The 56,510-nt window shown below is 61.7% G+C and carries 55 protein-coding genes (2 of these 55 running past the window's edge); 37 read left to right on the forward strand and 18 right to left on the reverse strand.

Annotated features, from left to right (window positions below):
- Nucleotides 1-458, reverse strand: the 5' portion of a protein-coding gene (locus FHT79_RS12155) for a hypothetical protein (protein WP_028758512.1). Its footprint begins 55 nt before the window's first position; the window shows 458 of its 513 coding nt (coding positions 1-458); the start codon lies at nucleotides 456-458; the stop codon falls past the left edge of the window.
- 389 nt (nucleotides 459-847) lie between these two features.
- Here FHT79_RS12155 and FHT79_RS12160 point away from each other — a divergent pair, with 389 nt between their 5' ends.
- From FHT79_RS12160 to FHT79_RS12175, 4 genes are all read left to right on the forward strand, one after another.
- Nucleotides 848-1,954, forward strand: coding sequence for a septal ring lytic transglycosylase RlpA family protein (locus FHT79_RS12160; protein ID WP_028758511.1), 1,107 nt, complete (start codon nucleotides 848-850; stop codon nucleotides 1,952-1,954).
- 73 nt (nucleotides 1,955-2,027) lie between these two features.
- Nucleotides 2,028-3,221, forward strand: coding sequence for a D-alanyl-D-alanine carboxypeptidase family protein (locus tag FHT79_RS12165; protein ID WP_028758510.1), 1,194 nt, complete (start codon nucleotides 2,028-2,030; stop codon nucleotides 3,219-3,221).
- 132 nt (nucleotides 3,222-3,353) lie between these two features.
- On the forward strand, nucleotides 3,354-4,034 hold the full coding sequence (gene tmk, locus FHT79_RS12170; RefSeq protein ID WP_028757350.1) for a dTMP kinase: 681 nt from the start codon (nucleotides 3,354-3,356) through the stop codon (nucleotides 4,032-4,034).
- Between the two features lie 8 nt (nucleotides 4,035-4,042).
- Nucleotides 4,043-5,068, forward strand: a complete 1,026-nt coding sequence (locus FHT79_RS12175; protein WP_028758509.1) for a DNA polymerase III subunit delta' — start codon at nucleotides 4,043-4,045, stop codon at nucleotides 5,066-5,068.
- Between the two features lie 121 nt (nucleotides 5,069-5,189).
- Here FHT79_RS12175 and FHT79_RS12180 read toward each other — a convergent pair whose 3' ends face one another.
- Nucleotides 5,190-5,975, reverse strand: coding sequence for a sulfite exporter TauE/SafE family protein (locus tag FHT79_RS12180; RefSeq protein WP_028758508.1), 786 nt, complete (start codon nucleotides 5,973-5,975; stop codon nucleotides 5,190-5,192).
- 233 nt (nucleotides 5,976-6,208) lie between these two features.
- Between FHT79_RS12180 and metG the strand changes: the two genes are divergently transcribed.
- The 3 genes from metG to FHT79_RS12195 are packed head-to-tail and all read left to right on the forward strand — an operon-like array spanning nucleotide 6,209 to nucleotide 9,369.
- Entirely contained in the window at nucleotides 6,209-7,759 is a 1,551-nt protein-coding gene (gene metG, locus FHT79_RS12185; protein ID WP_028757353.1) for a methionine--tRNA ligase, read from the forward strand.
- Between the two features lie 4 nt (nucleotides 7,760-7,763).
- Nucleotides 7,764-8,546 (forward strand): TatD family hydrolase, encoded by a 783-nt coding sequence (locus tag FHT79_RS12190; RefSeq protein ID WP_028758507.1) that lies wholly within the window; start codon nucleotides 7,764-7,766, stop codon nucleotides 8,544-8,546.
- 4 nt (nucleotides 8,547-8,550) lie between these two features.
- Nucleotides 8,551-9,369 carry an MBL fold metallo-hydrolase gene (locus tag FHT79_RS12195; protein WP_097594479.1) on the forward strand — a complete coding sequence of 273 codons (819 nt, stop codon included), beginning with the start codon at nucleotides 8,551-8,553 and terminating at the stop codon, nucleotides 9,367-9,369.
- A gap of 1 nt (nucleotide 9,370) precedes the next feature.
- On the opposite strand, the gene FHT79_RS12200 is transcribed toward FHT79_RS12195, so the two are convergent.
- Nucleotides 9,371-9,997: a TerC family protein gene (locus tag FHT79_RS12200; RefSeq protein WP_028758505.1), complete on the reverse strand. Its 627-nt coding sequence runs from the start codon at nucleotides 9,995-9,997 to the stop codon at nucleotides 9,371-9,373.
- Nucleotides 9,998-10,229: 232 nt separating this feature from the next.
- Between FHT79_RS12200 and FHT79_RS12205 the strand changes: the two genes are divergently transcribed.
- Both FHT79_RS12205 and FHT79_RS12210 read left to right on the forward strand, forming a co-directional pair.
- Nucleotides 10,230-10,913, forward strand: a complete 684-nt coding sequence (locus FHT79_RS12205; protein ID WP_063475627.1) for a hypothetical protein — start codon at nucleotides 10,230-10,232, stop codon at nucleotides 10,911-10,913.
- Nucleotides 10,914-10,992: 79 nt separating this feature from the next.
- Nucleotides 10,993-11,406, forward strand: coding sequence for a hypothetical protein (locus FHT79_RS12210; protein ID WP_097594674.1), 414 nt, complete (start codon nucleotides 10,993-10,995; stop codon nucleotides 11,404-11,406).
- A gap of 76 nt (nucleotides 11,407-11,482) precedes the next feature.
- Here FHT79_RS12210 and FHT79_RS12215 read toward each other — a convergent pair whose 3' ends face one another.
- Together FHT79_RS12215 and FHT79_RS12220 are read right to left on the reverse strand one after the other, a co-directional pair.
- A complete protein-coding gene (locus tag FHT79_RS12215; protein ID WP_179874666.1) occupies nucleotides 11,483-11,959 on the reverse strand; it encodes a LysR substrate-binding domain-containing protein in 477 nt (158 codons plus the stop codon).
- A gap of 63 nt (nucleotides 11,960-12,022) precedes the next feature.
- Nucleotides 12,023-12,559 carry a PAS domain-containing protein gene (locus FHT79_RS12220; RefSeq protein ID WP_063475610.1) on the reverse strand — a complete coding sequence of 179 codons (537 nt, stop codon included), beginning with the start codon at nucleotides 12,557-12,559 and terminating at the stop codon, nucleotides 12,023-12,025.
- A 377-nt stretch (nucleotides 12,560-12,936) separates the two neighbouring features.
- Here FHT79_RS12220 and FHT79_RS12225 point away from each other — a divergent pair, with 377 nt between their 5' ends.
- Entirely contained in the window at nucleotides 12,937-13,626 is a 690-nt protein-coding gene (locus tag FHT79_RS12225) for a DUF599 family protein (protein ID WP_097594481.1), read from the forward strand.
- A 111-nt stretch (nucleotides 13,627-13,737) separates the two neighbouring features.
- Entirely contained in the window at nucleotides 13,738-14,652 is a 915-nt protein-coding gene (locus FHT79_RS12230; RefSeq protein ID WP_097594482.1) for a LysR family transcriptional regulator, read from the forward strand.
- Here the strand turns inward: FHT79_RS12230 and FHT79_RS12235 are convergent.
- A complete protein-coding gene (locus FHT79_RS12235) occupies nucleotides 14,641-15,591 on the reverse strand; it encodes an alpha/beta hydrolase (protein WP_097594483.1) in 951 nt (316 codons plus the stop codon). The two genes, FHT79_RS12230 and FHT79_RS12235, sit on opposite strands and share 12 nt — an antisense overlap.
- 400 nt (nucleotides 15,592-15,991) lie before the next feature.
- On the opposite strand from FHT79_RS12235, the gene FHT79_RS12240 reads away from it, so the two are divergent.
- The 7 genes from FHT79_RS12240 (at nucleotide 15,992) to FHT79_RS12270 (ending at nucleotide 26,741) form a co-directional block, all read left to right on the forward strand.
- Nucleotides 15,992-17,317, forward strand: coding sequence for an epoxide hydrolase (locus tag FHT79_RS12240; protein WP_183903423.1), 1,326 nt, complete (start codon nucleotides 15,992-15,994; stop codon nucleotides 17,315-17,317).
- Between the two features lie 240 nt (nucleotides 17,318-17,557).
- Nucleotides 17,558-19,708: a mechanosensitive ion channel family protein gene (locus FHT79_RS12245; RefSeq protein ID WP_097594485.1), complete on the forward strand. Its 2,151-nt coding sequence runs from the start codon at nucleotides 17,558-17,560 to the stop codon at nucleotides 19,706-19,708.
- A 376-nt stretch (nucleotides 19,709-20,084) separates the two neighbouring features.
- On the forward strand, nucleotides 20,085-21,095 hold the full coding sequence (locus tag FHT79_RS12250; RefSeq protein WP_183903424.1) for an IS30 family transposase: 1,011 nt from the start codon (nucleotides 20,085-20,087) through the stop codon (nucleotides 21,093-21,095).
- A gap of 418 nt (nucleotides 21,096-21,513) precedes the next feature.
- Nucleotides 21,514-21,852: a hypothetical protein gene (locus FHT79_RS12255; protein WP_097594488.1), complete on the forward strand. Its 339-nt coding sequence runs from the start codon at nucleotides 21,514-21,516 to the stop codon at nucleotides 21,850-21,852.
- A gap of 173 nt (nucleotides 21,853-22,025) precedes the next feature.
- Nucleotides 22,026-22,559 (forward strand): YidB family protein, encoded by a 534-nt coding sequence (locus tag FHT79_RS12260; protein ID WP_047615838.1) that lies wholly within the window; start codon nucleotides 22,026-22,028, stop codon nucleotides 22,557-22,559.
- A gap of 166 nt (nucleotides 22,560-22,725) precedes the next feature.
- Nucleotides 22,726-25,986: an adenylate/guanylate cyclase domain-containing protein gene (locus FHT79_RS12265; RefSeq protein WP_097594489.1), complete on the forward strand. Its 3,261-nt coding sequence runs from the start codon at nucleotides 22,726-22,728 to the stop codon at nucleotides 25,984-25,986.
- Nucleotides 25,987-26,060: 74 nt separating this feature from the next.
- Nucleotides 26,061-26,741 (forward strand): peroxiredoxin-like family protein, encoded by a 681-nt coding sequence (locus FHT79_RS12270; RefSeq protein ID WP_097594490.1) that lies wholly within the window; start codon nucleotides 26,061-26,063, stop codon nucleotides 26,739-26,741.
- Nucleotides 26,742-26,813: 72 nt separating this feature from the next.
- Here FHT79_RS12270 and FHT79_RS12275 read toward each other — a convergent pair whose 3' ends face one another.
- Nucleotides 26,814-27,368: a cytochrome c gene (locus FHT79_RS12275; protein WP_097594491.1), complete on the reverse strand. Its 555-nt coding sequence runs from the start codon at nucleotides 27,366-27,368 to the stop codon at nucleotides 26,814-26,816.
- Here FHT79_RS12275 and FHT79_RS12280 point away from each other — a divergent pair.
- The 9 genes from FHT79_RS12280 to FHT79_RS12320 all read left to right on the forward strand — a co-directional run bounded on the left by FHT79_RS12280 (nucleotide 27,304) and on the right by FHT79_RS12320 (nucleotide 33,125).
- On the forward strand, nucleotides 27,304-27,516 hold the full coding sequence (locus tag FHT79_RS12280; RefSeq protein ID WP_179874664.1) for a hypothetical protein: 213 nt from the start codon (nucleotides 27,304-27,306) through the stop codon (nucleotides 27,514-27,516). The two genes, FHT79_RS12275 and FHT79_RS12280, sit on opposite strands and share 65 nt — an antisense overlap.
- A 27-nt stretch (nucleotides 27,517-27,543) precedes the next feature.
- Nucleotides 27,544-28,047, forward strand: coding sequence for a cytochrome b/b6 domain-containing protein (locus tag FHT79_RS12285; RefSeq protein ID WP_097594492.1), 504 nt, complete (start codon nucleotides 27,544-27,546; stop codon nucleotides 28,045-28,047).
- Between the two features lie 197 nt (nucleotides 28,048-28,244).
- Nucleotides 28,245-28,643 (forward strand): hypothetical protein, encoded by a 399-nt coding sequence (locus FHT79_RS12290; protein WP_097594675.1) that lies wholly within the window; start codon nucleotides 28,245-28,247, stop codon nucleotides 28,641-28,643.
- An 89-nt stretch (nucleotides 28,644-28,732) separates the two neighbouring features.
- A complete protein-coding gene (locus tag FHT79_RS12295) occupies nucleotides 28,733-28,960 on the forward strand; it encodes a hypothetical protein (RefSeq protein ID WP_097594493.1) in 228 nt (75 codons plus the stop codon).
- A complete protein-coding gene (locus FHT79_RS12300; protein ID WP_097594494.1) occupies nucleotides 28,957-30,423 on the forward strand; it encodes a TolC family protein in 1,467 nt (488 codons plus the stop codon). Before FHT79_RS12295 ends, FHT79_RS12300 begins: the two co-directional genes overlap by 4 nt.
- Nucleotides 30,424-30,437: 14 nt before the next feature.
- A complete protein-coding gene (locus FHT79_RS12305; RefSeq protein ID WP_047615193.1) occupies nucleotides 30,438-31,784 on the forward strand; it encodes a copper oxidase in 1,347 nt (448 codons plus the stop codon).
- 34 nt (nucleotides 31,785-31,818) lie between these two features.
- A complete protein-coding gene (locus tag FHT79_RS12310; RefSeq protein WP_097594496.1) occupies nucleotides 31,819-32,298 on the forward strand; it encodes a plastocyanin/azurin family copper-binding protein in 480 nt (159 codons plus the stop codon).
- A 21-nt stretch (nucleotides 32,299-32,319) separates the two neighbouring features.
- Nucleotides 32,320-32,607, forward strand: coding sequence for a copper-binding protein (locus FHT79_RS12315; RefSeq protein WP_062940207.1), 288 nt, complete (start codon nucleotides 32,320-32,322; stop codon nucleotides 32,605-32,607).
- A 56-nt stretch (nucleotides 32,608-32,663) separates the two neighbouring features.
- Nucleotides 32,664-33,125: a DUF411 domain-containing protein gene (locus tag FHT79_RS12320; RefSeq protein ID WP_097594676.1), complete on the forward strand. Its 462-nt coding sequence runs from the start codon at nucleotides 32,664-32,666 to the stop codon at nucleotides 33,123-33,125.
- A 35-nt stretch (nucleotides 33,126-33,160) separates the two neighbouring features.
- Here the strand turns inward: FHT79_RS12320 and FHT79_RS12325 are convergent, their stop codons facing one another.
- From FHT79_RS12325 to FHT79_RS12335, 3 genes are all read right to left on the reverse strand, one after another.
- Nucleotides 33,161-33,529 (reverse strand): hypothetical protein, encoded by a 369-nt coding sequence (locus FHT79_RS12325; RefSeq protein WP_183903425.1) that lies wholly within the window; start codon nucleotides 33,527-33,529, stop codon nucleotides 33,161-33,163.
- 98 nt (nucleotides 33,530-33,627) lie between these two features.
- Nucleotides 33,628-35,142: a winged helix-turn-helix domain-containing tetratricopeptide repeat protein gene (locus tag FHT79_RS12330; protein WP_097594497.1), complete on the reverse strand. Its 1,515-nt coding sequence runs from the start codon at nucleotides 35,140-35,142 to the stop codon at nucleotides 33,628-33,630.
- 158 nt (nucleotides 35,143-35,300) lie between these two features.
- On the reverse strand, nucleotides 35,301-36,212 hold the full coding sequence (locus FHT79_RS12335) for an agmatinase (protein WP_183903426.1): 912 nt from the start codon (nucleotides 36,210-36,212) through the stop codon (nucleotides 35,301-35,303).
- Between the two features lie 218 nt (nucleotides 36,213-36,430).
- Here FHT79_RS12335 and FHT79_RS12340 point away from each other — a divergent pair, with 218 nt between their 5' ends.
- The 3 genes from FHT79_RS12340 to FHT79_RS12350 all read left to right on the forward strand — a co-directional run bounded on the left by FHT79_RS12340 (nucleotide 36,431) and on the right by FHT79_RS12350 (nucleotide 38,908).
- Entirely contained in the window at nucleotides 36,431-37,597 is a 1,167-nt protein-coding gene (locus FHT79_RS12340; RefSeq protein WP_097594499.1) for an MFS transporter, read from the forward strand.
- A gap of 142 nt (nucleotides 37,598-37,739) precedes the next feature.
- Nucleotides 37,740-38,231 (forward strand): MarR family transcriptional regulator, encoded by a 492-nt coding sequence (locus tag FHT79_RS12345; protein ID WP_097594500.1) that lies wholly within the window; start codon nucleotides 37,740-37,742, stop codon nucleotides 38,229-38,231.
- Nucleotides 38,228-38,908 (forward strand): GNAT family N-acetyltransferase, encoded by a 681-nt coding sequence (locus FHT79_RS12350; protein WP_097594501.1) that lies wholly within the window; start codon nucleotides 38,228-38,230, stop codon nucleotides 38,906-38,908. The genes FHT79_RS12345 and FHT79_RS12350 overlap by 4 nt, the downstream gene beginning before the upstream one ends.
- Nucleotides 38,909-38,921: 13 nt before the next feature.
- On the opposite strand, the gene FHT79_RS12355 is transcribed toward FHT79_RS12350, so the two are convergent.
- Complete coding sequence (locus tag FHT79_RS12355) at nucleotides 38,922-41,768, reverse strand: insulinase family protein (RefSeq protein WP_245434785.1); 2,847 nt, start codon at nucleotides 41,766-41,768, stop codon at nucleotides 38,922-38,924.
- Between the two features lie 188 nt (nucleotides 41,769-41,956).
- Between FHT79_RS12355 and FHT79_RS12360 the strand changes: the two genes are divergently transcribed.
- Nucleotides 41,957-42,925 carry a substrate-binding domain-containing protein gene (locus FHT79_RS12360; RefSeq protein WP_097594503.1) on the forward strand — a complete coding sequence of 323 codons (969 nt, stop codon included), beginning with the start codon at nucleotides 41,957-41,959 and terminating at the stop codon, nucleotides 42,923-42,925.
- 74 nt (nucleotides 42,926-42,999) lie between these two features.
- Here FHT79_RS12360 and FHT79_RS12365 read toward each other — a convergent pair whose 3' ends face one another.
- From FHT79_RS12365 to FHT79_RS12390, 6 genes are all read right to left on the reverse strand, one after another.
- Complete coding sequence (locus FHT79_RS12365; RefSeq protein WP_097594504.1) at nucleotides 43,000-44,265, reverse strand: ABC transporter substrate-binding protein; 1,266 nt, start codon at nucleotides 44,263-44,265, stop codon at nucleotides 43,000-43,002.
- 26 nt (nucleotides 44,266-44,291) lie between these two features.
- Nucleotides 44,292-45,128, reverse strand: coding sequence for a carbohydrate ABC transporter permease (locus FHT79_RS12370; protein ID WP_183903427.1), 837 nt, complete (start codon nucleotides 45,126-45,128; stop codon nucleotides 44,292-44,294).
- On the reverse strand, nucleotides 45,125-46,048 hold the full coding sequence (locus tag FHT79_RS12375) for a sugar ABC transporter permease (protein WP_097594506.1): 924 nt from the start codon (nucleotides 46,046-46,048) through the stop codon (nucleotides 45,125-45,127). Before FHT79_RS12375 ends, FHT79_RS12370 begins: the two co-directional genes overlap by 4 nt.
- A complete protein-coding gene (locus FHT79_RS12380) occupies nucleotides 46,041-47,246 on the reverse strand; it encodes an ABC transporter ATP-binding protein (protein WP_097594507.1) in 1,206 nt (401 codons plus the stop codon). The genes FHT79_RS12375 and FHT79_RS12380 overlap by 8 nt, the downstream gene beginning before the upstream one ends.
- Nucleotides 47,243-48,073, reverse strand: coding sequence for a metallophosphoesterase (locus FHT79_RS12385; protein ID WP_097594508.1), 831 nt, complete (start codon nucleotides 48,071-48,073; stop codon nucleotides 47,243-47,245). The genes FHT79_RS12380 and FHT79_RS12385 overlap by 4 nt, the downstream gene beginning before the upstream one ends.
- Nucleotides 48,074-48,288: 215 nt before the next feature.
- Nucleotides 48,289-48,684: a hypothetical protein gene (locus FHT79_RS12390; RefSeq protein ID WP_063475582.1), complete on the reverse strand. Its 396-nt coding sequence runs from the start codon at nucleotides 48,682-48,684 to the stop codon at nucleotides 48,289-48,291.
- A 199-nt stretch (nucleotides 48,685-48,883) separates the two neighbouring features.
- Between FHT79_RS12390 and FHT79_RS12395 the strand changes: the two genes are divergently transcribed.
- Nucleotides 48,884-49,072, forward strand: a complete 189-nt coding sequence (locus tag FHT79_RS12395; protein WP_047615152.1) for a hypothetical protein — start codon at nucleotides 48,884-48,886, stop codon at nucleotides 49,070-49,072.
- 20 nt (nucleotides 49,073-49,092) lie between these two features.
- On the opposite strand, the gene FHT79_RS12400 is transcribed toward FHT79_RS12395, so the two are convergent.
- Nucleotides 49,093-51,465, reverse strand: coding sequence for an alpha-amylase family glycosyl hydrolase (locus tag FHT79_RS12400; protein WP_183903428.1), 2,373 nt, complete (start codon nucleotides 51,463-51,465; stop codon nucleotides 49,093-49,095).
- 261 nt (nucleotides 51,466-51,726) lie between these two features.
- Between FHT79_RS12400 and FHT79_RS12405 the strand changes: the two genes are divergently transcribed.
- The 5 genes from FHT79_RS12405 to FHT79_RS12425 form a co-directional block, all read left to right on the forward strand.
- Complete coding sequence (locus FHT79_RS12405) at nucleotides 51,727-53,853, forward strand: calcium-binding protein (RefSeq protein WP_097594509.1); 2,127 nt, start codon at nucleotides 51,727-51,729, stop codon at nucleotides 53,851-53,853.
- Between the two features lie 231 nt (nucleotides 53,854-54,084).
- Complete coding sequence (locus tag FHT79_RS12410; RefSeq protein ID WP_183903429.1) at nucleotides 54,085-54,378, forward strand: hypothetical protein; 294 nt, start codon at nucleotides 54,085-54,087, stop codon at nucleotides 54,376-54,378.
- Between the two features lie 40 nt (nucleotides 54,379-54,418).
- Entirely contained in the window at nucleotides 54,419-54,925 is a 507-nt protein-coding gene (locus FHT79_RS12415) for a helix-turn-helix domain-containing protein (protein WP_047615147.1), read from the forward strand.
- A gap of 12 nt (nucleotides 54,926-54,937) precedes the next feature.
- A complete protein-coding gene (gene fabF / locus FHT79_RS12420; RefSeq protein WP_097594510.1) occupies nucleotides 54,938-56,203 on the forward strand; it encodes a beta-ketoacyl-ACP synthase II in 1,266 nt (421 codons plus the stop codon).
- Nucleotides 56,204-56,383: 180 nt separating this feature from the next.
- Nucleotides 56,384-56,510: the start of a DUF4864 domain-containing protein gene (locus FHT79_RS12425; RefSeq protein ID WP_047615141.1), read on the forward strand. Its footprint extends 302 nt past the window's final position; the window shows 127 of its 429 coding nt (coding positions 1-127); it begins with the start codon at nucleotides 56,384-56,386; its stop codon lies off the right edge, out of view.

The following is a 56,510-nucleotide window of genomic DNA, read 5'->3' on the forward strand; positions in this document are numbered from 1 at the left end:
TCGTAGGATCCCTTCGGTTCACCCTTGCCGGGCTTGACCAGATTGGGCGCCAGTTTCCCCTCCGGCCCGAAAATATAGTCGATGCCGGCGCAGAGATGGGGGAGGGAGCGGTAGTTGAAGTGTTTGAACCAGTCGTTCGCGAGGAAGGCGGCTTCGTCCCAGGCCTTTCCGCGGAGGCGATCGTATCCGGCCTGCTGCAGAAAGGCCTCGCCTGTCCTCGTATTGATGCTGGCGCCGAGACATAAGTTGCCGGCGATCAGCGACAGCCTGAGCACTCTGATGGTTTCGGCATCCTTGTTCGATAAGGGTTTCAGGGTCTGAGCCAGATAGAAATTCGTCGATGGATCATTGGTCATCGTCTTGCGCCAATAGGCGGGGAGATCCTCCGCGCCGGCGCCGACGGCCGGTGAGACGGTCATTATGACCAGCAAAATCAAGCTTTTGACAATTCCGCCCATGGCAATCCCCCAACCCTGCGCATAGAATGCATAGCGTTATTTCGCCTGATGAGGCAAGGTGACGCCGCGCCGCGCGGGAAGCACGCGCCGCCTGTGCCAATTTGGGCTTTTCGGGCATTCGGAAGCGAGTTCAGATTTACCATATGCGCCGCATCGGCACGAGGATTTCGGGCCTTATTGCGGCGGCGGAAGGGCAGGGCGGAGAGGTCCGCGTTAGTGATTTATAAACCATAATCATTAGAATTGTCGCTATCGCTGCGAAATCGTTCGTAAATTTGCCACGAACTTCGCATGATTAAAGTCTCGTTAGGCGGGTGGGGATAAGGCGTATTGGCCCAGATTGGGGCAAAGTTCCTTAACCATAACGATCTTTGAGCGGCGTGGGACATATGAAACTGGAATACGGGGCGGCGTCTTTCGCAACGACAGCACGGTGGCTGGCGATCTCGGCGATGTGTGCGACGGTTGCGGCGTGCGGCACGACACAGGCGGTGCCGAAGAAGAAATCCCACGGCAAAGAATATTTCTCCGAATCCGAATATGGCGTGAAGGCAAGCCCGCGCGTCGCTACCGGCAACAACATCCCCAAGGGCGGCGGCCGCTACATCGTCGGCAATCCTTACGAGGTGAAGGGCAGGTGGTATTATCCGAAGGAAGACTTCTCCTATAACAAGGTCGGCGTCGCCTCCTGGTATGGCTCGGCCTTTCATGGGCGGCTGACGGCGAACGGCGAAGTCTACGACCAGATGCATCTTTCCGCCGCGCATCCGACCTTCCCGCTGCCGAGCTATGCGCGCGTCACCAATCTCGAAAGCGGTTCCTCCGTCATCGTGCGCGTCAACGATCGCGGCCCCTATCACGAAGGGCGCATCATCGACCTTTCCAACAAGACGGCCGATATGCTGGATCTGCAGCACAGCGGCACCGGCAAGGTGCGGGTGCAATATGTCGGCCGCGCCCGCATGGACGGCCACGACATGCCCTATCTGATGGCGTCCTACGTGCCGAAGGGCAGCCGCATTCCCGGCGTCAATCCGGAAGGCCAGATCGCAACCGGCGTGATGGTCGCCTCCAACAGCCGCAAGATCACCCGCGATCAGCTGCAGAGTTCGGAAGATTATGAGACGCCGGCCAACGTGCCGGTGCCGATGTCGGCCACTTCCTATGCCGGGTCGACGCCGAGCGCACGCTACAATGCGGCCCCCGTCGCAGCACCCGCTTTGGCAGCGCCCGCCCATGTTCTGGTAGCGCCATCAGCACCATCCACCACCAATGCCGCTCCGTCCTTCGACCAGATGGTCGTGTTGCCGGAGATCGGCCCCATGCCCTACGAACGGCCGCTGGGGTCTCTCGCGCTCGGCTACCAGAACGAGGATGTGAAGACCGTGACTGTCGATCTCGCCTTCGACGCTGTGATGGTGCGCAATGACGGGCTGACGCAGGAGTCGATCCTTGCTGCGACGAAGCGTCATCAGGCAAAATCCGCCGCGCGCTGAGCGCGGCAATTGCATCGAATTTCCTCTCGCTCTAACCTCCTGAAATACGCCCCCTGATCGATGGGAATTCTTGATGCTGAAGCCTTTGCTTCGTCTGCTTGTATGCATCATGCCGCTCTCCACCGGCGCATTTGCAGCCGATAGCGGTACCGCCGGTTTCGCCACCAAGGCGGCGCAGGCCTATATGATCGAGGCCGCCACCGGCACGGTGCTTCTCGCCAAGAACGAGGACCAGGGCTTTTCGCCGGCTTCGCTCGCCAAGCTGATGACGATGGATCTCGCCTTCGAGGCGGTGACGAAGGGGCAGATCACGCTCGATACCGAATATCCCGTTTCCGAATATGCCTGGCGAACTGGCGGCGCGCCATCGAGGACGGCAACGATGTTTGCCAGCCTGAAATCGCGCGTGCGCGTCGAGGACCTGATCAAGGGCGTCGCCATCCAGGGCGCCAACGACAGCTGCATCATCCTGGCCGAAGGCATGGCCGGCAGCGAGCAGCAATTTGCCGTGTCGATGACACGCCGCGCCCGTGAACTCGGCATGGAGAAGGCTGAGTTCGGCAATTCCACCGGGCTCCCCGACGGGAAGAGCAAGGTGACGGCGCGCGAGATGGTGACGCTTGCGGCCGCCCTGCAGCAGTCTTATCCCAATCTCTATCCCTATTTCGCCCAGCCGGATTTCGAGTGGAACAAGATTTTCCAGCGGAACCGCAATCCGCTGCTCGGGCTCGATCTCGGCGCCGACGGGCTTGCCACCGGCTTTACCGAGGGCGAGGGTTATTCGATCGTCGCCTCAGTCCAGCGCGATGGCAGGCGGCTGTTTCTGGCGCTTGCCGGCATCGCTTCCGACAAGGAGCGAACGGAGGAGGCCAAGCGAGTGCTCGAATGGGGACTGACGGCCTTTGAGGACCGGCAGATCTTCGGTGAGAAGGAAGTGATCGGCGCCGCCAGCGTCTATGGCGGTACGGCGCGTACCGTCGATCTCGTCGCCAAGGCGCCGGTCAGCGTCTATATTCCGATCAGCAATCCCGATCGGTTGTCGGCGCGCATCATCTATCACTGGCCGCTGACGGCGCCGGTCGAGCCGGATACCCAGGCAGGGGTGCTGAGGATTTTCGCAGGCAGCCGGCTGCTCCGAGAAGTGCCGCTTTATACGGTGCAGGCGGTCGGCGAGGGCTCGCTCAGCAGCCGGGCGGTTGACGCCATGCTGGAACTCGGCGAATCGCTGTTCTTCTCCTGGCTCTGGGACAAGTCGGCACCCGGCTGAGCGGCCACTTTCTGGTGCAATTTGCCGGGAAAGGTGAATATGTCGCCGCGACGAAAGGTTTTCCTCCCTGACATCTTCGGATAGATAGATGGAGCACGGCGCGTGCGGCGCCTGGAATGCGGGAAGTTGTCATTGTCATCCGGTACGGGATTGTTCGTTACGTTTGAAGGCGGGGAAGGCGCGGGGAAATCCACGCAGATCCGCCGCCTCGCCGAAGCGTTGAAGGGCGAAGGTCACGACGTGCTGATGACGCGCGAACCAGGCGGATCGCCGGGCGCGGAGGCCGTGCGCCACGTGCTTTTGTCAGGGGCTGCCGAAGCCTTCGGCACGCGGATGGAGGCGATCCTCTTTGCCGCGGCGCGCAACGACCATGTCGAAGAGGTGATCCGGCCGGCGCTGGCCGCCGGCAAGATCGTGCTCTGCGACCGTTTCATGGATTCATCCCGCGTCTATCAGGGCATAACCGGCAATCTCGAGCCGGATTTCATCGAGACGCTGCAGCGCATCGCCATCAACGGCGTCATGCCGGATTGCACCGTGATCCTCGACATCCCCGCCAAGATCGGGCTGGAGCGGGCGCAGAAGCGCGCTCCAGCCGACGGTCCCGACCGCTTCGAGAAGGAGCGGCTCGAAACGCATGAGAAACGGCGCGAGGCCTTTCTCGACATCGCCGCCCGCGAGCCGGAGCGCTGCCACGTGGTCAACGCCATGCAGAGCGAAGAGGCGATCGCTGCCGAGATCCTGGCGATCGTCCAACAACTCAAGTCGCCCGCCGACCGTTTGCGAATGCCGGAAGCCGCCCATCATGAGTGAAGCCCATCATGAGTGAGGAAAGGCCCGGACTGCTCGACGGCGCCATCTGGCCGGGAGAAAATACCAGGCTGTTCGGCCATGAGGAGGCGGAAGCCTTCCTTGCGCAATCTTACCGCTCCGGCAAGGGCCACCACGCCATCCTGATCGAGGGCCCGGAGGGGATCGGCAAGGCGACGCTCGCTTTCCGCTTTGCCAATCACGTGCTATCGCATCCCGATCCCGAGCGAGCGCCGGAAATGATCGGCGATCCGGACCCTGCCTCTCCCGTCAGCCGGCAGATCGCCTCCGGCGCCTCGCACAATCTGCTGCATCTTGCCCGGCCGGTGGACGAAAAGACCGGCAAGGTGAAATCGGCGATCACCGTCGACGAGGTGCGCCGCGCCGGCAAGTTCTTCTCGCAGACCTCGGGCACCGGCAACTGGCGGGTCGTCATCATCGATCCGGCCGACGACATGAACCGCAATGCCGCCAACGCCATCCTGAAGATCCTGGAAGAGCCGCCGAAGCGGGCGCTGTTCCTGGTGCTTTCGCATGCGCCGGGACGGCTGCTGCCGACGATCCGCTCTCGTTGCCTGCCGCTGAAACTGGCGCCGCTTGCCGACGCCGCGCTGGTCGCGGCCCTTGACCATCTCGGCATATCAGGCGAGGGCGGGGCGGTACTTTCGGCCGCCAAGGGCAGCGTCGGCGAGGCGTTGAAACTCCTGAACTACGGTGGCGGCGAGATCATTGCCGCCTATGATGAGATGCTTTCCGCCCAAGGACCGACGGCGCGCAAGGCGATGCATCGGCTGGCCGACGCGCTTTCGGGCAGGGAAAGCGACACGATCTTCGATTTCTTCGTCAGCCATGTTGGCGACGATATCATGAACCGCGCGCGGGCGGCAGCAAGCGAGGGGCAGATCACAGCTGCGGAGCGGCTGGCTCGGCTCTATTCGGACATTACCGAGCGGCTGACCATTTCCGACGCCTATAATCTCGACCGCAAGCAGACGATCATCAGCATTCTCGCCGATATCAAACAGCCGGGCCTCTAGAGCGGTTCAGCGTTTAACGGAAGCGCAGAACCGCTCTATCCTTTTGTTTTGACGCAATTCCCGGCAAAACCGCTTCGCGCTTTGCCTGGGAAAACCGCTTCGCACTTTTCCTGGAATTGCTCTAGGTCAGCAGCTTGCCTGCGACCACTGCTAGCGTGGCGGCGAGCACGATGCGGATGGTGCGCTCGTGCAGCTTCGGCGCCAAAAGGCTGCCGATAATGATGCCGGGGATAGAGCCGATGAGCAGGGCAGACAGCATTGGCCAGTCGATCTCGCCGATCAGCCAATAGCCGGTGCCGCCGATCAAGGTCAGCGGCACCGCATGGACGATATCGGAACCGACGATCTCGCGCACATCGAGCCTGGGATAGAGGATCAGCAGGATCGTCACCCCCAGCGCACCGGCGCCGACCGAGGTCAGGGTGACGAGGACGCCGAGCAGGAATCCGAGAATGACGGTAAGGGCGAGGATGGTTGCCGGCCGCGGCGGCGTGCGGTCGCCGATGGCGCGGCGCGCAAGCTGGAGTATCGGTCCTCGGAAGACCAGCATGATGGCGGTCATGACGAGAAGCCAGCCCAGCGCGGTGGTGATCGTATTGGTGACGCCGATGCTCTTGCGGTCGACGCCCGCCAACAGCCAGAGCATCAGCAGGGCGGCCGGCACGCTGCCGACGGCCAGACTGCCGACGATCTTCCAGTTGACCCGCCCATGCATGCCGTGAACGGCAGTCCCCGCCGTCTTGGTGATCGCCGCATAGAGAAGATCTGTGCCGACCGCGGTGGCCGGATGGACGCCGAAGAGCAACACCAGCAGCGGCGTCATCAGCGAGCCGCCGCCAACGCCGGTGATGCCGACGAGGGCGCCCACACACAGGCCGGAAAGCGAATAGAGCGGCTCGAATGTCAAACAGGCGCCCCTGTCAGCGCGCAGCCACGACAATTCCGATAGATGAAAACTGGCACTTCGTTCTGTCCCGCCCTCTTTTCCATGACGGGTAGATGGCGGCAGAAGCGGAGTCAAGTTCACCACGCCAGCGTCCGGGAAATCATCGACAGCTGGAAAGTTGAGGTTTCGCTCGACGGTGACATGCGCTAAGAGCGGCTGACCATTTTTATAGAGTTAGCCGGACATTGGCCTCCATGACAGACAAGACACCCTTCTACATCACCACCGCGATTTCCTATCCCAACGGCAAGCCGCATATCGGCCATGCCTATGAGCTGATCGCGACGGATGCGATGGCGCGCTACCAGCGTCTAGACGGCAAGGATGTGTTCTTCCTGACCGGCACCGACGAACATGGCCAGAAGATGCAGCAAACGGCGCGCGGCGAGGGGATTACCGCGCAGGCGCTTGCCGACCGCAACTCCGGCGAATTCCAGGCGATGGCAACGCTGCTCAACGCCTCGAACGATGATTTCATCCGCACTACGCAGGAGCGTCATCACGAGACGTCGCGCAACATCTGGAACCTGATGGCCGACAATGGCGACATCTACAAGGACAGCTATGCCGGCTGGTATTCGGTGCGCGACGAGGCCTATTACCAGGAAAACGAGACGGAGCTGCGCGCCGACGGTGTGCGCTACGGGCCGCAGGGCACGCCCGTCGAATGGGTGGAAGAGGCAAGCTATTTCTTCAAGCTCTCCGAATACCAGGAGAAGCTGCTTGCCCATTACGAGGCGAATCCCGACTTCATCGGTCCGGCCGAACGCCGCAACGAGGTGATCTCGTTCGTCAAATCGGGGCTCAAGGACCTCTCGGTCTCGCGCACGACCTTCGACTGGGGCATCAAGGTGCCGAACGATCCTGCCCACGTCATGTATGTCTGGGTCGACGCGCTGACCAACTACATTACAGCGACCGGCTATATCGAAGACAGGAACGGCCCGCGGGCGAAATACTGGCCGGCCGACGTGCACATCATCGGCAAGGACATCATCCGCTTCCACGCCGTCTACTGGCCGGCCTTCCTGATGTCGGCGAAGCTGCCGCTGCCGAAGCGCGTCTTCGCCCACGGCTTCTTGCTCAACAAGGGCGAGAAGATGTCGAAGTCGCTCGGCAACGTCGTCGATCCCGTCAATCTGGTGAACCATTTCGGCCTCGACCAGGTGCGTTACTTCTTCCTGCGTGAAGTCTCCTTCGGCCAAGACGGCAGCTACAGCGAAGAGGCGATCGGCACGCGCATCAACTCCGACCTCGCCAACGGCATCGGTAATCTCGCCAGCCGCTCGCTGTCGATGATCGTCAAGAACTGCGACGGCAAGATTCCGGAATGCGGGACGCTCAGCGACGAGGACAAGGCGATGCTGGCCCAAGTGGACGCGCTGCATGCATCGACGCGCGAGGACATGGGCAAGCAGCAGATACACCGGGCGCTCGCCTCGATCATAGCAGTCGTCTCCGAGACCGACCGTTATTTCGCCGGCCAGGCGCCCTGGGCGCTGAAGAAGACCGATCCGGAGCGTATGGGCACGGTGCTCTATGTGACGGCCGAAGTCGTTCGCCAGATCGCCATCCTGCTGCAGCCCTTCATGCCGGAATCATCGGGCAAGCTGCTCGACCTGGTTGCCGCACCCGCTGACAAGCGCGACTTCGCCGCCCTCGGCGAGGCAGGCCGTCTCGTTGCCGGAACGGCTCTCGAAGCGCCGACCCCGGTCTTCCCGCGCTACGTGGCTCCGGAGGCTTGAAGCCGTGCTGATCGACACGCATTGCCATCTTGATTTCGCCGACTTCGAGGCGGAGCGGGACGAGATCGTCGCGCGCGCCTATTCGGCCGGTGTTTCGCAGATGGTGACGATCTCGACACGGGTGCGCAAACTCGGCGCGCTGCTTGCCATCACGGAGAAGTATCCCTCGGTGTTCTGCTCGGTCGGCACCCATCCGAACAATGCCGACGAAGAGCTTGATATCCAGACGGAAGAGCTGGTGCGTCTCGCCAATGCCCATGAGAAGGTGGTGGCGATCGGCGAAGCCGGTCTCGACTATTTCTACGACACGCAGAAGCCGGAGGACCAGCAGACCGGTTTTCGCCGCCATATCGCGGCGGCGCGCGAGACCCGGCTGCCGCTCGTCATCCACAGCCGCAGCGCCGACGAGGACATGGCGGCGATCCTGACCGAGGAAACCGGGAAGGGAGCCTTCCCCTTCATCCTCCACTGCTTCTCCGCAGGCCCGGAGCTTGCCACGACCGGCGTCGCGCTCGGCGGCTATATCTCCTTCTCGGGCATCCTGACCTTTCCGAAGTCGGAGGAGCTGCGCGAGATCGCCAAGACGATCCCGCATGACAGACTGCTTGTTGAAACGGACGCGCCGTATCTGGCGCCGAAGCGCTGGCGCGGCAAGCGCAACGAGCCGTCCTATGTCGTCAACACGGCCGAGGTGCTCGCCGATACGATCGGCCTTTCCTACGAAGAGGTGGCGCGGATCACGACCGAGAACGCTTTCCGTCTGTTCTCGAAGATGCCGAGGGTCTAGCGGCGTGCTCTACCGGCGGCGTTTCACCATTCTCGGCTGTTCGTCGTCACCGGGCGTGCCGCGCATTACCGGCGATTGGGGCGCCTGCAATCCCGACAATCCGAAAAACCGGCGCACGCGCGCCGCCTTCATGGTGCAGCAATTCGCGCCGGATGGCGGTGTCACCACGGTCGTTATCGACACCGGGCCGGATTTTCGCGAGCAAATGATCAGGGCAGGGGCCGACCATGTCGATGCCGTGCTCTACAGCCATCCGCACGCAGATCATATTCATGGCATCGACGATCTGCGCGGCTATTTTCACAATACCCGCCGACGGGTGCCGATTTTTGCCGACCAATTCACGATGGACAGGCTGCGGGAAGCCTTCGGCTATTGTCTGGAAACGCCGCCGGGCAGCAATTATCCACCGATCGTACTGCCCGTTGTGATCGAAAACCTGGATGAACCCGTCGAAATTCGCGGCCCGGGCGGCACGATCGCCTTCCATCCGCATCTCCAGCAGCACGGGGATATCCACTCGCTCGGCTTCCGGATCGGCGATGTAGCTTATTGCAGCGATATCAGCGATTTCCCGCCGCAGACCGTCGAAAAGCTTCAGAACCTCGACGTGCTGATCATCGACGCGCTACAATATACCTATCACCCGAGCCATCTGTCGCTGGAACAGTCGCTTGACTGGATCGGCCGGTTGAGGCCGAAACAGGCGATCCTCACGCATATGCACACGCCGCTTGATTACGACGCTGTCATGGCAGAGACGCCGGACCATGTGGTGCCGGCGTATGACCAGATGAGCTTCGAGACCGAGGTCAGGATTTAGTCTAAAGCTTGAGCCCGCTCGCCTGCACGTAGGGCCACACTTCGACGCCGCCGCGATGGATCATGTCGAGCGAGACGTAGAGAATGATCAGCAGACCGACATAGGCGATCCAGCGATGGTTGTTGAGCAACCGGGCGATCAGGTTAGCGGCGATGCCCATCAGCGCAATCGACAGGGCAAGACCGATCACCAACACGCTCGGATGTTCGCGCGCCGCACCGGCAACAGCGAGCACGTTGTCGAGCGACATCGAGACGTCGGCGATGACGATCTGGGTCGCCGCCTGGAAGAAGGTCTTCTTCGGCGCGCGTTCGGCGCCCGTAGCTTCGTGGTTTTCGCCATGGCCGGCGCGAAGCTCGCGCCACATCTTCCAGCAGACCCACAGGAGCAGCAGGCCGCCGGCCAGTAGCAAGCCGACGATCGCCAGCAGATAGACCGCGACGCTGGCAAAGAGAATACGCAGAACAGTTGCGGCGACGATGCCGACGATGATCGCCTTACGGCGTTGCGTCGCCTCGAGGCCGGCAGCAGCAAGACCGATAACTACGGCGTTGTCGCCGGCGAGAACGAGGTCGATAGCAATGACCTGCAGCAAAGCCGTCAGACCGGCTGCCGTAAAGATGTCCATATGAATTATCCCCAATGCGTCAAAACCGTGCTAGCGTCTCGAAGGTTTAACGTCAACCGCTGACGGATTTCGCAGGCGGCACAATTCGCGACTCTGTGCATCAGACATGCAAGGCGGAAACACGGCGGGGCATCGCTATTCCCTTGGAACATTCAAGTCAGCCACCGGTTCTTCAAGTCAGGAAAGCTGCCGTCGATCGATGGCAGGATCGAGACATCGAGAGGAGAACCCCGTGAGCAGCATTTACAACGATACCAACCCGGCTTTCTCAGGCCCGACAGGCGGCAGCAGCCTTGCCGCATTTTTCGACAGCCGGTCAGAAGCCGAGTCCGCCGTCTCCCGTCTTGAGGACGCAGGCGTGCCGGTTTCAAGAATAAGGTTGATGCCCGGATATGAGGCGGATGGAAAAAATCCCGGCGCCATGAGCGACGACCGCAGCGGCTTCTTCGACGCGCTGGCGGACTTCTTCTTCCCTGACGAAGATCGGGCGGTCTACGCAGAAGGGTTGCGGCGAGGCGGCTTCCTCGTCCAGGTCAATGATATCGATGACGCGCTCTACGAGACCGTCCACGATATTCTGGACGACGAGGGCAGCATCGACATGGATGAACGGGCGGACCTCTGGTCGTTGGAGGACAGGCAACAAGGCGCATCAAATACCGGCTTTGCCGGCCAATCCTCTGGCGGCAAGGCGTCGGAAGACCTCGCCGTGTCCGAAAGCGCATTCGACGATGCGCGCCCGCTGGCAATGCGGGACACCACGCATGGAAGCGCCAAGGTGCGCGCCTATACCTTGCCCGGCAGCAGTTCCGAACCATCGGACGATGCCGATGGGAAATCCCAAGGCCAATCTCAGACCCAGTCGCAATCCCAGGGCGGATCTCACCAGAGCCAGGGCTTCCGACGCGATCACTGATAGCGCCTGACGTGGATCAAGGCCCGGCGGCGATGCCGGGCCTTGATCTCATCCCGCTTGTTTATTCGAGGATATGTCCATGCAATCATCCATCAATCGCGACGGCCGCCTTCCAGACCCCGACGAACTGATCGCAGAAGGTGAGCCGCCTTTTGCCGATGCCGCAGTGGAGACTGCGCGTGAAAAAGCCGACCAGGATCTCAACGCCCTGCAGCAGGAGCTAAGGCTGATGAAGGCCCATATCGGCGCGCTGCGCGAGGACGCCGAGGCGGCGCTGAAAGCCAAGGCCACATCGGTCGATGCAAGCGCCCATGTCCAGCTCGGCGACTATCCCTGGCTGAAGCTCGCCGCGGCTATCTGCGCAACCTTCATTGCAGCCAGACTGGTTCGGCGCCTTCCGCTCGGGGTCATGCTTGCCGGATTTGCCGGTCATCTCAGCGAGGCGAGAACACCTGCCATCCGAAGCCGCATGAGCGCGCTACGATCAGTCTAGAGCGGTTCGGCTTTTCACGGAAGCGCAGAACCGCTCTATCCTTTTGTTTATACGCAATCCCGGACGGAAAACCGTTTCACACACTTTTCCTGGAATTGCTCTGGCCGCTGCGCACCGAATGTTCCGCTTCCGTCTGCGATGCCGATGCCAGTTCCATGGCGATGTCGACAAAGCGCTGACCGAGCGAATTGAGTTGCCGGCCTGCAATTTTCTGCAGGGCGAACTGGCGTGAGGCGATGTGTTCCTGCAGCGGAATCGCTGTCAGCACGCCCCGGCGGATCTCCTCGCGCAGGAACTCATCGGACAATATGCTAACGCCATCCGAGCGTTCCACGATTGCCTTCAGCACGCTGAAGGGAGCTGCCTCGACAAGGTGTACCGGGAAGGGGACGCCATTTGTCGTGAACAGGGCTTCAATCTGTTTGCGGAAAGCGCCGCCGCGCGGGGGCATCACCCATGTCGAGGCGGCGAGTTCCGCGAGAGAGACGTCTTGCCGCCCCTCCAATGGATGCCCTACAGCGCCGCGCGTCTTTGATGAGGCTGCCGTCTTCACGTCTTCGCACCGACGATCGCCATCACCGACAGTCGGATGCGACAACGAACGCTTGGGGAGGATTCAATGAATCTGCGCGAAGTCCGAAGGCATCGGCTTGGCAAGCTCTTTGAGAATTGCTTCAAGCGCATTGGCCGTCGCCTGCAGGCCGGATGACTGCGCAATTTTCAGCGCCTCACGGCAGTGAACAGACAATTGGTCCTTCTGGTGGTCTTGGTGGATGTGGTCATTCGTCGGGAATACGATGCCCGCATATTGCGACGGGTTTCCGGCTTCATCCCTGAAGCACCGGCCGAAGGCGGCCACGGTGACCATTTGGCCGCTTCGGTCAAACACCCGATAGTCATGGCGGTACGGATTTCCTGTGATCACCGATTCTGAAATCGCCTTGGCCACGGATGGCTTGTCGTCCGGGTGAATCCGGTCGAGATATCGCATGACCGGCAGCCCCGCGATGGTCTCTTCCGGATCAAGCCCAAAGAGATTTGCCAGCGCCGTATCCGCATAAACCGTGTCGGTCGCCAACACCCAGGTGAAGATGCCAGCCTCTTCGGAGAGAGGAAATTCGGAGGTTCCAAAAGCTCCGTCGACAAGGTTCATTCGCCATCCCCAGTCTGCTCGCCAATGCTGCCAAATAACCCGTCACCCGGCTCTTGAAAAAATACGACACGCTCGATCAAAGCGGTCGACCATTTCACCCTCGATCCTAGATCTTAGATCTTAGCCGCGTTTCCATCGGACGCAACAGCAGGGAGGTTGCAAGCGCCGACTAGCGTTTCCTTGCTTGGCGGCGATCCATGTTTGATGGGGTCAATCTGTGGCGGATGAATGGCAGGCTTGAACGCACATCGCCCGCAGCCCACGTCCGGCGGGCAGCGGAACCGGCGGAAAGAACCCCGGGAGCGGCGATACGTGCTTGGAGCTGCCGCTGCCGCGAAGTAGTGTTTCAAAAAATCCACGTAAAGTTCGGGGGCACCATGGATTTTCTGAACGTCGCGGCGATCGTTTTCTTCCTACTTGTCTGGGTGGCGGTCGAGCCTTTGATGGCCGTAGGGTGGCCGAGGAAGAATGATAGTCTTTCCGTCGATATGGTGCGCGTTCGCGCGGCCTGGATGCGGGAGGTGCTGACGCGAGACAACAACTTTATCGGCGACGCCGCGATACTCGGGCACACGATCAATTCGGCATCCTTCTTCGGCTCGGCCAATCTCATCGTCATCGTTGGGCTGAGCGGCGCGCTTTTCATGGAACCGAACTATGGATCGGGTGGCCTGATTGCGATGTTTGCGGCTCAGGACCCCGCCTGGTTTTTCCAGTGCAAGGTCCTCCTGATCATGGCGACGCTGCTGCGGGGCCTATCCGATTTCATATGGGCGGTCCGGCAGATCAACTACTGCCTGGCGGCGATCGGGGCGAGCCCCTCCCGCGATGAAGACAGGGACATTGTCGGCTGGACGAATGCTCTGACTTTGGTGTTGAACCCTGCGCTTCGATCGTTCAGCGTCGGCGTCCGATCCTACTACTTCACCGTCGCAGCCGCGTTCTGGTTCATCGGGCCAATACCGTTCATTGTCGCCACCATCCTCAGTGTAGGCGTGTTGATCTGGCGTCAGTCCTGGTCGGATGCGGCAAAGGGGATCATGGCCATACGCAAGCTGCTCGACTAGGCCCGCGGCTCGGCGCAAGGTGGTAATCTGGGGACGTGCGGTTGAGGACGTTGCGAACGTCCGACACTCGAACGACAATAGACAGAAGCGATATCTCATGGGCGGTGGCTGATGGATCGTCTTGAAGCGATGCGCATTTTGCTGGCGGTCGTCGACGCCGGGAGCATCTCAGCCGGCAGCAGGAAGTTGAACGCGCCACTGCCGAGCGTCAGCCGCAAGGTGGCCGAGCTCGAACGACATCTTGGGGCGAACCTCATCGTCCGCACCAGCCGCAATCTTCAGCTCACGGACGCCGGGCGCGACTATGTCGATGCGGCTCGAAAGATCATGGCGGATCTGGAGGAGGCCGAGCGAAGGGCGTCCGGGGAATACCAGACGCCCCGAGGCGTGCTGACGATCACGACGCCGGTCGAATACGGTAGCCGATACGTCCTGCCGGTCGCGCTGAGCTTCATGGAGAAGTACCCGGAGGTGTCACTGAACCTTCTGTCGTTCGACCGCACAGTGGATCTCGTCTCCGAGCAGGTGGATATCGCGATCCGTCTCGGCGACCTCGCCGACAGCTCCCTCCATGCCGCCAAGGTCGGGGAGTTCCGGCTGCTGACCTGCGCGAGCCCCACTTACATCAAGGTGCATGGCATGCCTGAGCGTCCCGGCGATCTCATCCATCGCGACGGGATCATCTTCAACAAGCGGACATTCTTCTGGACATTCGACGTCGACGGCACGCCGATGGAGGCCGTGCCCCGCAACCGGCTGGAAGTGAATACCGCGGCGAATTGTGTTGCGGCGGCTGTCGGCGGGGCAGGGATCGCGCGGCTGTTCGACTATCAGGTTTCGGACGAACTGGCGTCCGGCGCGCTCATTCCCATCTTGCGCGACTTTGACGGCGCACCGCAGCCCATCCATATCGTCTACGCGCGCCAGGGACTTCTCGCCTTGAAGGTACGGGCTTTCGTCGACTGGGCGCTGCCGCGGTTGCGAGCGCAGACAATCCACAAAGATAATCAAATCTTATCTGAATGATGCACGGATTTCCTCAACCGTTTGTTTCGGACTCTGAAGGTGCGGGAAATGACCGATGCCCGGCAGGGTATCGACTTTTGCACCGATCTTGGCGGCGAACTCGATGCCCATTTCGCTTCTGATGTAGATGTCCTTCTCGCCCCAGATCACCCTCACGGGCGTCTTCAGCCGGTCGAGATTGGCCTCGAGAAAATTCTGGTCACGTGTGAAATTCGCGTAGTAGTGGGCGAAGGCATCCGCCGACGTGACGCCGTCGAGGCTCCAGGAGCGAGCCATGTCTTGCTGGACGTCGACAGGTAGATCGAATTGCTCAGCGGGGGAGAGGCCGCGCCTGTGCACGTTCTGAAGGATCTCGTCGCTTGTCTTGTTCATGTAGGCGCGCGTCGGCGAGGCGGTTGGCTCGGTTTTGAGGTTCTGCAGGTTCTCCCACATGAATTGCGGCCGGTCGAACGGCGCGAAGTCTCCGACGATGATCCGCCTGGCGATCGTCGGCTCATCGAGAGCGAGCAACAGAACGGGGAGGGCGGCGATGTCAGTCGCATAGATCACGAGGTTCGACCGGTCGATGCCTGCCCGCTCGACATAGGCTTTCAACACCTGGGCATACGCCTTCGGCGCGTAGGAGAAGAAATCAGGAACCGGGCGCGACGACTGCCCGTAGCCCGGCCAATCGAAGGCATGGACGTCGTAGTCGCGAGCAAGCATCGTCGCGATGTCCTTCCAGACCGTCAGCGTTTCCGGAAACCCATGCAGGAAAAGCACGGTGCCTTTCGGCGCCGGGGCTCGGACAATCATCCTTCTCAGCGTCAGGATCTCATCGATCTCGATGAAGTCGACGGCGTCGTGCGCGGCCTCTCGGGAAGCGACGGTTTCAGACGTGCGGGAAGTCGGAGTTGCTGCGACCGATGCAGCCGTATTTGCGGTTTTGTCCCTAGACATAGGAGGTCCTTTCCTGAACGGCGGTCAGCCAAAGCCCAGAGCCGGCTGTCTCCTGACACAATTGAGCACGGCGCCAGCGCGCGGTAGCCGGAGAAAGTGAGAGGCACCCTCTCGATGGCGGCAGCGCTGCAACGCGGCTGCCCAAGGTGGATATTTCAACGAGAGGGTGCCTCTCACTTTTCCGGGGTGCCGGCCGGCAGCCGACCGCGACAATATAAGGAAGAACTGATACTCCTCGAATACGAGCACGAGGAGCGCGAACCGTTAAGGTTCAACGCCCGTCAGCAAGAAATATCGACGTGGGCAGGGCGTCCGAGGTGGCGACCTATGTGGTCATCTGGGGCTTGCCCTTGTCGAATATCTCTCCGTTGGCTCTCGATGTCATGAAAGGACACGTGTCATGGCACTGACCTCTTTGAAGCATAGCCACTCCCTGAAACATGGACATATGTCACGACGCTCACTGCTGTTAGCGGTTGCCGCGGCCGGCGTGTCTGCCGCACTCCTTCCACCCACATCCGATGCTGCCGATGTCGTCGCCGCCACACCCGGGGAGATCCAGCCGTTCAAGGCCGAAGTCCCGGAGGCGGCGCTCGCAGACCTCAGGCGGCGTCTTGCCGCGACGCGCTGGCCCGACGGCGAAACCGTCATGGATCGTTCGCAGGGCGTCCAACCCGACAGGCTGAAGGAACTGGTGCGCTACTGGCGGTCGTCCTACGACTGGCGGAAGGCGGAGAGCAGGCTGAACAGTTTCCCGCAGTTTCTCACCAATATCGACGGACTGGACATCCACTTCATCCATGTCCGTTCCCGTCACGAAAACGCGCTGCCGATGATCATGACCCACGGCTGGCCGGGGTCGGTCTTCGAACTGCTTGACGTCATCGGGCCGCTCACGGATCCGACGGCGCATGGCGGCATGGCGGAAGATGCCTTCCACCTGGTGATCCCGTCGATCCCGGGATTCGGCTTCTCCGGAAAGCCTGCTGCAACCGGTTGGAACCCTCAGCGGATCGCGGCTGCCTGGGACGTACTGATGAAGCGACTGAACTATGACCGCTATGTCTCGCAGGGCGGCGACTGGGGGGCAATCATCAGCGACGCTTTGGGTCGCCTGGCACCCGATGGGCTGCTGGCGATCCACGTCAACAGGGTCGAACGTGCCACGACCCTCCCACCAGACGCAGCCCAGGCGCTTAAAAATGGAGGGCCGGCGCCCGATAGCCTGTCTGCGGATGAGAAAGTCGTCTTCGACGAGGCTCGAGATTTCCTCAACAACGGTTTTGGCTACGCAGCGATCATGAGTACACGGCCGGAGACGATCGGTTACGGCATTGCGGATTCTCCGGTCGGCCTTGCCGCCTGGCTTTACGACAAGATCGCCGACTGGGTGTTTACCCCCGGCGACCCCGAACAGGCGCTTGGCAAGGATGCTATCCTCGACAACATAACCCTGTACTGGCTGACGAACACCGGCCCCTCCAGCGGCCGCATCTATTGGGAAAACGCCATGTCGGGCGCGAAGCTCACGCCCGTCAAAGTGCCGGTGGCGGTCACGGTGTTTCCCGGAGAGGTTTACAAGCCGCCAAAGCACTGGCTGTCCAAGGCCTATCCGACGCTCATCTACTACAACCGCGCCTCCAAGGGCGGTCACTTCGCCGCCTGGGAGGAGCCGGAACTCTTCAGCCAGGAGATCAGGGCAGGGTTCAGAAGCTTGCGGTCTTAGAGCAATTCCAGCAAAAGTGCGTAGCGGCTTTGCCTCCGGAATTGCGTGAAAACAAAGAGATAGAGCATTTCCGTGATTGGGAGAAAAACGTAAATGCTCTAGCGCCTTCTGGCCGTTGGTTCGCAGTCTGCGCCCCGAGACCGGTTCGTCGATTGACGTTGGTCGTGCAACGCTTCACAAAGTCCGAAGTTTCGACCAACCCAGCAAAAGTGACGACAACGTCGCAGGGACCACGGCCACATGCGCATCAACGACGACCGTCATCCCCGCCACAGAATGTGCGCATTCCTGACGCTGGTATTTTCAACGCTTCTGCTCGCGAGCGCAAACCTCGCATCGGCGGCTGAGCCGACCAATTCCTCGACACCGATCCGGGTTATTATCGAATTGCCGAATGATGATTCCGGACGAGCGCTGGTCAATCGGATCGTTCCGGGCAATCAGGAAGCGGCGCAGCCGGTGGCAGTCTCGCAAGAGGCGGCACCGACGTCGATTGCGACGTCACTACAGGATTTGCGCCAGAGGTTGCTCACACTCGTCGATGCCGTTCCAACTCTTCCCGGGCAGATCCAGTCGGCGATCCGGGTCTTCCAAACGGATGATCGTATCGAACCTGTCGGCCTGATCTTGGCGGTCATACTCTTCGTCGCCGGCGGGTTCGTTGCGCAGCGCCTAGCCTGGTGGTCAGGGCGAGGGCTGCTCCATTTTGTGCTGAACGCGCCCGCCAGCACCGTCCGGCAACGGATCAAGCTCCACGCAGCCCGGCTTTCAATGGGTCTTCTCGCGTTGGCCGGTTACCTGATCGGAAGCCTCGGCGCGTTTATCCTCTTTCCATGGCCCGCCGTGTTTCGCGATATTGCGCTCATCCTGCTATCGGCCGCGCTCATGGTGCGCCTTGGCGTGCTCGTGGGCCGTATTGTCATCGCGCCAGGCGCCCGCCTGCCGCATATGCGGCTTCTGACGCTTGTCACCTCACTTGCCTGGTTCTGGTACTACTGGCTCCTCGCAATCGTCGCAGTGCTGGCGGCTGGCTGGGCCACCATTGAAGTGATCGGGACGATCCGAGCTTCACCCATCTTGGTCGACCTCTTTACCGCAGCATGGCTTGGTGTCGTTTCAATCGCTTTGATCGTTATGATTTGGCTGCGGCACTATCGTTCTGACGGGCCACCCGTGAGCCGGCTGGTCTGTGTTGGCTTCAGCGCGAGCATCCTGCTCTCGTGGCTGTTATGGGTTTCCGGTCTTCGCGGTGCATTCTGGACAGTGGTCGTCATCGCGCTTCTGCCGCTGACCGTTTCGGTGGCTCATGATATCATTCGTCGCATTATTCAATCCGGGGAGGGGCAGGCGGTCGAGGATCCGGCCATCGTCGGGTGGTCCGTCGTTATCATGCAAACGCTGCGGAACGCTCTCATCGTGGTCGCTGCGCTGCTCATTGCCCGCGCATGGAATGTCAATCTCAGTGACCTTGCCGCTGCCGAAACGGTGACCACGCGTTTGATCCGCGCCGGAATTCGCATCGTTATCGTGCTGCTAGTGACCGACGTTATCTGGAAGCTCGCAAGCACGTTGATCGACAGTCAGATGGCGATGGCGTCGCGAAGCGTGCAGGCGGGACATCAGGAGGGACCCGACGCGCGCCGGCGTCAGCGGTTGAATACCCTCCTTCCCATTCTTCGCAATGTACTCTTCCTGGCGATCGGCGCTGTCGGCTTCCTGATGATCCTGGATGCCGTAGGCATTCAGATCGGACCGCTGCTGGCGGGCGCCGGTGTCGTCGGCATAGCCGTCGGCTTCGGTGCCCAAACACTCGTCAAGGACATCATCTCCGGCGTCTTCTATCTGTTCGACGATGCCTTTCGCATCGGCGAATATATCCAGGCGGCGAAATATAAAGGGACTGTCGAAGGTTTCTCGTTGCGATCGATCCGCTTGCGACACCATCGCGGTCCGGTCACCATCGTTCCCTTCGGGGAACTCGGCGCGGTGCAAAACCTAAGCCGTGACTGGGTCATCGATATCATTACGCTCACCCTGAACTATGACAGCGACCTTGAGGAGGTCCGCAAGACCATCAAGCGCATCGGCGTTGAGCTTCTCGAGGATGCCGAACTCGGACCCAACATCATCGAACCCCTGAAAATGCAGGGGATTGAGCAGATGGCAGATTACGGTGTGCAGATTCGGCTGAAGTTCATGACGAAGCCCGGCGAACAGTTCGGCGTTCGCCGAAAGGCGCTCGCCATGCTCAAGAAGACATTCGCGGAAAAGGGCATTCAATTTGCAACGCCGACCGTTCATGTTTCCGGCGGCCCCGCCGATGCAGCAGCAACCGCTGCCGCCTCGGAGCTGCAAAGACCATCGAAAGTCATCTCGACACCTGAGGAATAGCAACGGCGAGCGGATCAGGTGAGCTTTCCGTCGAATCCCGTCGAAGTAGCACTCTGACCCGGACGTTGCCGCCAAACGCGCGTCGTCCGAGACATGGGTTTCGAAAGAGTCCATTGGCTGGGATCCGCTGTTCTATGAGGCATGTCCGGCGGTGAACTCGTCGATGCGCTGGATCGTCACGACGCAAATTCGAGCAGACCGATTTTAAAAGAGTGGGCCTATCAGATGGATGACGAAGGTATGCCTTTGTAATCAAACGGCATCCTCATGTCCCATAATCTATCTTATGCGATTGATTGATGTAGCGGGGTGGGTTCAAGGATGAAGTGCGACTTGCGAAAGATGCCAATCGGTTATCGCTCGCAAGGAAAGCGCAATGAGACACACCTACTCCCATATCGACCTGGATGAACGCCGCAAGATCGCTCGCTGGCGGACGGCCGGCATCAGCGTCGAGATTATCGCCGAGAAACTCGGGCGGCATCGCTCAACGATCTTTCGTGAGCTCAAGCGCAACACGTTCGTCGACAAGCTGATACCGGATCTCAACGGCTATTACTGCGTGACGGCCCATGACATGGCGCGAGAACGGCGTGCCAAGCTGCGCAAACTTGCCCGGTTCTCGCAGCTGCGCCAATCGGTGATCGAGCGCATCATGCATGGCTGGTCGCCACAACAGATCGCTGGCCGATTGCAGCTTGAGCGCCATCCGATCTCCGTCAGCCATGAGACGATCTATAAGTTCGCCTATTCCTCGGACGGTCATGCGATCAAGCTGTGGCGGCACCTGCCGGATCACCGGGCCAGGCGCCGGCCGCGGCATGCTCGACGTCGACACGGTCAGCGCTTCAGCCCGGAATTGAACATCCTGCGCCGCCCGGACGTCGTTGCCGATCGCAAGCAGTTCGGGCACTGGGAATGCGACCTGATCCAGTTCCGCAAGAAATTCGGCAAGGCCAATGTGACATCGCTCGTCGAACGGGTCAGCCGCTTTGCGATCTTCCTTCGCAACAACGATCGGCAATCCCGGCCTGTCATGGACGGGCTGATCCGCGCGCTGCAATCCCTGCCCCACCTCGCCCGCCGCACGATCACCTTCGATCGTGGCACCGAGTTCACCGACTGGCCGTATCTGCAAGCAAACATCGGCACCCAGACCTGGTTCTGCGATCCGCAATCGCCTTGGCAGAAAGGCACCGTCGAAAACACCAATGGGCGAGTTCGCAAATGGCTTTCGAGAGAGGTCGATCCCTTGTCGGTGACGGACGCAGACCTTCTTGCGGTCTGCAACCGGCTGAACTCAACACCGCGGAAATGCCTCGGCTACCGAACACCGGCAGAGGTCTTTCGAAAGAAATTGCTCGCCCAGATGAGACATGCCGGATAGCTTTAAGTGCTCCGCAAGTCGCGGTTCGCCATGAACTCACACGGGCAGATTCCATTTTCAAATGCAACGAAGACAATAATCGATTGGGCTGAGCGCCCGCCCCGTCCTTCGAGGCCCCTTCCGGGCACCAGGATGAGGTTCTCTTGGATGTTGCGCTCCAATCGTGGATCCGCCACCCTCGAACCTAAGGTTCGCAGGCCGTAGGCCGGAGCCTCGAAAGATGCGCCGCAACGCTGCTTACCGCATGCATTGACGCCGGCCACGAGATTGTTGGCCATACGAGTCGAACGGCCGTCAGAACTTCCATCGAATGCGTACCGACGAACCAGCGCCCTTACCGCCTCCCTCCTATCCCAAGGAACAAAATTCGCATGGCGAGGTTGTCACTACGATAAGCACAAGACCATGGGAGGAACTCATGCGGAAATCTCTTCAATTCGTCCTGGTTGGCTTGGCCGCCATAACTGGGCTCACTATCTCACCGACGATCGTTGCCGCGCAGGACTTGGAGTTACGGCTCGGCCCTGGGGGCGTCGGCGTTTATGACCGTGATCGTGATTATGACCGTTACGACCGCCGCGACCGCGGACGGCGCGGTTGTGATCCGGACGATGCTCTCGACATCGCCCGTAGCGAAGGACTTCGCAGGGCGCAGATCGTCCGCATATCTGCCCGCAGCATCATCGTCCAGGGCATGACGCGCCGCGGACCGGAGCGAATGGTCTTTGCAAACCAGCGAGGCTGCCCGGAAATCTGACTAGCGGCGTGAACTGTTAAGTCGGTCGGCCTTTGCGATTGTAGAACGAATCCGCCCGGTGCAGCCTTGTTTGCACGCCCGGCGCGGAACCTTTGGGCGCTCAGGACATTGCTGCCCATGCGGCGACCTGCATTGGGCCGTCTGCACCTTGGAGCACCATAGGAGGATTCATCATGATGAGCGGTCAATTGAAGGCGCTTCTCGCCGTTCTTGCCGTTGCCGGCTACCAGAACAGAGACAAGATCGGGGAACTCCTGCGGGGCATCCAGAACCCTCAGCAGGCTGGCGCGGGGAACCAGCAGCCGGGCGGTCTCGGGGGCATCCTTGGCGGACTGGGCGGCTCCGGCGGTCTCGGCGGCCTCCTCGGCGGGCTGACCTCAGGCGGCATTGTCAGCGGCGGGCTGGGCGATCTACTGAAGACATTTCAGCAGAACGGTCACGGCGACAAGATCGAGTCTTGGGTACAGCCCGGTCAGAATGCCGACATCAATGATGGGCAGCTGGCGGAAGCACTCGGGCCTGACGTTCTCAACGAGATCGCCGCCAATACCGGCCTTTCTCATGAGGAGATTCTGGGCCGGCTGAGCCGCGACCTTCCCAAGGCTGTCGACGATCTGACACCAGAGGGGAAAGTGCCCAGCGCCGAAGAGGCGTTTTTGTCATCCGCGAGTCAATCAACCACCTCCGGGCGGCCCGGCACCATCTGATATCGGGACGTCGCCCTCGCCTATCACCACTGGGCAGGTGCTCGGTCAACGAACGCCTGCCAAAGTCTTCACTTGCAGGCCTGGGGAAGCAGGTTCATGCTTGTCCCTGTCCGCTGGTTGCGGCTGAATGAGCTGCAACGCATCGGGTTTTCGCGAGATGCGTCCGATGGAGTGCGCGGGCTGCGGTTTCGATATTCAGAGCGGTTTTGCTTTCTGTCCGCGATGCGGCGCAAGGCAGCCTGTCGCCTGCGCCGCCTGCGGCTATCCCTGTCAGCCCGATTTTGCCTTCTGCCCGCAATGCGGCGCATCGATATCAGGCAAAGTCCAACCTGCATCGAAGCCCAACATCGAAGCGATAACGCCTAAGCCGGACAGCGATGCCGACCGGCGGCCGGTGACCGTGCTCTTTGCCGATCTCTGCGGCTTCACGACGCTGAGCGAGCAGATCGATCCCGAAGTCATGCGGGTGCTGCAGAACGAATTGTTCGAAGAGATGGCACAGGCGGTCGAGGCTTATGGCGGCTTTGTCGACAAGTTCGTCGGTGATGCGCTCCTGGCGCTGTTCGGCGCGCCGGTCGCCCATGAAGACGATCCGGTTCGGGCGCTTAACGCCGCACTCAATATGATCAAGCGAGCCACGGAGGTCGGCGAGCGCTGGCACGCACGCGCCGGCGTGCCGTTGCGTCTGCATATCGGCATCAATAGCGGCCCTGTTGTCACCGGCGGTTTCGGTGCAGTCAGTACGAAATCCTATTCGGTGACCGGCGATACGGTGAATACCGCGCAACGCCTGCAATCCATGGCCGGCGAAAACGAGATCCTCGTTGGGCCGCTGACCTACCGCCTCACCCGCCATGCCTTCGCCTTCGACAGTCTCGGGGCTCAGACCTTGCGAGGCAAAAGCGGAAACGTGCAGGTCCATCGGCTGACCGGGCTGTCGGAAGCGCCGCATACGGCGCGTGGGCTTGAAAGCTTTGGCCTGCGGGCGCCAATGATCGGACGGGACAGGGAGTTGTCGGGCTTGCTGACATGCCTCGATCTCGCCTGCGGCGGCGCGGCACAGCTTGTCCGCCTGATTGGCGAAGCGGGTATCGGCAAGTCGCGGCTGGTCAACGAGTTCGTCGCAATCGCTAGCAATACTGCCCGTTTTCAGGGCCTTGCCATCCGCAAAGCGACCTGCTCCCCCCTCGGCGAACAATCCTATGGGACGCTTGCCGCCGTGGTGCGCAGCGCCTACGGCATCGGCGAGCGGGATGATCTTGCCAGGACGCGGCAATTGCTGGCAACGGGGTTCGCCGCGCTCGATCTCACGCCGGAGGACGTGGAGGCACTTTTGCCTCTCTTTTTGCATGTCCTTGGTCTCGGAGATCCCGATGGCGCGTTGCGCCACATCGAGCCGGAGCAGTTGCGGCGGCAGATTTTCTATGCCGTCCGCACCGTCTTCGAGCGGCGGTTGGGACAAGGTCCCCTGCTGCTCGTCATCGAGGATCTGCATTGGGCGGACGCCGCCTCGCTTGAGGTGCTGCGCTTCATGATGGATCGGCTGGAGCGCAGCCGGCTGATGCTGCTTGTGATCTACCGGCCGACATCGCAGACCGACCCGCTGAACTCCAATCGTGTCAGCGTCACCGTGCAACGTCTTGAGCCACTCTTTGCAGCCGACGGGCAGAAGCTGCTTGCTGCCTTTTTTGGCGAGGGCCATAGCAAGTTGCCGGTGACGGTGCGCAAGCGCATCCTCGATCGCGCCGGCGGCAATCCGCTTTTCATCGAAGAAATCCTGCGCGGACTGATCGACATGGGCACGTTGCACGATGATGGTCAGCATGGCGACGGCCAGCACTGGCATGTCGCCGCCGAAGACACCGATGTCGATATCCCGGTCAATCTGCAGGCCCTGCTGCTTGCCCGCGTCGATCGGCTGCCGCAGGAGATCAGGCGGCTGGCGCAGGAGGCGGCGGTGGTCGGCCCGAAGTTCGATACCGCCCTGCTCCGCACCGTCGCCACCGACCCGAGCGGCATCGACGCTGCCTTGGATTACCTCTGCGATGCCAATATCATCGAGGAATTGCGCGGGTCCGATGCCGTGGTATCGCCGGGCTATCGCTTCAGCCAGACGCTGATGCACGATGTCATCTACCATAATCTCCTGCTGCAGCGGCGGGTGGAGCTTCATCAACGGATCGGCCGGGCTCTGGAACGTCAGTTTGGCGCAGCGCCCGACCGGCCCGAGCATCTGGCGCAACTTGGCCATCATTTCAGCCTGACCACCGAAAAGTCCAAGGGCGCCAGCTATCTGATGGCGGCAGGCGATCTGGCGCGCAAGACCTACGCCAATGATGACGCCATGCGTCTCTATCGGCAGGCGCTTGCGGCCTTTGCCAACGAGGCGGAAGTGACACCGGAGCAACTGGCACTGCTGGAGCGTCTTGCCGATCTCTGCGGTCCTGCCGGCCTGCGCGACGCCGCCTTGGCCCATTATCAGCGAGCGCTTGCGATCCACCGCGCCAAAGACAATCCGATTGCCGCGGCGAGGATATTGCGCAAGATCGGCCGTTTGCATCTCGATGCCGGCCGCCGCGATCAGGCGGAGATCCATTGCGCCGAAGCTGAAGCGACGATCGCAACCGTGGATGCGCCGGTCGAACGTGCGCATGTCCTGCAAGAGCGCGGCCATCTCGCCTTCCGCATGGGCGATCAGGCTGCCGCTGCCGGGTGGGCGACGCAGGCGCTGCAATGCCTGCAAACGCTGCCGATCGACGGCACGACCGAGGCCGGACGGGAGACGGCGCGGGCGATGGCAGAGGCGCTGAATACCAAGGGTGCAGCCCTTGCCCGACTCGGACGTAGCCGCGAGGCCGTGCAGGAAGTGGAGCGCAGTCTCTCCGTCGCCGAAAAGGCCGATCTGCAAAGTGCCGCCTGCCGCGCCTATTCCAATCTTGGCGTTCTCTACACGATCGTCGATCCGGCCAGCGCCATCAAGATCTGCCGGCGAGGACTGGAGGTCGCGACCCGTATTGGCGATCTCGGCTTCCAGGCGCGTCTTCTCGCCAATCTCGCCGTTGCCTGCTGCACCTTTACCGATCGGTGCGCCGCCGAGGGCGTACCGGCGGCGGAGAAATCAGTCGAAATCGACCGGGCGCTCGATCAGCGCGACCATCTCTCCGTGCCGCTGATCGTGCTCGGCCAGATTCATCAATGCCACGGGCAGCCGAAGCTAGCTCGTAAGTATTACGAGGAAGCCCTTGAGGTTGCGAAGGAAATTGATGAACCGCAACTGCTCTTTCCGTGCTATGATGGCTTGGCGACACTCAGCCTCGAGCATGACGACATGGACGCGGCAGAACGGTATTTCACGCTGGCACAGGATGTGTGCATCCGCCACAACCTCGATCCAGGCACGCTCGTCGTCTTGCCGTTTCTCGACTGACCCGTCCTCGTTGCAGTGATCACCGGAGATCGATTTGGCAAGTCGATTCAAAAATATAAAGGGAGGAACGAAACATGCAGGTGAACCACGCCGCAAGGCCATTGCAGCCGGGAGATCGCGCGCCGAACGTGGTGCTGGATGCCATCACCCGCCAGGGGAAAGTTGCCATCGACGATTTTCGCGGCCAGAAGCCGGTGCTCGTCGGGTTGTTCCGCGGATTGCATTGCCCCTTCTGCCGCCGCCAGATCGCCGCCATGGCCGAACTCACCGATGCCTTGCAGGAGAAGGGCATCGACAGCCTGACCGTCGTCAACACACCGATCGACCGCGCCCGCCTCTATTTTCGCTACCATCCGCTTCCCAATCTGCTGGCGGCCTCGGACCCGGAGCGGGTATCGCACAAGGCCTTCGGCCTGCCGAACCTTCAGTTTACCGAAGACGAGAATGACTGGCCGCATAAAATCAGCATGAATGCGGTGACGTCGATGCGCATCGACATGCCGGACGAGCTTCCAGCGCCCATGGACCTGATGGCAGCCGTGGAATTTCTCGACAAGGCCGATGGTTACGAATTCACCGAAGATGACAAGCAGATGATCGCCACCGGCCACGGCCAGCTTGTCGGTGAATTCCTGCTCGATCGGGATGGTGTCGTGCGCTGGTGCTTCACCGAAGTCGAGGAGGATGGTCGTCATATGTTCGGCGGCCCTGCCCCTCGCGAAGTGATGTCGGCAGCGTCGAACATGGCTGTTTGAAGCAAAAGAGGCCGTTCTTGACCGGTTGAACGCCGGAGCAAGGCGGGCCATTCCAAACCCGCGTGCTCGCCGTCATTCCGCCCTGAATTTGGCGTGGCAGGTCGTGCAGGTCTGGAGCATGAGGTGGAACGCGTGTTCCGCCGGCATTGCCAGGAGATCCTGCTCGTTGCGGACGTGAGTGCCGAGCGGTCCGCCGCCCATGGCCTCGCCAGGCTTCATGCGCATGCTGGCGGACATCGATCCCGGGTTACTCCGGGCGGCGGCGTCCAGCGCGACCGCGTAGTCGCGCAGGTCGTTCGCGATCCGGTCGAACCGCTCGCGCTCCGCGGGGATGTTCGGCCTGGCCTTCGACTGTGGACTGACGGCCTCGGACATGAAGTGCCCGGAGAGGACGACACCCGACCTGTCGCGGATTGTGTCGGCAGCCCAGCTGAACTCGGTAGCCTTGTAGCTCGCCGGATCCTTGAACATGCCGGAGATGGTCTTAACCGCCGCGGCCATGGCCTTCATGTCGGCCTGCCGAAGCGCTACGACATCCTCGGTCGCCGGCGACGAGACTGCCATGATCGGCATCATACCCACGACGAAGAGCAAACCAAACATGTTCGCAAAAATGGTTCGTCTCATAAGGCTGCTTTCCGAATCCGAGATCGTGCCGCTTGCGACTACCGATATCCGTTCTCATCGGGGCAATAAAAGGGCGGGCGCCCTCCCCGATACGCCGCATCTCGCGATGCTCCAAGCCGATCAGGAAGCGTTAACCGCCGCCGATTAGTCTGCGCCCCTCGGCAGGAGAGGATCGATGAAAGGTGGCTATTCACTGGCCCAGATAGGGCTTCACTGGCTGGTCGCCCTCATGGTGCCGGTGCAGTATCTGACGGGTGGCAGCATCGAGAGAACCCACCATGCCGTCCACATGGGGATGGCGCCGGCTTATTGGGACGTCGTCCAGCACCAGCTCCATAACTATGCGGGAATGGCGATCGGGCTGCTGATGGGCGCACGGCTGGTTCTTCGCATCCTTCAGCCGCCAGAGATCGGCGCGCCCGGCACATGGAGCGGACGAGCCGCCACGGCGCTTCATCACGCCTTCTACGCCGCCATCATTGGACAGGCCTGCATGGGATTGGTCGCGAGCTACGTCTGGTTCGGGATCGCGCCGTACCACGTTATCGGGTCGAGGATCATCCTGGCGATGGTCGCGCTGCATCTCGCCGCGGCGATCTGGCATACGCTCGTCGTCCGTGACGATACGGTCGACCGGATACTGCTGCCGCGCCGGAAGCGGTCAGCCGAAAATCTGTAACGTGGCGAGCGTCAGTACGTCGTAGCGGCCCGCCTTGGCGACGAAAACCGGGATCGTGTAGCACTATAGCGCCAAAGGAAGCTCTAGCTTGTGCACAACGTGATGTTCGCGCCACATAAAGGACTCGAACATCCGCGACACAGAGGTCTTAATTGAAATCCGGCTGCATTGCATGTAGGCCGTTGGGAATGGGCAAGATGTACCGAATCACAATGAGCAGGCTGCTCGTGATGATACGGCTGGTGATCGTCGTATCACTGGCGGGGTACTCGTTGTCGAACGCCAACGCAGCGATGCACGGCTCCTCCTTCCCCGATCTCAAAGCCGTTGTGTCCGACGTGACGTCGCCCCATGAAGGCCACGGCATGACGGAGGCGGCCCATCACGGCCACGCGCATGGCGACGTATCTCATGATGGCGAAGGCCCGTCGAAGCTCGTCAAGCAGGAGTGCTGCAAGGACTTCTGTGGCGGGCTTGGCATCATTTGTGATGGCCCCGACGTCGGCGAACCCGTCGTGACCTCGATCCGGCAGTTCGTCGACGACCGGACGACCATTGGCGAACTGCCGCCCCTCCACCGTCCCCCAAATATCTGAATAGAGACACACCCGCTTGATCGGGTCCCGTCGGTCGCGTGCCTTTTAGGCGCGCGCCCACAGGTTATCTCTTGTTCGGAAACTTCATAATGAAACCCTCGCTTTTCGTGGTGGGGCTGCCGCTTTTTATCGGCGGCTGCGCATCCACGCTTCCTCCCGACGTGGTGGCATCCTCCGCCGCCGTCGAACAGCCGTCCGCGCGCCCCATCACATACCGGTCGCCGATCTCGGGCTATGAAGCCAGGCAGCCCGTCGACCCCAAGCCTTGGCGCAGACAGAACGATCTGCAGTCTCCAGCAAATGGAGATGCCTCATGATCGGGCCTAGAAGAATGATGATGGCGCTGGCATTCCCGCTGGCGCTAAGCAGTTGTGTCACGGGCGCCGACTATTCCCGCAATGAGGCGGGCTTCATTTCCGTCGCCAACAAGACCGCCAGTGTCGAGGCGAAAGAGACCGTCTGGATCCAGAACCAGAACCAGGCCCGTTCTGCGGGGGCGCAGGTCAAGAGCCTGCTTGCTCGAACGAAACCTCTCGACGTCGAGACGGCCGTCCAGATCGCCCTGCTCAACAACAAAGGCCTCCAGGCCGCCTATGCCGATCTTGGCGACAGCGCGGCTGACGCCTGGCAGTCGACGATGTTCATCAACCCGACAGTCTCCATCGGCACCACAGGGATCGGAACTCCGGAACTTCAAGCGTTCAAGACGATCGAGGGGATGATCACAACGAACATCCTGGCGCTCGCGACGAAGAGCAGGGACGTGGCGATCGCCGACACACGCTTCCGGCAGGCGCAGTTGACCGCGGCCGTGAGAACGCTTCAGGTTGCCGCCGACACGCGGCGTGCCTGGATCGGCGCAGTCGCGGCCTGGGAGAACGTCGGGCAGCTCCAGCGCGCCCAGGCGACGGCCGATGCCGCTTCGGAGCTCGCGGCGAAGCTGGGCGAGACCGGTGCGATGACCAAGGGCGCCCAGGCACGTGAACATGTGTTCGTCGCCGAAATCGCCGGAGAAACGGCGAAGGCCCGCCTGGCGGCCCGCCTCGCCAAGGAGGAGCTGACGCGACTGATGGGCCTCTGGGGCTCCGAGCTGGACTATCAGGTTCCGAACAGCCTGCCGCCGCTGCCCAAGTCCGTCGCAAAACGCGACACCATCGAAGCCGAAGCACTCCGAAACCGGATAGACCTCCAGGTCGCGAAGCTCGAACTCGAAGCCACAGCCAGGTCCTATGGCCTGACCGAAGCGACGCGCTACGTCACCGACCTCGAGATCCTGACCGGCTTCGAAACGGAACGGGAAATCGAGGACGACGAGAAGAAGACAAGGACGACTCCCCAGGTCGAACTGGAGTTCGCAATCCCGATCTTCGACACCGGCAAGGCCCGGATGCGCAAGGCCGAGGTGGCATACATGCGGGCGGCGAACTTACTGGCGGAGAAAGCCGTCAACGTGCGCTCGGAAGCGCGCTCCGCCTACGAGGCCTACCGCTCGAACTACGACATCGCCCGGCACTACCGCAACAACGTCGTGCCGCTGCGCGCCAAGGTCGAGGAGGAATCCCTGCTGACCTACAACGGCATGATCACCAACACGTTCGAGCTGCTGACCGACACCCGCGACAAGATCAACTCCATCCTGCTCTCCGTCAACGCGAAGCGAGACTTCTGGCTGGCCGAAGCCAATCTCGCGCCTGCCATCTACGGCGGCGGCGCGACGAACGCCTCGGCAGAGACCGAGGTCGCCGCTGCTTCCGGGAGCGGCGGTGGCGGCGGCCATTGAGAAAGGAAACCACCATGTTCAACAGACGACAACTGTTCGGTGCAAGCGCGGCCATGCTGGCGGCGGGAGCCTGGACGAAGACGTCGGCGATGGGCCTGCCCGACGCTCCGACAATGGAATCGGCGGACATGCAGCCGCCGCTCCACCCGACCTCGGGCCCGGACTACCAGCCGGTCGTCACCCTCAACGGCTGGACCCTGCCCCACCGGATGAACAACGGCGTCAAGGAGTTCCACCTCGTCGCCGAGCCGGTCGAGCGCGAAATGGCCGACGGTATGACGGCCTATCTCTGGGGCTATAACGGCCAGTCTCCGGGGCCGACGATCGAGGCAGTCGAAGGCGACCGCGTCCGTATCTTCGTCACCAACAAGCTGCCGGAGCACACGACGATCCACTGGCACGGCATGATCCTGCCGTCGGGCATGGACGGCGTCGGCGGCCTGACGCAGCCGCACATCCCGGTCGGCAAAACCTACGTCTACGAGTTCGATCTCGTGAAGTCCGGGACCTTCATGTACCACCCGCATTCCGACGAGATGGTCCAGATGGCCATGGGCATGATGGGCTTCTTCGTCATCCATCCGAAGGATCCGAAGTTCATGCGCGTCGATCGCGACTTCGTCTTCCTGCTCAACGCCTACGACATCGATCCCGGCTCCTACGTGCCGCGGATCATGGAGATGACCGACTTCAACATGTGGTGCTGGAACAGCCGCGTGTTTCCGGACATCAGCCCCCTCGTCGTTTCCAAGAACGACAGAGTGCGGGTGCGTGTCGGCAACCTGACGATGACGAACCATCCAATCCATATGCATGGCTACGATTTCGAGGTGACGTGCACCGACGGCGGCTGGGTCCGGCCGGAGGCGCGGTGGCCGGAGGTCAGCATCGACATTCCGGTCGGCGCGATGCGCGCCTACGAGTTCGATGCCAAGTACCTCGGCGACTGGGCGATCCACTGCCACAAGTCCCATCACACGATGAACGCCATGGGTCATGACATCCCGACTTTCATCGGTGCAGACAAGTCGAAGGTCGCCGAGAAGATCAGGAAGCTGCAGCCGGACTACATGCCCATGGGTACCAAGGGCATGGCCGATATGGGCGAAATGGAAATGCCAATTCCCGAGAACACCGTTCCGATGATGACCGGCTGGGGGCCACACGGCCCCATCGAGATGGGCGGCATGTTCTCGGTCGTGAAGGTTCGCGAGGGCATCTCGGCGGACGACTACTCCGATCCGGGCTGGTACGAAAACCCGCCGGGAACGCAGGCCTGGGAGTGGACCGGCGAGCTGCCGGACGCGACCAAGGCCAAAGACGCAAAGACGCAAATCACGCCGAAGCCGACAAAAGGCTGAGGCCCAATCTCCCACGTCAAGAAAGGATCTACGCATGAAGAACTACGTATTGGCACTGGCGCTCGTCGCCCTCGCAACCCCGGCGCTCGCATCCGGCAATCACGCCGGCGGCCATGGCGACAAGATGGCCATCGGCGAGCCTGGCGACAAGGCGAAGGCGACGCAGACGATCCGCGTCACGATGAAGGAAACCGAGGACGGCAAGATGCTGTTTACTCCGGCCGTCTTCAATGTCCGCAAGGGACAGACGGTCAAGATCGCGATCAAGAATGCCGGAACCGTCGACCACGAGTTTGTGCTCGATCAGGAAGACAAGATTCTCGAGCACAAGGCGGTCATGGAGAAGTTCCCGGAGATGGAGCATGACGATCCGAACTCGATTCGCCTTCCAGCCGGCCAGTCCGGCGAGATCGTCTGGAAGTTCACCACCGATGGCGAATTCAAGTTCGCCTGCCTGATCCCCGGCCACTACGAAGCCGGCATGCACGGCGACGTCACCGTCGCTGGCAAGTAATCTGCAAAAGGAGCCATAAGCATGAAAACTGTTATGATCAAAATCGGCGTTGCCGCCCTGCTTTCGGCCAGCGCAGCCTTCGGTGCGTTCGCCCAGGAATTCACCAAGGGCGTCGTCAACAAGGTCGACACCAAGGCGAAGAAAGTCACCATCAAGCATGAGGACCTGAAGGGCCTCGACATGCCGGCGATGACGATGGTCTTCCGGGTCGAGGACCCGGCGCTGCTCGAAAAGCTGAAGGAAGGTTCGAACATCGAGTTCGTTGCCGAACGCGTGAATGGCAAGCTGACCGTCACCGAAGTAAAGTAGGGGACTCCTGCCGCCCGGCCTCGATCCGGGCGGCAGGACATCGAGGAGTGGAAACGATGCACAGGAGAAGCTTCATCGCATGGGCGGCATCAGCCCTGGCGTTCTGTGGCGGAAGGGCCTTCGCCGTCGCGCCGGCGAAGATGACCGTCTACAAGGATCCGAACTGCGGCTGTTGTCATGAATGGTCGAAGGCGATGGCGGCCGCAGGATTTTCGGTCGACGCCCGCGACACCGACGATCTTGCCGCGGTCAAGGCGCGGCTGGGCGTACCTGTCGACCTGGAGGGATGCCACACTGCCGTCGTCGAGGAATACTACCTCGAAGGACACGTTCCGCTCGAAGCCGTCCAGCGTCTGCTGCGGGAACGGCCGCCGGTCCGTGGGCTGGCCGTGCCCGGCATGCCTCCTGGTTCGGTGGGAATGGGCGACGACCAGCACGCGTCCTTCGACGTCTATGCGATCCCCTCGGGGACCGCCGCGCCATACGTGTTCATGGAGGTCCGCCCCCGGAAGGGCTGACGCACTCGATCGGCCAAGCCATGTCGTGCGACCGCTCAGGAAACCGGACTGTTGCAGAGCGCCGCCCAGAGATCGTGCTTCCAGTCGGCCCCCGGCCGCGCCGACACGTCGACCGCATAGTCGGCGGAATTGATCCGGACCGTGGCGGGCGAAACGCAGCGCACGCTCGCCTGGTGTCTTCCTCCGTCCCGATAGAGCACTGTCCCGCCGCCGTCGAACTCCAAAAGCGCAATGACGACGTCGAAATCGAAGGTGGGATCGCGGGCGGGCCTGCCCTCTGCCAGACTGAGGCTGATCGACCGGCTGCTGCCGAACGAAGCAGTATGGAAGATCGCAAGTTCGGACGCCGCCGATATCGATGCGGACTGCGTGCAAAGGATCAAAAGCAGAAGCATCCGGTGCATTTACCCCTCCCGTGGTCAATGCATGTTGATCCTATCATATCCGAGGAGACCACGCGAATATTCGCATGGCTGGCCGGCCGTGTTTGCGTCACGCGGCGTCACTCCGGAAGACCGGCCTTGCGGTAGCCGTCGATGAAATGTGCAAGCGTCCGGGCGTCGCGGAAGGGCTCGGTCGCCGCCCAGTGGCGGGTTGAAAAATGCGGGTTGGCGACGAGGAACAGTTCGACCTCGGCGCGCGCCTCGTCGAGCCGGCCGAGTTGGGCAAGGCTTGCCGCCAGGAAACGGCGTGAGCTCGTCCGATAGGTCTCGTCCCGGCGCAGCGTCTCGACGGCAGATTCGTACTCACCGGCGGCATATTGCGCCTGGCCGAGCGTCAGATAATACCAGCTTCCCGGAAACGGGTTCAGCCGAAAGGCCTTGGCGATGTGCTCACGCCCCTCCCCGATCCGCCCGGCGAGAACCGCAATGTCGGACAGCGCCGCAAAGGTGTCGGCCTCGTTGGGATCGAGCTCGATCGCCTTGGCGAACTCCGCATCCGCCTCGTCGAAGCTGCGCTCATAGGCCAACAGGTAGGCCAGGATCCAACGACAGCCGGCATCGTTGGGGTCGATTGCGACAGCCTTGCGTGCCAGTTCCAAGGCAAGGCTGCGGGTCGGTTGCGTTGGTCCGCCGCTGTGGACCTCTCCCATCCAGTGGTTGATGGCGAGCCAGCGATAGGCCTCAGCATAGTCCGGATCGAGCGAGATCGCACGCGTCAGCATCAGATGCGCTTCCCGCGCCGTCTGCGGTGAATCATCCATCAGCCTGCGCGCCCGCACACAGAGATCGTAAGCCTCGAGGTTCTTCGGCCGGTTGCGCGGCGGCGGCGCGCGCAGACGGCCGAGCAGCGCCTCGACGATCTTGCCGGTGACCTCGTCCTGAACGGCAAAGATATCGTCCAGGCTGCGGTCGAAGCGTTCCGCCCATAGATGATCGCCACTGACCGCGTCGACCAACTGGGCGTTGATCCGCACCTGCCCTACGGCGCGTCTTGCGCTCCCCTCCAGCAGGTAGCGCACCCCGAGTTCCTCGGCGATGGCGCGCACGTCCATCGCCTTTCCTTTGTAGGCAAAGGCCGAGTTGCGGGCGATGACGAACAGGCCCGGCATCCTGGAGAGATCAGTGATCAAGTCCTCGGTCAGCCCATCCGCAAAGGATTCCTGCTCGGAATCGTTGCTGATATTGACGAAGGGCAGCACAGCGATCGATGGCTTGTCGGGCAGCGGCAGAGGTGTTCGCTTCACGCCGCCGAGGTGATTGATGGCGCCTGTAAAGCGGTAGCCGACGCGCGGCACCGTGGCGATCCATTCACCGCCATCGGCGGCCGGGCCGAGCAGCTTGCGCAACTGCGCGATCTGGACGGTGAGATTGCCTTCCTCGACCGCCCTGCCCGGCCACGCCGCATCCATCAATTCGGCCTTCCCCAAGATTTCGCCGGGCCGCCTGACAAGTGCTTCAAGCAGTTTTACCCCGCGATGGCCAATGGCAACGGGATCGTCGTTCCGAAGGAGCGTTCCCGCCCCCGGATCAAGCACGAACGGACCAAAGGCAAAGCGCGATCCCATGGGGCGCATCCTAGAGACATTAACGCTTGGATGGAACTATTCGTCCGCTTAAGCCACCATGGCATCAAGGACGCGAGCGCCGGCCGGGACTGAGCGACGTCTGGGCAAGGTTGCCTGGAATCCAAAACGCAACGAATGCACGGCCTGCTGATAGAGGAAGCAGGATTTCAATGCTGCCGGGCGATGGCGCCGATGACATTGACCAGAAGGCGCGCGGCGGTCAGGGCTGACAGACCATCAACGTCTGCAGGAGGATAGAGTTCGACAAGGTCGAATCCCGCAATCTCAGCCCGCTTGCCGAGGCCGGCAATCAGATCGATCACCTCCGTATAAGTGAGGCCGCCAGGGGTACGCGCCGCCACGCCCGGCATGATACTGGGATCGATGCTGTCACAATCGAGGGTGACGACGACCCGGGCTCCTTCCGGAATATACTGAAGAGCGGCTTCGACGCCTCGAGCGTGGATCTCGCGGGCGGTCACGAAGCGGCTGCCATAGCGCTGCGCCGCCTCGATGTCGGCGAGGCGCGCACTGCCGACGCTGCGCAGGCCGACCTGCACCATGCCGGCGACATGCGGCATCTCGCTTGCCCGACGCATCGGACTTGAATAGCCGTAGCGTTCACCATGCACTTCGTCGCGCCAGTCGATATGGGCATCGATCTGCAGGACCCAGACAGGCCCTTGATCGGCAAAGCCGGCAAGGAAGGGAATGGTCACGGAACAGTCGCCACCGAGCAGGATCGGTACCGCCTGCAAAGCCAGCACCTCGCGCGTCTTCGCCTCGATACGGCCCCGGTTGCCGGGATTGTCATGCAGGATGGTCTGGATGTCGCCGGCATCGATGCATGAGACCGGCCCGCCGTCGAACAGCGGGCCGCCGAGATCGAAATCCCAGTGCTCAAGGAGTGGTGCATCGTCCTGGCTCGCCGCGCGGATGGCACCAGCGGCCAGGGCGTAGCCGCTGCTGTTCTTGCCGGGATAGGTGCTGCCATGGGCGGCTGCAAAGATCACCGCACGGGGCAAACCTCCATTGGGGAGGCGATCGGGAAGGCCGAGAAAGGAAAGCGGAGCTGTCATTTCCTGATGGTCCTGATGATGTCTGGCTGAAACTGTCGTGCTGAGGGTTTACGGCTGGGATGAAATTGGGCGCTGACCTGTTTAATCCCTTTGGACGTTTTTGAGAACTTTTTGGAAAAACTTAAGTACGACGCTCCCCTCTGTCCTGCAGAATTCATCCTCTTTGACGTCGAGGCTCCCGGAGCCTCAAAGCCTATGGTCTGACGAGGATAATCTGCATGACTGCCGAAAGCATCACATCACCGCACGCGGACCGCATTCCATGGGCGGCGATGACGGGCATTATCGCCACCGTCATGGTGTTCGCCGTGGCCCAGGGACTGACCTATCCGCTGCTCAGTTTTATCCTGGAGCGAAAGGGAACGACATCGGGACTGATTGGCCTGTCGGCGGCGATGACGCCGCTGGGTTTCATTGTGTCGGCCCCCTTCATTCCGGCGCTTTCGCGGCGCGTGGGCGGAGCGCGGCTGGCGATCCTGTGTTCGATCCTCGCCGCCCTCACGCTGATCGCGATCGCCTGGAAACAGGACGTCTGGGCCTGGATGCCGCTGCGCTTCCTGCTCGGCTTCTTCGCCAATCCGCTCTACGTGATCAGCGAAACCTGGCTGATCTCCATCACGCCAGCGCCACGCCGAGGCCGCATCATGGGCCTCTATTCATCGATCGTTTCGGGTGGCTTCGCCATTGGCCCGCTGTCGCTCGGCCACGCCGGCACTGAGGGTTGGCCGCCCTTCATGATCGGCATCGCCGCCTTCCTCCTCTGCGGCCTGATCGTGCTTGCGGTCGCCCCGCGCCTGCCCGCCACGCCTGAGGAAGGCAAGGCAACATCCGTCGGCGGCTTCTTCGCACTGGCGCCGCTGCTGTTGTTTGCGATTTTCGCGGCCGCCGCCTTCGAGCAGATCCTGCTTTCTCTGTTTGCGGTCTATGGCGCAGCCCTGGACAGCGGCGAGGAGCGTATCGCTTCGCTGATCACCTGCTTCATCGCAGGCAATGCCGCGCTGCAGATCTTGCTCGGGCGCGTGGCCGAGCGGTTCGGCTCGAACCGGATCATGTTGCTTTGCGTCCTGACTTGCCTGGCCAGTTGCCTCTTGCTGCCGCTCGTCTTCGATGCGTGGCTCATCTGGCCGCTGGTTTTCACTTGGGGCGGCGTCTCGTTCGGGATTTATACCCTGTCGCTGATCCAGCTCGGCGAGCGTTTCACCGGCCAGGCCTTGATCGCCGGTAACGCCGCCTTCGCCTTGGTATGGGGCATCGGCGGCATCGTGGGCTCGCCCGCGACAGGACTGGCAATGCAACTGATTGGCCATCAGGGGCTGCCATCGTCCCTCGCCCTGCTCAGTTGCATATTGGCGGTGCTTCTGATCGCGGAAAGGCGACGGGGCTGAGCGAGCCACTGGGTTTGACACAAATGCGGGCGTGGCGTCTCACAAGCAGCCCGGTTTTGTGATGGATCACCTGCACTCAATTTAGCAGGTTGAGCAAATATATAACACGTTATATAACTGTCGATACAAATGGAGGAATGGCATGGTCGAGGATGTGGTCCGAACGCTCGGGTTTCTGTGCATGGGCAGCCGGCTGCGGCGCATCGGCGAGAGGCTGCAGGCGGATACGCAGCAGATCATCGACGAGACCGGCCTTGGCATCCAGGCGGGCCAATACCCATTCCTGGCGGCGATCGACCGGGCCGGGCCGCTGACGGTCGGCGAGCTGGCGCAGGCGGTGGGCATTACCCAGCCGGGCGCCACGCGGACCACCGGCCAGCTTCTCGAACTCGGTTTCGTCGACATGCAGCCGGCGCCGGATGATCAGCGCCGCCGATTGGTCTCGCTGACCGACAAGGGCCAGGAACTCATCGACTATTCAAAGATATCGGTCTGGCCGCGTGTCGCGGCAGCCGTCGCCGATCTCTGCGGCGATCTCGACGGGCCGATTCTCGAACAGCTCGCCGCCATCGAGGACGGGCTTGCAGAGGCGCCGCTGGCACAGCGGAGCCCCGCCAAGGAGAAAACACGATGAAACATGTTCTCGACCGTCCAATCTGGAGCGCGCTGGAGAGCGCGCATTCCCATCTTGCGGAAGGCAATGAAAATGCGCGGCGATACCCGCCGTCGATCGTCCCCTTCGCGGCGTCTGCCGACGACAGGCCGGAGAGCCTCGACGCGCTGGAGGCGCTGCCGGCGTTGGAGGAGAGCATGATCCTCGTTGAAGCCGGACCGATCGTCATCCCAGCGGGGCTAGCCGTAGTCGCCGAGGCATCGTTGGTGCAAATGATTGCCGAGCGGCCTCACGGGCGAATTTCGGATTCTCGCATCGAGCCGCTGACGGAGGCCGATGCCGCCGACATGCTGGCCTTGGCGACATTGACCAAACCCGGGCCGTTCACGCTGCGCGCCCAGAGCCTCGGCAGCTTCTGGGGGATCAGAAGCAACGGCCGCCTGGTGGCGATGGCCGGACAGAGGATGCGGCAGAGCGGCTTCATCGAGCTCAGCGGGCTTTGCACCCATCCCGATTTCCAGGGGCGCGGTTTCGGCACACTGCTCTTCCGTTTCGTTGCCGGCGAAATCGCATCCAGCGGCGACACGGCCTATCTGCATGCCTATGCATCGAATATCTCGGCCATTTCCCTCTACAAAACGCAGGGTTTTGCTCTTCGCTCGGAGATGAATATGCGCGCGGTCAAACGCCGGTCCTGAGCGGTATTCACCACTATCGTACCGCCGCCGGCAGCACTTCGAATTTCCAGAATTTTTCCGGGCCGAAATAGGCCGAGGAAAACGCGCGGATATCGCCGGCGGTGACCTTGTCGTAGCCGCCGAGACTATCGCGTATTCGGTCTAAACGACGCGAATCCGTCTGAGCGTGGTGCAGATATGAGAGCCAATATTCATTGCTCTGCTGCTGATGCTTCAAGGTCTCGATGATGGGTGCCCGGGCGCGCGCAAGCTCGTCCGGCGAGACCTCCTGCGATCTGAGATCATTGGCGATCTCGTCGACAAGGGCGTAAAAGCGCGCAACCTTTTCCGGGCCTGTCTCGACGTAGAAATAGGCGTAGCCGTAACCGGGGACTTCCCTTGACAGGTCGACGTCGCCCTGCACGGCATAGCTTGCGCCTTCTGCAATGCGAAACTGGTCGATCAGCCTGTTTTGAAAAATCTGCACGGCGACATTGGCGGTGAAGGAACGCGGCAGATCGGAGAGCAGATCACCGATGGGAGCCCCAACGACGGCGGCGGCATTGTCTGCCCTGCCGCTATGGGCCTGCAAGACGGGCTGGTTGGTCGCCGGCGGAAAACGCACCTCGTCCCGATCGGTGCTCGACGCAGTCTCCGGGCGCGGCGGCAAAGCGCCGAAGGTTTCAGCCGTCAGCCGGATCGCCTCGTCCACCGTGACGTCGCCGACGATGGTGACATCGATCGGGCCGTTGGAAACCATCGGCCGGAACAGCGCCTCGAAATCGTCCGGCTTGGCGGCGGACAATTGCGCGCGGTCAGGGAAGGTCCAGCGCAGATCTCCGGAATGCACGAGACCTGCGAAATCGCGGCTGACAACGCCGCCGGGCGACGCGTCATACTGATCGAGGCCGCTCAAATAGGCCTGCTGCACACGCTTGAACGCCTCGGGGCGGTAGGCTGGATCGGAGGTGTAAGCGGTCATCAGTTGCAGCTGTGTCGCAAGATCTTCCGTCCGTGTCCGACCGTCGAACCTGAAGGAGCTGTCGCCGACCGAGAAGTCGACGCCGACGATGTTGGCCGTCAGCGCTTTCTGTATATCCTCGTAATCCATGGCCTTCACGCCGGATAGCACCACGGCCGGAGATGCCCAGGTCGCGAGGGAACGGTCGCGCGGCAGATCCAGCCGACCGCGGCCGATATCTTCGCGCACCAGCACTTCGTTGGCACGCAGTTTGGTTGGCTTGACGGTCAGCCGCACGCCATTGGAAAAGCGCACCATGGTCAAGCCGAGATCTTCGACGGCGCGGCGTTCGACCACTGCGCCCGGCTCGCCGAAATGGGTGTAGGGCCAGGCGACGTCAGCGGCACCGGATGGCGCCGAGACGTCAATGGCATTCGAAGCGTCATAGAATTGCCGAACCGTGTCGGCTCCGCCCTGCGGTGATTGGGGCGTCTGCAGCACGACCTGCGGACCATTGCCGGAGAAAGCACGCTGAAGGGCTTGATTGACCTCGGCCATCGTGACGCCCTTCGTTATCGTCTCGAACAGCGAGAGGTCTTCGGCGGGCGAGGTGAAGACTTGATCGTCGTCGACGCTGCCAGCCAGCGCCGAGGCGATGTCGGTGGTCGCGCGCGTCGCGGCTCCGTCTGCGGCGGCTTGCAGGGCCAAGCGATATTCGCGGATTTCGCGATCGATCTCCGCCTTTTCAACGCCGAATTTTTGGATACGACGCTGTTCCTGGTCGATGGCCGTGAGCGCCGCCTGCCATTTGTCCGCCTCGGAATTTGCCGAGACCAGGACGACATGCGCGGAATCGAGGAGATCCTGGGAGCCGACGCCCGCGCTGATGAAAGGGGCATCCGCCTTGCTGGCGATAGCGCTCACCCGCCGTTTGAGCACCAGCAGCCCGAGATCTTCGATAAGCTCGGCGCGGCGCCTGGCAGAGGTATCAGGCGCGGCGTCATAGGGACGCGTCCAGGCGACCTGTATGCTCGTCATGCCGCCGGGAACAGTGATCACCTCGGCACTTTCGCCTTTCGCCGCCAGTGTGCCAAGATCCGGTTTTGCCGGCGCCGGCCCCACGGCCTTCCAGTCGCCGAAGCGCTGCCGGATTTCGGTTTCCATGGCGGCCGGGTCGATATCGCCCACCACGATCAACGTTGCCCGATCGGGTCGGTAGTTGGCCCGGTAATAATCACGGACGAGGTTTACGGGCGCATTGCTGATGATGTCGGCTTTGCCGATCGGCACGCGCATGGTCGCGCGCTGGCCGGCGAGCAGCGAATTCATGATTCCGAGCGCTGCGCGAGACTGCGGTGTATCGCGCAGCCGCTCTTCCGACAGGATGACGCCGCGTTCGCGATCGAAAGCTCCGGCATCGAGGGTCAGCTCGCTCGCCGTTTCCCGCATCAGCATCAGGCCCGTCGAAACTGTGTCCGCATCGACCTCGGGCAGATCGAGCGCATAGACAGTCTCGTCATAAGAGGTATGGGCGTTGGTGTCCGGTCCAAAGGCCAGGCCCTTGCGCTGCAAGATACGGATCATCTCCCCTTCGGCGACGTGCGTCGAACCCTTGAAGGCCATATGCTCGAGGAAATGCGCAAGCCCCTGCTGGTTGTCGTTTTCCTCGAGCGAGCCGGCGCCGATGCGAAAGCGGATCGCAGCCTGTCCGGGCGGCGTGACGTTGCGCATGATCGCAAACCGCATGCCGTTGGCGAGCGTGCCGAAATGCACGCCAGTCTCGGCTTGCAGGTCGCTTTGCGTTTGCGGCCAAGGCTCGGATGGGGTGTCCGCATAGGCTGGCAACGCAAAGTTTGCAGCAAGGCAGACCGCCGCGAGAAACCACCGCGCCGTGGAGCATTCCATTTGTTTGTGAGACATTCTTGTCCAGGTGATGAGCAGGAGAAGGGTAGATAGCGTCGATTCAACTATTCCACAGGTTGCATTTCGCATCAACGTCCATGTGCGCGAATGGATAAGAAGGAGACAATTCCGGCCGAGCGTCAGACCAATGTCATTGAACCCACTTAAAGGATTGCGCCTTGATGAGGTTACCAGGAGGCGCTTTCATGGCGACGTTGGAGCAGGTCGCATTCCGGGCAGGCTGCTCGCTGGCGACCGCAAGCCGTGTTCTCAACCGCAACGGACCGGCGAGCGACCTGATGGTGCGCAAAGTGCGCCGTGCGGCCGCCGAACTCGGTTATCACTCCGCCGGCAGGCTTGGCCGCAGGCCCGTGGTCGGCGTGCTGATCCCGAGCATCACCAATCCGGTCTTTGCCTCGTCGTTGTCGAGCATCCAGAACCGCATGCTGGTGGCCGGCCACGGCGTCTTGATCGCCCAGTCGAACTACGATCCGGCCCGCGAGGCCGATGCCGTCGCTGCCCTCCTGAACGACCGGCCGACCGGGCTGATCCTCACCGTCTGCGATCCCTCGACCAGCCAGGCGCTGCTTGCCAGGCTGCCGCCGACCGTGCTGCTCAACAACCTGCCGACGGCGCAATTTCCGGCGGCTGTCACCGCCGACAATCGCGGCGCCGGCCGCGAGATCACGGCGTTCCTGATCGGCATGGGTCATCGCCGCATTCTGTTTCTTTCAGGCAATTTCGCTGCCTCCGACCGCGCACATCTTCGCTACCGGGGTTATCTCGACGCCATGGCCGAGAGCGGGCTGACAGCGCTCGATGTGACGCAGATCCCCTTCGTCAACGGTTTTGACCAGCTCGATCTCGGCATGCCGATGACCTCGCTTGCGCCGACGGCGATCATCGCCTCCAACGATCTTCTGGCGCTCGGCGTCATCGGCGCGCTGAAGCGCGAAGGGCTCTCGGTGCCGGGCGATGTTTCGGTCGCCGGCTTCGACGGCATCGCCATCGGCCGGCTGATCGATCCGCCGCTGACGACGATCGAAATGCCGGATGCCAGCATGGGGGCGACGGCCGCCTCGCTGCTCCTCGACATGGCGGAGAATGCCGCCCCTGCCCGTCATCTCGACGTCGCATATACGCTACGCCGCGGCGGCACGGTGCGCGCCATCTGAGAAGCTAGGGAAAAGAAGAGGCCGCCACGCGCTCGGCATGGCGACCCCTGCCCTATGCCTGGTGAGAAAGGAGATCAGCTGCGCGGCAGCATGTCCTCGACGTCAGCGGCCGCGTCGTCGAGCGCTTCCTTCGGCTCGGCCGACTGGTCGACGATGCGCGACAGGTTGTCCACGATCGTCTGCGTGACCTTGACGCCGTTCGAGCCGGGGAAGGCATACCAGGGGATCATCACCGGCATCTGGCTGAGGCCGGCCTGGAACAGCGGGTTCTGCTTGTAGAAATCGCCGAGATATTCGGGTGACTTCGCGGCAAGCTCATTGTTCGGAACATAACCGGTGCCAGGCACGACGACGGAAGCACCGTAGGGGCCGGCGGCGAATTTAGCGAACTTCCAGGCAGCATCCTGCTTGGCGGCGTCATGCGTCAGGATGACGACGGCGTTGCCGCCCGTCGGCAGGCGGCCGTTCACCGAATCGATCAGCGGGATCCTGGCAGTGCGCAGATCGAACTTGTTGCCGACATTCTTGATCGTGTTGCGCAGCGCGCCCGTCGTCTGGAATTCGAAACCGACCTTGCCGGCTGCGAAAGCCTGTTCGCCTGCGGGCTTGGTGAAGACAGGCATGCCGCCCTCGGTGACCAAGCGATGCAGGACTTCGACGGCCTTCTGACCTTCCGGACCGTTGAAGGCAACCTTGCTTTCGTCATCGCTCAGCATCTTGCCGCCGGCGCCGAAGAGGAGAGCCGAAAACATCCAGTCGTCGCCCTGCCAGCGGAAATCGATGCCGTCGACACCGTTGCCGAGCGCCTTGATCTTGCCGGCGAGCGCGATGACCTCATCCCAGGTCTTCGGCGGATTGTCGGGGTTGCCGCCAGCCGCCTTCACGAGATCGGCGTTGTAATACATGATCGGGTTGGAGGTCGCGAAAGCCAGCCCCACCTGCTTGGCCTTGACCTGGGCGAGCTTGAGGATGGTGTCGGTGAAGCCTTGCTCGGCCATGTTGCCGTCCTTCTTGACGAGCGGACCGAGGTCGACGGCGACGTCGCGTTCGTCAAGCATGCGCAGGCGGTTGAGGCCGATGAAGGTGATATCGGGCATTTCGCTGGTGCCGACCTGACGAAGGATCGTCTGGATGCCTTCTTCATAGGTGGCCGAGGGGCTGGCGAACTGGATCTTGATATCGGGGTTTTCTTCCATGAATTTCTTCGAGATCGTGTCCATCACGTCCTTGAAGAAGCCCGGCATCGGGTAGTGAACCGTCAGCGTCGTCTCGGCATGCGCGGGAAGCGCGATTGCCAAGGATACGGCCGCTGCGGCGAGAATCTGGGTGATATGTTTCATCGCTCGTTCTCCTGGGTTGAAACCGGTCAGCCTTTGAGTCCGGTCATGGTGATGCCCTCGACGAAACGCTTCTGCGCAAGCAGGAAGGCAGCGACGAGGGGAAGGGTAATCATGAGGGTCGCCGCCATCAGTGCGCCGTAGTCGTCGCCGGCCTCGGCAGCGCGGAAATACATCAGGCCCAGCGGCGGCGTGGCGTAGTCCTGCTTGCTGATGACGATCAGCGGCCAGTAGAGATCGTTCCAATGGGCAACGACCGAGAAGATGGCAAAGGCGGTGACCGCCGGCCAGGCATTCGGCACGATGACGCGGGCAACGATCCCGATTTCCGACATGCCGTCGAGACGGGCGGCATGGATGAGATCATCCGGCATGGCGCGGAAGAACTGCAGGAACATGAAGATCGCGAAGACCGAAATGGCGAAGGGCGCGACCAGGGCGGCATAGCTGTTGAGCAGCGAAGCGCGGTCGAAGGCGACATAGAGCGGCAGCGCGGTCGCATGGATCGGCACCAGCAGGCCGAGCATGACCAGCACCATCATGGCGCGGGCGGCTCCAAAGCGCAGCTTCGCCATGGCGTAGGCGCAGGGGATCGCCACCAGCACCTGGAAGAAGAAGATCAGCCCGCAGACGACGACGCCGTTCCACAAGAGCCGCGCCATCGGCACCCGGCTCAAAGCCTTGGCAAAATTCTCGACATAGGTGAGATGCGCCGGGAGGAGCGATAGCGACGAGGTGAAGATATCGCTCTGTGCCTTGCCAGCCGTCGAGATCATGAAGACGTAGGGCGACAGGAAGACGATCGCGCCCAGTGAGAGCAGGGTCAGGCGGATGATCCTGCCGAGGGAAAAAGCGCTGGTCATCATGTGTAATGCACCCGGCGATCGAGGACGCGATACTGCAGGAACATCAGCACCACGAGGATCAGCAGGAAGACCACCGTCATCGCCGAGGCATACCCAACGCGGAGATAGACGAAGCCTTCCTGGTAGATGGTAAAGAGCAGCACTTCCGACGCCTTGTTGGGGCCGCCGTCGGTCAGGGTCTTGACCGTCTCGAAGACCTTGACCGCATTGGTAATGCTGATGGTGATGACGAAGAGCGTCGTCGGCCCGAGCATCGGCCAGGTCACCAGCAGGAAGCGGTCGAAAGAGGATCTGGCGCCATCCACTTCGGCGGCGGCGTAAAGCTCACGCGGGATCGCCGTCAGTCCGGCCAGGAACAGCACCATGTTGAAGCCGGCCGATTGCCAGACGCCGATGATCGAGAGGCTGTAAAGCACGGTGCCGGAGCTGCCCAACCAGTTCGGACCGGGAAGCCCGACAAGGGCCAGCAGCGCATTGATCGGGCCGATTGTGGGGTGGAACATATATTGCCAGACGGTCGCCATGGCGACGATCAGCGAGGCGACCGGCAGGAAATAGGCGGTGCGGAAGAAGCTGCGCGCCGCGGTTTCGCTCTCGATCAGCATGGCGATGCCGAGGCCGAGAAGGATCGAGACGGGGGCGACGATCGCCGCATAGACCGTCGTATTCCACAGCGACTTGCGAAAGGTGCGGTCGGTGATCAGGTGCGCATAATTCTCGAAGCCGACGAAACGGAACTTGCCGTAGCCGAGTTCGAAATCGGTAAAGCCGAGCACGATCACAGATGCAACCGGCAAAAGCACGAAGAGGAACAGCAGGATCATCGCCGGCAGCACCAGCATCCAGGCGATCTGGGCCTCGCTGCGCCGATGCGCAGCGGCGGAATCATGCGGCGCAGCCATCGAGACGACGCTAGCCATGCGCCCTCTCCCATTGAGAGCCGCCCGCCATCAGTCCGGCATCGGCAGAGCCGAGCCCGGCATCACCCGTGGCAACGCTGCCGGCCAGCCGGCTGCCATCCTCAGCAAAGATCAGCGTACGGCCGGGCGAGAGCCGCAGCCCGACGGCATCACCGGCGGCAAGGCCTGCGGCTTCGGACGGTTGAACCTTGGCGATGATGGTCTCTCCGATCGCTTCCAGCCGGCAATGGAGGATGACTTCGGAGCCCAGGAATTCGACGCGTTCGATCCGGGCGGCAAGGCCGTCATGCCGGCTCCTGGACAGAAAGACGAATTCGGGGCGAATGGCGATCGTGACCGGCATCCTCCGGTCCGGCGCATTGTCGAGCATAAGCCGCAGGCCGCCGCAGAGAATGACGCCGCCTTCGGCAAAGGCCGGCAGCAGGTTGATGCGCGGCTGGCCGATGAAACGGGCGACATCGATATGGGCGGGATCGTCGTAGATGACTTCAGGGCTTGCTATCTGCAGCAATTTTCCGCCCATCATCACAGCGACACGGTCGGCCATCGACAGTGCTTCCGCCTGATCGTGGGTGACATAGAGCGTCGGCACGCCGGCTCGGCGATGCAGGTCGACGATCTCGCCGCGGGCGTGGACGCGCAGATTGGCGTCGAGGTTGGACAGCGGCTCGTCCATCAGGAAGATGTTCGGCTGCCGCACCATGGCGCGGGCAAGCGCCACGCGCTGACGCTGGCCGCCGGACATCTGGCCGGGCTTGCGGTCGAGTAGGTGGTCGATCTTCAGCGACGTCGCCATCTCCCTGACGTCGCGGGCGATCTTCACGCGGGTGGCGCGCTGGCCGGGCATCAGCGAGCCGATGAAGGGCAGCCGCTGCATCCTCGACAGCCGGCGCATCGCCAGAGGCACGGCGATATTCTCAGACGCCGTCAGATGTGGATAGAGCGCGTAGGACTGAAAGACCATGGCGATGTTGCGGTCGGCGGCTGCGACGCCGGACATGTCGCGCCCGCCGATCAGGATCTCGCCGCGGTCGGCATGGTCGAGGCCGGCCAGAACGCGCAGCAGCGTGCTCTTGCCGCAGCCGGAGGGGCCGACTAGCGCGATGAATTCGCCGGCCGCAATATCCAGGCTGACGCCATCGAGGATCTGGTTGCCGGCGAAAGCCTTGGTGATGCCGCGAAGCGAGAGCGCGCTCATTCGACCGGTTCCCGCTGCTTGACCGCCTGGGGATACACCTCATGCACGACGTCGTCGAGCACATGGGCGGTCATGCCGGGAACGGCGACAATCGTGCTTTCGACTGAAGTATCGAACTCGTGGATGACGGCGCCGATCAGACGTTCACCCGGCATCTCCCGCTCCATCTTGTCGATGATGAAGGCGGCCGACGGACCCCATGTCAGCTGGGTGTTGTTAAAGCGCCCCTGCCAAGCCCAGTGGAGATGGCCGCTCGCAAACAGCGCCACGTCATGGGAAGCGATGAGATCATAGAGCCGCCGACGCTGGACCGGGCGAACGCTCCAATAGCCGGTATCGCCCTCGTCGGGCGCATCGACGAACAGCGGCTTGTGCGCAAACAGCGCCACGCGCCGCCCTGCCCTGTCGGAAAGCGCCTGATCGAGCCATTCGAACTGGGCCTCCTCCTCGTCATCCTCATGGCCGAGAAGCAGCGCGTTCAAGCCGATGAAACGCCAGCCGGCCGTATCCTCCAGCCAACGGTCGTCGCCGGCAAGGCTGCGCCAGCGGGCGAGCCGCTCGGCATCGACCGGCTGGTCCGATCCTTGGAGATGGCCGACATCGTGATTACCGGGGACGATCAGCATCGGGATCGACACCTGGCGCATCAGATCCATCGAAAAGGTGATGTCCGCCTCCTTGTCGGCGCCGTCGACGGTGAGATCGCCGGTATGGACGACCAGGTCGGCGCCGGTCTCTTCGATCCAGCTCAGAAGCGGCGCCCAGTTGCCGTTGAAATGCGGCTTGTCGGGACTGAAATGGGTGTCGGTGATCTGAATGATTTTCATGTCTGAATCATCTTCATGGGCGCGTCTCCGAGACGTCGGAAGCGCGTCACCCGCGCTTCCTTCTCGGGCCCTCTCTAGAAGGCTCCCATGTCAATCAGACATCTGCTGTTTTCAGCTGTTTTTCAGTTTTGACATCAATTTGTCATGCAAGAAAAAGCTGCCCGCAGGAACCGGGGCAGCCTTGGCCAACATTTGGGATTGAGATTGCGGTGAAATCAATGCCGTGGTGCGTTGGCCGGGATGGACGATACCGTTGCCGAGACAGGGTCGCTTGCAGGGAAGCTGTCTTCAAGGCCCTCGTTCAACTCTTCCTCCAGCGTCTCGCTGTCCCCAGCCGAACGCGCGCTCGGCTGGCCGATCAGACCTTTGCTGCCTTCGTCAAAATTGCCGTTGCTCAAGGCATCGTAACGGTTGATGCTGCCGTCCGGCTCGCCGCCGGCAAAGCTGGTCAGCTGAACCATCATGACCTTGGCGTGGTCGACCGCCGTCGCATCATCAAGCTCGCCATGGGAGTTGTCGATTTTGACGGAAATCGATTCTCCGCCTTCGCCCAAGAATTCGACGGTGAAGATGTCGCCGGCCTGTGTCACTCGCGTATCGATCAACTGCATCGGAACCTCCTGTGTTCATTGACATCAACGGCGATCAACATCCGGAGTTCCATGGGCCAATCATTTCAACGTCAGGTCAACGTCAGGCGATGACTGGTTCTCGCCTGGCGATTATGGTTAATTTATTAATAATTCGGGTTTTATAAATGGAACGAAGCGGCCTTTCCGAGTGTTGATGCTGCGCCGTGGAGGAACCCCAATGATCCTGAAAATCCTTGCCCCCAAAATCGACGCCGATTGCCATGACACCGGCACATGGCCCGATGGGATCTTCGCCGAAAACCGGATCGATCTTTCCGTTCGCCGCGACGGCCGTCGTCGCTCGCCGCATGAGCGCGACTACGGCAATGACAGGAAACTGGAAAATCTGCCGCTCGGCTTTGCCTGACCGTTGCCGACGTGCACTTGTCACAGCCTGCGAAAGACCAGAACGCCTGACGCCGGCAGCACGGGATCGAGCACTCCCGCCGTGGCTCGGAGCCTTCCGCCGCCGTTACCGACGTTCCAGCCGCCATATCTGCGAGAATCGCTGTTGAAGACCTCCTCCCAGAGGTCATCTCCCAAGCGGTCGCTGTGCAACCGGTAGCCGTGTTCGAAGGGAGCATCGTTCAGCGAGCCCACGACGAGGAAATCCTCGCCGTCGTTCCAGCGATGAAAGGCGATCACCCGATTTTCGTCGTGAACCAGGGGAATGGCGATGTTGCGCGAGCGAATGGCTGCCTCTCCGACACTGAGCGCTATCAGATCGCGATAGCAGCTGATCATCCCTGCCCCGTGGCCATCGGCTGCGCCGAGAATATTCTCCCGGTTGGCGAGGAAATCATTGTAGCGATAGGGCTTCAGGGCACCGATTTCCTCGCCCATGAAAAACATCGGCGTCCCCGGCGATAGCAGCGTCATCGCCGCCGCGAACTTCGATCTCGCCTCCGCCCACGTCCTGGTCTCACCGACAACAGGCGCGAAATTGACCGCGATCACAGCGGTTCGCGCCGATCCTTCACGATTGCCGCAATCGTCGTGCGACTGGTTATAGACTACCTTGGAGTGCGCGCTTGTCTGCAAAGCGCCGGCAAGAGACGACATGGTCAGCGCCCGCTGGTCCCCGAAGCCGGCATTCTTCAACAGCTGCGCCTGCGCACCGCCGTGATATTCGACGAGATTGTGATGAAAGTCACCATACCAGGTCGCATCGAAGCCGAGCCCGTCGCCGCTCAGGCTTGGCTCGGTCATCGCCGACCAGTCCGAATAATCCTCGGCCGTCAGGAAAAGCTGCGGCTTGATGAGCCGCATCGTGCGGGTCCATTGCTTCAGGAATTTGGCGCCGAAGGCGGCGGCCCGATCGGCGCGCCGGCCATCGGCATGCAGAACCGGATATTGATGGATCGAACTCGTCTGATCGAGCCGGAAACCATCGATATGGCAGACGGAGACGAAAAAGGCGGCGCTGGAGATGAAAAGCTGGCGCACGGCTTCCTCATGGAAGCGCGGCGCCCATCCCGTCGAGATGTTGTCGATGTAGCCGCCCGTGGGATCGGCGTAATCGCCGGGCCGTCCCTCGTACCAATAGTAGATATTGCGGGTGTGATCGTTGGAATCATAGGCCCATTGCGCCCGCTCGCCATCCGGATCGAAGTGGTTGTAACAGACATCGAGGATGACGGCGATGCCGCGCTGGTGGCAGGTCTTGATGAACATCTTCAGCCGGTCGGTGCCGCCGGCCCCTTGATCGGCGGCAAAGAAATGCGAGGTGCCGTAGCCCCAGTTGGCCCGGGTCTCGAATTCCGCAATCGGCAGCAGTTCCACCGCGTTGACGCCGAGCGCTGCGAGATGTTCGACGAAGGCGATGGCATCATCGAGCGTACCGGGCGCGGGCTTGCCGAAACCGAGGGCGCCGACATGCAGTTCATAGATCACCAGATCCTCGAGCCGATCGGGAATCTTTTGGCCGCCGGCGAATTCGTCGGCCCAGAAGGCCTCGGCGGTAAGCTCCTCTCCCGATGGCAGTACCACCCGCTTCGGGTCGCAGACGACCGAACAGCTCTGCGGTCCGTCCAATGACGCCGGCGATCCGTGATAGACCGCTCCATCCGGATCGAAATCTCCAGCGCCGATCTGCATGAGCGACCAGATATCCGTGCGGTAGACGAGCGATCCGTCATCCTTCGTGATGCGGTACATATAGGGCGTGCCGACCATGCCGTCGAAATCGGCAAGGCCGTCATCATCGCCGGTTTCGACGGTCCAGAAGCCGTCGACGGTCTTGCGCATCGCGATGGTTGCGACTGCACCGGTGCCGTCGTCGGCGACGTAGCCGATAGCGGCATCGGCGATCACAAGCGAAACCGCCCTGGCGTTCGGCGCCCAGACCGCGAAGCGAATGCCGTCGGTACCGTCGCGCCGCTCAATCCGATTCGCCCCCAGACGGCCGATCCACGTCAGATGATAGGTCTGCGGCGCGATCCCCTGCTGGAGTTCGAAGGAGCGTTCGCGACGTGTCGAGACCTCGTCGTCCAATTCGGCGGTGATGGCCCATAGGTCTGGAATGCCCGGCCGATCCAGTTCGATTCCCCAGCGAAAATGCGTACCGATCTCGGCGTCGGGAAACGATACATCGGCGACGAAGACATCATAGCCGTCCTCGTCATGGGAAAGCCGCATCGGAACGGAGGTCCAATCGTCCGAAGGACGGCCCTGCCCATCCCAACTGCCGCGCAAGCGGACATTGCTGAACGCCATCGACGGCATGCCGCTGCGAAACCGGAATTCAACATTGACGGTCATCGGATCCTCCAAAACCATGTCGGATTTCACCAGGCTCTGCCTATGGGCCGTCCCGCTCGGGCATGATCAGTTGGCCGGACGAAAAAATGCAAGCGCAGATTTCATAATAAATACAATCCGAAGCGAGCCACATTCGGAACAATATATCATGGATAACGAGTCATCGCCGCACGACCCTCCTCGTGTATTAAATCGAATTGGTTTCAACAAATGGGGATTCATTCCCATCGCCAATTCCCTCGTAAACCGGGAGAAAAACTTATGGCTCAAGCCGTTAGAATAAACGATATTATTCGCTCCTTTGGAATTGATACACATATCGACTACACCGACGGAAAATATTCCGATGTCGGAGAAGTTGTTAAGGCACTCGACTATCTTGGCCTCGATACAGTCCGCGATCACGCCCCCAACTCCGCTTCCGATCCCAACGGCCAAACGCATCTCGGCGACGCGGCCAAGGCCGGCGTGCAATTCGTCTTCAGCGCGCAGCGGGAAGTCGACCCCGCCACCGTGGTCCAGCGGCTGCATGATTTCGCGCAGGCCCATCCCGGATCGGTCGTCGGCATCGAAGGCCCGAACGAAGTCAATAACTGGTCGGTCAGCTATCACGGCCTGAGCGGCCAGGCCGCAGCGGTCGCCTACCAGAAGGATCTGTCTGCCGCCGTCAACGCCGATCCGTTGCTGAAGGACATCCCGGTCTTCAGCTTTACCGGATATACGGTCGCTTCCGCGTCCGACTACACGACGATCCACACCTATGCGAAGGATGGCGACCAGCCATATTCATGGCTTTCCCGAGAATCCGGCGTTCAGCGCGCTGCCGATCCGGGCAAGCCGCTTGCGATCACCGAGACCGGTTACCATACGTCGCTGACCGCCGACACCAATGGCGGCTGGGAAGGCGTTAGCGAAGCGACGCAGGCCAAGCTCCTGCTCAATACGCTGATGGACGGCGCGGCACTCGGATCGAAAAACACGTTCATTTACGAGCTGCTGGACGCCTATTCCGATCCGCAGGGCACCAATCAGGAAAAGCATTTCGGGCTTTTTCATCTCGACTATTCGGCCAAGCCGGCTGCGACGGCTATCCATAATCTGACCGAAATCCTTGCGGATGACGGCGCTCAGAAGGCGAGCTTCAGCGCCGGAGCGCTCAACTATTCGATCGACGGCCTGCCGTCCTCGGCCCGCAGCCTGCTCACGGAAAAATCGGACGGAAGCTACCAGATCATCCTCTGGAACGAGCCCGATATCTGGAACCAGTCCACCGATGCGGCCATTCAGGCTGCAAATACAGCCGTCAAAGTCAATCTCGGCGCCTCGTTCGGCTCCGTGAAGGTCTTCGACCCGCTGACCGGGACGACGGCGATCAAAAGCCTCAGCAACGTCTCGTCCCTGACGGTTAATGTCGTCGATCATCCCGTAATCATCGACATCGAAGGCGGCATCACCAGCACGCCGCCGCCGGCAACCAACCATATCTATGGCGGCACCGGCAACGACATATTCACCGTCAGCAACTCTGCTCAAATCGTCGACGAAAGCCGGGGCGGCGGGACGGATACCGTCATGTCGTCGATCAGCTTCAGCCTCAAGGATACGGCGCATACGATCGGAAACGTCGAGAACCTGACGCTGACCGGCACCGCCAACCTGAACGGCACCGGGAATGGCCTGGCGAATGTTCTCACCGGCAATTCCGGCAACAATATTCTTGACGGAAGCACTGGTGCCGACCGTATGTCGGGCCGCGCCGGCAATGACACCTATATGGTCGACAATGCCGGCGATTTTGCCGATGAAACAGGGGCATCCGGCAAGGACACCATCAAGGCTTCGACTTCCTTCAGTCTGGCCGATCTGAAGCGCACGGCCGGAACGATCGAAAACCTTGCCTTGACCGGAACGGCCAATCTCAGCGCGACGGGCAACAACACGTCCAACGTGCTGACCGGCAACGACGGCAGCAACAGTCTCAATGGCGGCAAGGGGGCCGACCAGATGAGCGGCGGGCTCGGCAACGACAAACTGATCGGCAAAGCCGGCGCAGACATTCTGACCGGCGGCGGAGGGGCCGATTCCTTCGTTTTCGACGTTAAGCCCGACAATGTGAGCATCGACAAGATCCGGGATTTCTCCTCGGCGGCCGGCGACAAGCTGCTGCTCGACCATTCGATTTTCGCCGCACTCAGCCTATCGAGATTTTCGGATGAGAATTTCGTCGTCGGCACCAAAGCACTCGAAGCTGACGATAGACTGATCTACGACCAGACCAGCGGCATTCTATCCTTTGATGCGGATGGAAGTGCCGCGGGTGCGGCAATCCATGTGGCCGATCTCGACAATTCCCCGGCGCTTCAATTCAAGGATTTCATGCTGATCTGACCCGGCCAGGTCCGTCGCTATTCGGCGGCGGGCTGCGGCACCACGTGCGTCTCTAAAGCGCGTCGCGATCTTTCAACGTCGCGCCTCGCGCTTTAGCTCTTGGTTTTTACGCATGTCGTTGCCGCAAAAATCGCTGCACGCTTCTGTGCGACATGCTTAGCCTCCTCTTGCCGGCAGGAAATTCCCGGCCACATTCCTCCGTCAATGCCACTCGCAGCACCGGAGAAGCCTTTGCCCTGGATTGCGTATATGGCCCATTTCATCGCCGCGGCCTTTCTGACCAATGGCATCCCTCATTTCGTCAACGGCGTCAGCGGCCGGCCCTTCCGCACTCCATTCGCAAAGCTCGGTTCGCCGACAGCCAATGTTGTCTGGGGCTGGGTGAATTTCCTCATCGCCTTCCTGCTCTTTGCCAATATCGGGCCGCTTTATATCGGCTCGCCAGGCGATACGATCTTCGTGGCAGTCGGCATGCTCGTCACCGGCATCGTGCTCGCCCGGATTTTCGAGCGCGAGTCCCGATAGTAACTTGCATTATGATAGTCACTAATGTAGTGACATCGCCATGCAGCGAACAAGCTTCAGCGATTTCAAATGCCCGGCGGCACGCGCGCTCGACAGCGTCGGTGACTGGTGGAGCATCTTGATCCTGCGCGACGCCTTTCAAGGACTGTCGCGCTTCGACGAATTCCAGAAGAGCCTCGGCGTGGCGCCGAACATCCTGGCACGGCGGCTGAAACACCTGACGGATCAGGACCTGTTTGAACGGCGGCTCTACCAGCAGCGCCCTGCCCGCTACGAATATCGGCTGACGGAAAAGGGCCGTGATTTCTTTCCCGTCCTGATGACGCTGTTTTCCTGGGGAAGCCGGCACATTCCGGAGGAGGACCTCGCCTTTCTCTTGGGCGATGCCGCTTCCGGCAAAGAGCGCGAGACCGTGCTGGTCGATGCGCGCACCGGCGAACAGGTGACACCCGAAAATACCAGCCTGCTTGCAGGCCCCGCCGCCGATGACGAGGTGCACGCGCGGATCGCCCGCATGCGCGCCTGGTATCTCGGCATCGACGCATAGAAGGAGAACAGAATGGACCGCATCGTTGTCACCGGCATGGGGCTTGTCTCGCCACTCGGCACCGGCGTCGAGCCCGCCTGGAAACGCCTTCTCGACGGCAGTTCGGGGCTGCGGGTATTGGCGGAAGACATCGTCGGCGAGCTCGCGGCCAAGGTCGGCGGTATCGTTCCCGGCATAACCGAGGATGCGCAAGCCGGCTTCGATCCCGACCGATACATCCCGCCCAAGGACCAGAAGAAGATGGACCGCTTCATCCATTTCGCCATGGCGGCGACGGAGGAAGCGGTCAAGCAGGCCGGCTGGATGCCGACCGACGAAGGCGAGCGTGAACGCACCGCGACCATCATCGCGTCGGGCGTCGGCGGCTTTCCGGCGATCGCCGAAGCAGTACGGATCGGCGAGACGCGCGGCGTCCGACGCCTGTCGCCCTTCACCGTGCCCTCCTTCCTCGTCAACCTCGCCGCCGGCCAGGTCAGCATCCGCTACGGCTTCAAGGGGCCGCTCGGCGCTCCGGTGACGGCGTGCGCCGCCAGCGTCCAGGCAATCGGCGATGCGGCGCGGCTGATCCGCTCCGGCGAGGCGGATGTGGCGATTTGCGGTGGCGCCGAGGCCTGTATCGACAAGGTGAGCCTCGGCGGCTTTGCCGCCGCACGCGCCCTTTCCACCGGCTTCAACGAAACGCCGGAGCTGGCGTCGCGGCCCTTCGACACGGCGCGCGACGGTTTCATCATGGGCGAAGGCGCCGGCATTCTGGTCATCGAAACGTTGGAGCACGCACTTGCCCGCGGCGCCACACCGCTCGCCGAACTCGTCGGCTACGGCACGGCGGCGGACGCCTACCATATGACCTCAGGCCCTGAAGACGGCGACGGTGCGCGGCGGGCGATGGAGGCGGCGCTCCGCCAAGCGAAGATTTCCGCTTCCGACGTCAAACACCTGAACGCGCATGCGACCTCGACACCCGTCGGTGACAGGGGCGAGATCGCCGCGATCGGCACGGTCTTCGGCCGCAATGGCGGCATTGCCGTCAGCGCGACGAAATCGGCGACCGGCCACCTGCTCGGGGCTGCCGGCGGGCTGGAGGCGATCTTCACCATCCTGGCGCTGCGCGACCAGATCGCGCCGCCGACCCGCAACCTGGATGAGGCTGATTCGGCCGCCGACGGCATCGATATCGTCGGCAAGACGGCGCGGCCGCTCACCATGGACTATGCGATCACCAATGGTTTCGGCTTCGGTGGAGTGAACGCCAGCGCCCTCTTCCGGCGCTGGTCGTAAAGTCTGTTTTGCTTGCGGTAGGCCGGTTCAGTTTTCATGGAAGCACAGAACCGCTCTCATTTTTTGTTTTACGCAATTCCGGACGCAAACCGCTGCGCACTTTTGCTGGCATTGCTTTGGAAATCGCCTACACTTCTGCTCTATCGGGGATTATTCTCCGATAGAGCTGGAGATCAACCCATGCGCGCCTTCTTCGCAGTTCTTATTCTGTGTGCCGCGTCCCTCCTCTCCATCGTCTCGGCCCGCGCCGAAGACCCGATCGACACGACGCGGACGATGATCGAGGAACAGATCAAGGCCTTCCTCA

Origin of the sequence: Rhizobium sp. BK212, assembly GCF_014197475.1 — a bacterium.
GTDB classification, from domain to species: domain Bacteria; phylum Pseudomonadota; class Alphaproteobacteria; order Rhizobiales; family Rhizobiaceae; genus Rhizobium; species Rhizobium anhuiense.

Bases quoted from the DNA above. Each gene is read 5' to 3' on its own strand.
- FHT79_RS12290 (WP_097594675.1), top strand. From the start codon at position 28,245: ATGTACCGAATCACAATGAGCAGGCTGCTCGTGATGATACGGCTGGTG.
- FHT79_RS12385 (WP_097594508.1), bottom strand. From the start codon at position 48,073: ATGAAAATCATTCAGATCACCGACACCCATTTCAGTCCCGACAAGCCG.
- FHT79_RS12345 (WP_097594500.1), top strand. From the start codon at position 37,740: ATGGTCGAGGATGTGGTCCGAACGCTCGGGTTTCTGTGCATGGGCAGC.
- FHT79_RS12245 (WP_097594485.1), top strand. From the start codon at position 17,558: ATGCGCATCAACGACGACCGTCATCCCCGCCACAGAATGTGCGCATTC.
- FHT79_RS12310 (WP_097594496.1), top strand. From the start codon at position 31,819: ATGAAGAACTACGTATTGGCACTGGCGCTCGTCGCCCTCGCAACCCCG.
- FHT79_RS12240 (WP_183903423.1), top strand. From the start codon at position 15,992: ATGGCACTGACCTCTTTGAAGCATAGCCACTCCCTGAAACATGGACAT.
- FHT79_RS12360 (WP_097594503.1), top strand. From the start codon at position 41,957: ATGGCGACGTTGGAGCAGGTCGCATTCCGGGCAGGCTGCTCGCTGGCG.
- FHT79_RS12295 (WP_097594493.1), top strand. From the start codon at position 28,733: ATGAAACCCTCGCTTTTCGTGGTGGGGCTGCCGCTTTTTATCGGCGGC.
- FHT79_RS12160 (WP_028758511.1), top strand. From the start codon at position 848: ATGAAACTGGAATACGGGGCGGCGTCTTTCGCAACGACAGCACGGTGG.
- FHT79_RS12350 (WP_097594501.1), top strand. From the start codon at position 38,228: ATGAAACATGTTCTCGACCGTCCAATCTGGAGCGCGCTGGAGAGCGCG.
- FHT79_RS12225 (WP_097594481.1), top strand. From the start codon at position 12,937: ATGGATTTTCTGAACGTCGCGGCGATCGTTTTCTTCCTACTTGTCTGG.
- FHT79_RS12250 (WP_183903424.1), top strand. From the start codon at position 20,085: ATGAGACACACCTACTCCCATATCGACCTGGATGAACGCCGCAAGATC.
- FHT79_RS12305 (WP_047615193.1), top strand. From the start codon at position 30,438: ATGTTCAACAGACGACAACTGTTCGGTGCAAGCGCGGCCATGCTGGCG.
- FHT79_RS12405 (WP_097594509.1), top strand. From the start codon at position 51,727: ATGGCTCAAGCCGTTAGAATAAACGATATTATTCGCTCCTTTGGAATT.
- FHT79_RS12270 (WP_097594490.1), top strand. From the start codon at position 26,061: ATGCAGGTGAACCACGCCGCAAGGCCATTGCAGCCGGGAGATCGCGCG.
- FHT79_RS12370 (WP_183903427.1), bottom strand. From the start codon at position 45,128: ATGATGACCAGCGCTTTTTCCCTCGGCAGGATCATCCGCCTGACCCTG.
- FHT79_RS12380 (WP_097594507.1), bottom strand. From the start codon at position 47,246: ATGAGCGCGCTCTCGCTTCGCGGCATCACCAAGGCTTTCGCCGGCAAC.
- FHT79_RS12375 (WP_097594506.1), bottom strand. From the start codon at position 46,048: ATGGCTAGCGTCGTCTCGATGGCTGCGCCGCATGATTCCGCCGCTGCG.
- FHT79_RS12400 (WP_183903428.1), bottom strand. From the start codon at position 51,465: ATGACCGTCAATGTTGAATTCCGGTTTCGCAGCGGCATGCCGTCGATG.
- FHT79_RS12165 (WP_028758510.1), top strand. From the start codon at position 2,028: ATGCTGAAGCCTTTGCTTCGTCTGCTTGTATGCATCATGCCGCTCTCC.
- FHT79_RS12280 (WP_179874664.1), top strand. From the start codon at position 27,304: ATGATCGGCATCATACCCACGACGAAGAGCAAACCAAACATGTTCGCA.
- FHT79_RS12300 (WP_097594494.1), top strand. From the start codon at position 28,957: ATGATCGGGCCTAGAAGAATGATGATGGCGCTGGCATTCCCGCTGGCG.
- metG (WP_028757353.1), top strand. From the start codon at position 6,209: ATGACAGACAAGACACCCTTCTACATCACCACCGCGATTTCCTATCCC.
- fabF (WP_097594510.1), top strand. From the start codon at position 54,938: ATGGACCGCATCGTTGTCACCGGCATGGGGCTTGTCTCGCCACTCGGC.
- FHT79_RS12335 (WP_183903426.1), bottom strand. From the start codon at position 36,212: ATGACAGCTCCGCTTTCCTTTCTCGGCCTTCCCGATCGCCTCCCCAAT.
- FHT79_RS12315 (WP_062940207.1), top strand. From the start codon at position 32,320: ATGAAAACTGTTATGATCAAAATCGGCGTTGCCGCCCTGCTTTCGGCC.
- FHT79_RS12235 (WP_097594483.1), bottom strand. From the start codon at position 15,591: ATGTCTAGGGACAAAACCGCAAATACGGCTGCATCGGTCGCAGCAACT.
- FHT79_RS12285 (WP_097594492.1), top strand. From the start codon at position 27,544: ATGAAAGGTGGCTATTCACTGGCCCAGATAGGGCTTCACTGGCTGGTC.
- FHT79_RS12415 (WP_047615147.1), top strand. From the start codon at position 54,419: ATGCAGCGAACAAGCTTCAGCGATTTCAAATGCCCGGCGGCACGCGCG.
- FHT79_RS12255 (WP_097594488.1), top strand. From the start codon at position 21,514: ATGCGGAAATCTCTTCAATTCGTCCTGGTTGGCTTGGCCGCCATAACT.
- FHT79_RS12355 (WP_245434785.1), bottom strand. From the start codon at position 41,768: ATGTCTCACAAACAAATGGAATGCTCCACGGCGCGGTGGTTTCTCGCG.
- FHT79_RS12220 (WP_063475610.1), bottom strand. From the start codon at position 12,559: ATGAACCTTGTCGACGGAGCTTTTGGAACCTCCGAATTTCCTCTCTCC.
- FHT79_RS12340 (WP_097594499.1), top strand. From the start codon at position 36,431: ATGACTGCCGAAAGCATCACATCACCGCACGCGGACCGCATTCCATGG.
- FHT79_RS12230 (WP_097594482.1), top strand. From the start codon at position 13,738: ATGGATCGTCTTGAAGCGATGCGCATTTTGCTGGCGGTCGTCGACGCC.
- FHT79_RS12200 (WP_028758505.1), bottom strand. From the start codon at position 9,997: ATGGACATCTTTACGGCAGCCGGTCTGACGGCTTTGCTGCAGGTCATT.
- FHT79_RS12395 (WP_047615152.1), top strand. From the start codon at position 48,884: ATGATCCTGAAAATCCTTGCCCCCAAAATCGACGCCGATTGCCATGAC.
- FHT79_RS12320 (WP_097594676.1), top strand. From the start codon at position 32,664: ATGCACAGGAGAAGCTTCATCGCATGGGCGGCATCAGCCCTGGCGTTC.
- FHT79_RS12325 (WP_183903425.1), bottom strand. From the start codon at position 33,529: ATGCACCGGATGCTTCTGCTTTTGATCCTTTGCACGCAGTCCGCATCG.
- FHT79_RS12260 (WP_047615838.1), top strand. From the start codon at position 22,026: ATGATGAGCGGTCAATTGAAGGCGCTTCTCGCCGTTCTTGCCGTTGCC.
- FHT79_RS12330 (WP_097594497.1), bottom strand. From the start codon at position 35,142: ATGCGCCCCATGGGATCGCGCTTTGCCTTTGGTCCGTTCGTGCTTGAT.
- FHT79_RS12265 (WP_097594489.1), top strand. From the start codon at position 22,726: ATGGAGTGCGCGGGCTGCGGTTTCGATATTCAGAGCGGTTTTGCTTTC.
- FHT79_RS12210 (WP_097594674.1), top strand. From the start codon at position 10,993: ATGCAATCATCCATCAATCGCGACGGCCGCCTTCCAGACCCCGACGAA.
- FHT79_RS12365 (WP_097594504.1), bottom strand. From the start codon at position 44,265: ATGAAACATATCACCCAGATTCTCGCCGCAGCGGCCGTATCCTTGGCA.
- FHT79_RS12275 (WP_097594491.1), bottom strand. From the start codon at position 27,368: ATGAGACGAACCATTTTTGCGAACATGTTTGGTTTGCTCTTCGTCGTG.
- FHT79_RS12175 (WP_028758509.1), top strand. From the start codon at position 4,043: ATGAGTGAGGAAAGGCCCGGACTGCTCGACGGCGCCATCTGGCCGGGA.
- FHT79_RS12390 (WP_063475582.1), bottom strand. From the start codon at position 48,684: ATGCAGTTGATCGATACGCGAGTGACACAGGCCGGCGACATCTTCACC.